The sequence below is a fragment of the Massilia sp. 05N420 genome, from assembly GCF_056397205.1.
The window spans coordinates 1-43,492 of the sequence record NZ_JBFTMX010000044.1; the positions used below are offsets into that span (position 1 = coordinate 1).

Genomic DNA, 43,492 nt, shown 5'->3' on the forward strand with positions numbered 1-43,492 from the left:
GCGCCGACGCCGTGGCCGAGCCGGCCCAGGCCGGCGCGGAGCAGGGCGAGCAGGCCGCCGAGAAGCGCACCGAGCAGCGCCAGGGGGCGCGCACCGGCAAGCACGACGGCCAGAACAGGGGCAAGAAAGGCCAGCAGCGCGGCCAGCAGGGTCAACAGGTCCAGCAAGCCCAGCAGGCCCAGCAAGGCCAGGCCGGCCAGCCGGGCCAGCAAGCCCAGAAGCCGGGCCAGCAGGCCCAGAAGCAGGGTCAGCAGCAAGGCAAGGGCAAGAACGCCCGCGGCGGCAAGGATAACCGCGGCGCCAAGCCGAACGATGCCGACGCCGTGTTCTCCTTCGTGACCTCGGACGCCTTCGATGCCCACGAGGGCGGCCAGGGCCAGGCCAAGGCGGCCAAGGTACGCCGCGACCTGACCGCCGAGGACGATGCGCCGAAGCTGCACAAGGTGCTGGCCGAGGCCGGCCTGGGTTCGCGCCGCGACATGGAAGAGCTGATCATCGCCGGCCGCGTGTCGGTGAACGGCGAGCCGGCCCACATCGGCCAGCGCATCCTGCCGACCGACGCCGTGCGCATCAACGGCAAGCTGCTGCAGCGCCGCGTGAATAACAACAAGCCGCCGCGCGTGCTGGTGTACCACAAGCCGGCCGGCGAAATCGTCAGCGCGGACGATCCGGAAGGCCGTCCGTCGGTATTCGACCGCCTGCCGACCATGAAGACCGGCAAATGGCTGGCCGTCGGCCGCCTCGACTTCAACACCGAGGGCCTGCTGCTGTTCACGAACTCCGGCGACCTGGCGAACCGCTTGATGCACCCGCGTTACAACATCGACCGCGAGTACGCCGTGCGTACCCTCGGCGTGCTGGAAGAGGGCATGCGCCAGAAGCTGCTGGCCGGCGTCGAGCTGGAAGACGGCCTGGCCTCCTTCACCAAGATCGTCGACGGCGGCGGCGAAGGCGTCAACCACTGGTACCGCGTGGTGATCGGCGAAGGCCGCAACCGCGAGGTGCGCCGCATGTTCGAGGCGGTCGGCCTGACCGTCTCGCGCCTGATCCGCACCCGCTACGGCGCGATGACCCTGCCGACCGGCCTGAAGCGCGGTCGTTGGGAAGAGCTGGAAGAAAACGACGTCCGCAACTTCATGACCGCCTTCGGCATCGAGAGGAAGGGCGAGCAGAAGGCCGGCGGCCAGGGCCAGGGCCAGGGCGGCCAGAAGCAGAAGCAGGGCGGCGGCAAGGACCGCGGTGGCCCCAATGCGGACCGGACCAACGGCAACCGCATCGATCGTGCCGATGCCAACCGCAACGTCGATCCCTTCGGCCCGCCGGTGGTGCGCGTCGGGTCCCAGCAGGGCGGCCGCGGTCAGCCCGGCATGCCGGGCGCCCAGGGGCGCGGCGGCAGCGGCTTCGGCGGCGGCCAGGGCGGCCGTAACGGCGGTCAGGGACGCAGTGGCGGCCAGGGCCGCAGCGGTGGTGGTGGCGGTGGCGGCAAGGGTCCGCGCCAGCCGGATCCGCTGCAGACCACCTTCGGCTTCGCCGGCGCCGGCCAGAACCGCCGCCCGGCGGGTCCGCGCGTCAGCGATAACGGCATGCCGCGCCGCGGCCGCCGCGGCTGATCGGCTCCGTCGCCCCCGCCTGCGCGGGGGTGACGTGTATGACCGCGGGGGCGACGTGGATGGCCATGGGTGAGGTATATGACTGCGGCGACGACGTATTTGAATGCGGCCTGTTCGCCAAAGGTGTAAACTGTTGCAGACCTGTTCATTTTGCAGCGCAGCGATTGCGAGCTGCCCTGTATCGGGTTATAATTCGCAACCAATTAAAGTTCTCCCCGGCGTTTTGTTTGGTGTAGACACTTTCATCTGGTTGGAAATATAAGAAGATGGGCAGTTGCCCATTTTTTTTTTGTTGAATCGTTTTAAGAGGTCCGGCGCCATGCCGGCGATCTGGAGAAATCAGTGCAGCTGTTTGATTTGATTGCCACCACAGTCAGTGGACTGGGCTACGAACTCGTCGATATCGAGCGTGCCGAGCGAGGCATCCTGCGCGTGTTCATCGATTTCCCGGCCGCGGTGGCGGACGAAAAGGGACCGATCTCGGTCGAAGATTGCGCCACGGTCAGCCACCAGCTGTCGCACGTGCTGACGGTCGAAAACGTCGATTACGAGCGCCTGGAAGTGTCGTCGCCCGGACTGGACCGTCCGGTGCGCACCCTGGCCGACTTCGAACGCTTTGCCGGCGAGGAATGCACGGTCAAGCTGCGCGTCGCGATGCCCGGCACCGCGAACCGCAAGACCTACACGGGCATCCTGCACGCCCCGCAAGGCGAGAAGATCGGGTTGGAATTTGAAAGCAAGGATGGCCTGGCGTTATTGGAATTTACGCTGGCCGAACTGGACAAGGCACGCCTGGTGCCGAAGGTGGATTTTAGGAGTCGCAAAGCATGAGTCGCGAAATTTTGTTACTGGTTGATGCGCTCGCGCGCGAAAAAAACGTCGATAAAGAGGTCGTCTTCGGCGCGCTCGAGTTCGCACTGGCGCAGGCCACGAAAAAACGCTACGAGGGCGATGTCGACATCCGTGTGAGTATCGACCGCGACAGCGGCGAATTCGAAACCTTCCGCCGCTGGCACGTCGTGCCCGACGAGGCCGGCCTGCAGCTGCCCGACCAGGAAATCCTGCATTTCGAAGCCAAGGAACAGATTTCGGACATCGAAGTCGACGAATACATCGAAGAGCCGATCGAGTCGGTCGAGTTCGGCCGCCGCTTCGCCCAGGACACCAAGCAGGTCGTGCTGCAGCGCGTCCGCGACGCCGAGCGCGAGCAGATCCTGCAGGACTTCCTGGAGCGTGGCGACGCCCTCGTCACCGGCACCATCAAGCGCATGGAACGCGGCGACGCCATCGTCGAGTCGGGCAAGATCGAAGCCCGCCTGCCGCGCGACCAGATGATCCCGAAGGAAAACCTGCGCATCGGCGACCGCGTCCGAGCCTACATCCTGCGCGTCGACCGCAATATGCGCGGCCCGCAGGTGATCCTGTCGCGCACCGCGCCGGAATTCATCATGAAGCTGTTCGAGCTGGAAGTTCCGGAAATCGAACAAGGCCTGCTGCAGATTAAATCGGCTGCCCGCGACCCGGGCGTGCGCGCCAAGATCGCCGTGTTCACCTCCGACAAGCGCATCGACCCGATCGGTACCTGCGTCGGCATGCGCGGTTCGCGCGTGCAGGCCGTGACCGGCGAGCTGGGCGGCGAGCGCGTGGACATCGTGCTGTGGTCGGAAGATCCGGCCCAGTTCGTGATCGGCGCGCTGGCCCCGGCCAACGTGTCGTCGATCATGGTCGACGAAGAGAAGCATGCGATGGACGTCGTGGTCGACGAAGAAAACCTGGCGATCGCGATCGGCCGTTCGGGCCAGAACGTGCGCCTGGCGTCCGATCTGACCGGCTGGAAGATCAACATCATGACGGCCGAGGAATCGGCCAACAAGGCTGCCCAGGAAACCGCCGCCGTGCGCGTGCTGTTCATGGAAAAGCTGGATGTGGATGAGGAAGTGGCGAATATCCTGGTCGAGGAAGGTTTCTCGAGCCTTGAAGAAATCGCCTACGTGCCCATCTCCGAAATGCTGGAAATCGAATCGTTCGACGAAGACACCGTCAACGAACTGCGCACCCGCGCCCGTGACGCGCTGGTGACCGAAGCGATCGCTTCCGAAGAAGGCCTCGAGGGCATGGAAGAGTCGCTGGTCAGCCTGGAAGGGATGGACCGTACCACCGCCGGCAAGCTTGGTCTTGCCGGTATCAAGACCCTCGAACAATTCGCGGGCCTGGCATACGACGAGTTCGGCGCCATCCTGGCCCTGCCGACCGACCGTGCCCGTGATTTGATCAAGAACGCATTTAATGATGTGTCTGACGATGAGATGAAACTGGTCGACGCCAAGTACGACGACCGGGCCAAGGCCCTGCAGGCGAAAGCCTGGAGCCAGGTAGAAACGGCCAAGGCATAAGGGTTGTGCAAAGACCGGGGCGGTGYCGCGGTCTTTGCGTTTCCAACCCGAGCAAAATTCTTTATCATCTCGCGACACATAGAAAAGAGGACTGAATGGCGAGTAACAACGTAGCCCAATTTGCCACCGAACTGAAGATGCCTGCAGATTTGCTGCTGACGCAGCTGCGTTCTGCTGGCGTCGAGAAAAGTTCGACGTCAGATCCCTTGTCCAAGGATGATAAGGATAAGCTGCTGAACCATCTGCGCCGTACCCATGGCGCCGCCGAATCGGGCGAAAAGAAGAAGATCACGGTGACCCGCAAGGAAACCTCCGAGATCAAGCAGGCTGACGCCAGCGGCAAATCGCGCACGATCCAGGTGGAAGTGCGCAAGAAACGCACTTTCGTACAGCGCGACGATCTGGTCACTGCCAAGGCGGCTACCGCCCCGGTGATCGACGCCGCCGAACAGGCACGCCGTGACGAGGAAGCGCGCCGCCAGTCGGAACTGCTGGCGCGCCAGGAAGCGGAACTGCGTGAGAAGCAGGAACGTCTGGCCAAGCTGGAATCCGAGAAGGCCGCACAGGCCAAGGCGGCCGAAGAGCAGGCCAAGCGCGACGCCGAAGAGCGTCTGCAGCGCGAAGCCGCGGCCGTCGCACAGGTGCAAGCCGACGCCGCTGCCGGCGCCGCCGATGCCGCCGCGGAAGCCAAGCGCGCCGCCGCCGAGGAAACCAAGAAGGCAGCCGCCGAGGAATCCAAGCGCAAGGCCGACGAAGCCGCCAAGGAAGCCGCCGAACGCGCCGCCGCCACCGAGCGCGCACGCAAGGCCGTGGCCGACGAAGTGGCCCAGATCAAGGCCATGATGGCCCAGCCGCGCCGCGTGATCAAGGCGCCGGAAGTGCCTGCGGCCAAGCCGAAGGCGGCCGAACCGGCAACCCTGCATAAACCTGCCGAAAAGAAACCGGGCGAAGCCAAGCCGGCCGACGCGACCGGTGGCSGTGCACGTCCGAAACCGGGCGACAAGAAGTCGATCAAGTCGGCCAACGTGGCCTCGACCTGGTCGGACGAGAAGAAGCGCGGCGCCCCTGGCGGCGGCATGAAGGGCCGTGGCGCCCCCTCGACCGGCGGCCGTGACGGCTGGCGTGCGGGCGGTGGACGTGGCGGCCGTCGTGGCGGCCACGACGATCGCGAATCGAACTTCCAGGCCCCGACCGAGGCGATCGTCAAGGACGTCTACGTGCCGGAAACCATCACCGTGGCCGAACTGGCGCACAAGATGGCCGTGAAGGCATCCGAGGTCATCAAGCAGCTGATGAAGCTGGGCCAGATGTGCACCATCAACCAGGTGCTGGACCAGGAAACCGCGATGATCGTGGTGGAAGAAATGGGCCACAAGGCCTTCGCCGCCGCCGAGGACGATCCGGAAGCGCTGCTGGCCGACCCGGCCGAGCATCACGAGTTCGAGGCCAAGCCGCGTGCGCCGGTCGTGACCGTGATGGGCCACGTCGACCACGGCAAGACCTCGCTGCTGGACTACATCCGCCGCGCCAAGGTTGCTGCGGGCGAAGCCGGCGGTATCACCCAGCACATCGGCGCCTACCACGTGGACACTCCGCGCGGCATGGTCACCTTCCTGGATACCCCGGGTCACGAAGCCTTTACGGCAATGCGTGCCCGCGGCGCCAAGGCGACCGACATCGTCATCCTGGTGGTAGCGGCCGACGACGGCGTGATGCCGCAGACCAAGGAAGCGATCGCCCACGCGAAAGCGGCAGGCGTGCCCCTGGTCGTGGCGATCAACAAGATCGACAAGCCGGGCGCGAATGCCGACCGTGTGACCCAGGAACTGGTTGCCGAAGGTGTGGTGCCGGAAGAATACGGTGGCGAATCGCCGTTCGTCCAGGTGTCGGCGAAGACCGGCCAGGGCATCGACGACCTGCTGGAAAACGTGCTGCTGCAAGCCGAAGTGCTGGAACTGAAGGCGCCGGTGGAATCGCTGGCGCGTGGTCTGGTGGTCGAAGCCCGCCTGGACAAGGGCCGCGGCCCGGTCGCCACCATCCTGGTGCAGTCGGGTACCCTGAAGCGCGGCGACGTCGTGCTGGCGGGTTCGTCCTTCGGCCGCGTCCGTGCGATGCTGGACGAGAACGGCAAGTCGGTGACCGAAGCCGGTCCGTCCTTCCCGGTCGAGATCCAGGGCCTGACCGAAGTGCCGAGTGCCGGCGAAGAAGTCATGGTCATGGCCGACGAGCGCAAGGCGCGTGAAATCGCACTGTTCCGTCAAGGTAAGTTCCGCGACGTGAAACTGGCCAAGCAGCAGGCAGCCAAGCTGGAGAACATTCTCGACCAGATGGGCGAAGGCGAAGTCAAGAACCTGCCGCTCATCGTCAAGACGGACGTGCAGGGTTCGCAGGAAGCGCTGGTCGGTTCGCTGCAGAAGCTGTCGACTTCGGAAGTGCGTGTCCAGATCGTCCACGCGGCGGTCGGCGGCATCACCGAGTCGGACGTCAACCTGGCGACCGCGTCGAAGGCAGTCATCATCGGCTTCAACGCCCGTGCCGATGCCCAGGCGCGCAAGCTGGCCGAGACCAACGGCGTCGACATCCGTTACTACAGCATCATTTACGATGCGATCGACGAGATCAAGACGGCACTGTCGGGCATGCTGGCACCGGAGAAGCGCGAGCACATCACCGGCCAGGTCGAAATCCGCCAGGTCATCCTGGTGTCGAAGGTCGGCGCGATCGCGGGCTGCCTGGTCACCGATGGCGTGGTCAAGCGTACCTCCTCGGTTCGCCTGCTGCGCAACAACATCGTGATCTGGACCGGCGAGATCGATTCGCTCAAGCGCTTCAAGGACGATGCGAAGGAAGTTCGCGCCGGTCTCGAGTGCGGCCTGTCGCTGAAGAACTACAACGAAATCCAGGTCGGCGACGTTCTGGAAGTGTTCGAAGTGCAGGAAGTGGCGCGTACGCTGTAATTACGGTCGTTCCAACGATTGGAGTAGCATTGGGGCTAGTAGGCCTGTGCCATGTGGCGCGGGCCACTGGCCCCAAATTATTTCCGTCGGATAACAATAAGCAGCTCAACAATATGCCTAAACACAGTAAAAGCATTCCATCGCGCGGCCTGCGCGTCGCCGACCAGATCCAGAAGGACCTGTCGGAACTCATCGCGTTCGAACTGAAGGATCCGCGCGTGGGGATGGTCACCATCAGCGAAGTCAAGCTGACCCCCGACTATGCGCACGCCAAGGTCTGGTTCACCCTGCTCAAGGACAGCCCGGAAGAGGTCAAGCAGACCCTGGAAGGCTTGAACAAGGCCTCCGGCTACCTGCGCAACCTGCTCGGCAAGCGCCTGCACATCCACACCTTGCCGCAGCTGCACTTCGTGCACGACACCTCGACCAGCCGCGGCCTGGCGATGTCGGCCCTGATCGACCAGGCCAATGCGACGCGCGCCGCCGACTACGTCGACGAGTCGGCCCCCGCCGACACTGACGAAGATTCGGATTCCGAGTGAACGCAAGACCGCCGAAAAAGCCCCGCGACCTGGTCGACGGGGTGCTACTGATCGACAAGCCGGTCGGCCTGTCCTCGAACGACGCGCTGATCAAGGTCAAGCGCATCGTCAACGCCAAGAAGGCCGGCCACACCGGCACCCTCGACCCCTTCGCCACCGGCCTGCTGCCGCTGTGCTTCGGCGAGGCGACCAAGTTCTCGCAGGACCTGCTGGAAGCGGACAAGACCTATCTCGCCACCGTCCACCTGGGCATCACCACCACCACCGGCGATACCGAGGGCGAGGTGCTGGAGACCCGCGACGTCGATGTCAGCACCGAGCAGGTCGAAGCCGCGCTGGCGCGCTTTCGCGGCCCCATCCTGCAGGTGCCGCCGATGTACTCGGCCCTGAAACGCGACGGCAAGGCGTTGTACGAATATGCGCGCGAAGGCGTCACGCTGGAGCGCGAGGCGCGTCCGGTCACCATCCATGAACTGGAACTGGTCGCCATCGCCGCGCCTTTCCTGAGCATTCGCGTGAAATGCAGCAAGGGCACCTATGTGCGCGTGCTGGGCGAGGACATCGGCGCGGCACTCGGTTGCGGCGCCCACCTGAGCGCGCTGCGCCGGGTGCAGGTCGGCGCGCTCACCACCGCCAACATGGTCACGCTGGAAGAGCTGCAGGCGCACGAGAATCCGCTGTCGCTGCTGGCGCCGGTCGACGCGCTGCTGTCGACCTTCCCGCGCATCGACCTCACGCCCGAGCTGGAAAAGCGTTTCCTGAACGGCCAGCGCCTGGCGCTTGGCAAGGAAGCGGTGACCGTGCCGCCGGAGCTGGGCAGGGTGCGCGTCTACGCCGACGGCAGGCTGCTGGGCACGGCCATCCTGCAGGAATACGCGATCCTGGCGCCGGAACGCCTGATCGCGGCGCGCCAGGCTTGAGTCACTGTCCGCCATAGCCTGCGGACAAATCCGGGAAACAACAGTGAGGAAGGAAAAGCTTGCTTGTAATTAATACATGCAAGCAGAATATTGAACATCAGCCAATATTCCCTTCCTCCGGAGCCCGCATGCAAGCCGAGATCCCCCAGACCGTCAGCAATCCCTCCGCCGAGGCAGGTGGACGTGCCTTCGGCGCCATGCTGTTCTCGGTGTTCGGCGCCATCCTGCTCGAGGTCTGGGACCGCCGCGCCGGCGCCGGGCTGCTGGTGTTCGGCGGCATCGCCCTGCTGGGCATCGGTCTGGCCCTCACTGCCTGGCTGTGCTACCGCCGCCATGCCGTTGCCGTCGCCGCGCGCGCAAAGACCCCGGAACAGAAACGGGCCGATCGCGTGTTTCATCTGGTGAATGGCGGACAGTGGATCCTCATCCTCGTGCTCGGCAATGTGCTTGCCAACATCGGGCAGGGCGTCTGGGTGGTGCCGATGGCGATCGCCGTGATCGGCCTGCATTTCGTGCCGCTGGCTTATGTGTTCCGCAATCCCCCGCACTACGTGACGGCGGCCGCGCTGGTGCTGTTCGCGCTGGCGTATCCGCAGCTCGCCGCCGGCGGGCCGGCCGATCCGGTGGCCTTTCTCGGCATCGGCCTGATCCTCTGGGCCAGCGCCATGTGGGCGCTGCGCCGCTCTTGAAATCGGGCGTAGCCTCCTCCACATCTGGCCCGTAACCGCCCGTCATCATCCTTCAATATTTGGGCCTTAAGCTCAAACCGTTGAAAATTCAGGGCTTTTCTCGCCGCTGCAATGCAGCAGACGGAATCCGCATGCTATACTAGCGGGTTCTGGAAATCGGCAATGCCAACCGGCTCCCGCCGAGCGCCTCTAGCCGAAACTCCATCCATCACGCAACATTCACTGTTGAATACGCATATGTCAGACACCAAACGCGCGATTCGTAATATCGCAATCATTGCCCACGTTGACCACGGCAAGACCACCCTCGTGGACCAGCTGCTGCGCCAATCCGGCACCTTCCGTGAAAACCAGGCGGTCGACACCCGCGTGATGGACTCGAACGATCTCGAAAAAGAACGTGGCATCACGATTCTGTCGAAGAATTGCGCAGTCGAATATGAAGGCACCCACATCAACATCGTCGACACCCCGGGCCACGCCGACTTCGGCGGCGAGGTCGAGCGCGTGCTGTCGATGGTCGACTCGGTGCTGCTGCTGGTCGACGCCCAGGAAGGCCCGATGCCGCAGACCCGCTTCGTGACCCGCAAGGCGCTGGCCCTGGGCCTGAAGCCGATCGTGGTCGTCAACAAGATCGACCGTCCGGGCGCGCGCGCCGACTGGGCGATCAACCAGACCTTCGAACTGTTCGACAAGCTGGGCGCCACCGACGAGCAGCTGGACTTCCCGATCGTCTACGCCTCGGGCCTGAACGGCTACGCCGGCATGGACGAAAGCGTGCGCGGCGGCGACATGAAGCCGCTGTTCGACGCGATCCTGAAATACGTGCCGGTGCGTGACGACAACCCGGACGGTCCGCTGCAGATGCAGATCACCTCGCTGGACTACTCGTCCTACGTCGGCAAGATCGGTATCGGCCGCGTGAACCGTGGCCGCGTCAAGACCGGCCAGGACGTCGTGATCCTGAACGGTCCCGATTCGACCCCGATCAAGGGCCGCATCAACCAGGTGCTGAACTTCAAGGGCCTGGAGCGCGTGCTGGTCGACGAAGCGGTCGCCGGCGACATCTGCCTGATCAACGGTATCGAAGAAATCGGCATCGGCTCGACCGTCTGCGCCGCCGACGTGCCGGAAGCGCTGCCGATGCTGACCGTCGACGAGCCGACCCTGACCATGAACTTCATGGTCAACAACTCGCCGCTGGCCGGCCGCGAAGGCAAGTTCGTGACCAGCCGCCAGCTGCGTGAGCGTCTCGAGCGCGAACTGAAGGCCAACGTCGCACTGCGTGTCTCGCCGACCGATGACGATACCGTGTTCGAAGTGTCGGGCCGTGGTGAACTGCACCTGACCATCCTGCTGGAAAACATGCGCAGGGAGGGCTTCGAACTTGCGGTCTCGCGTCCGCGAGTCGTGTACAAGATGGTCGATGGCGTGCGCCACGAGCCGTACGAAAACCTGACGGTCGACGTCGAAGAAGTCAACCAGGGCGGCGTCATGGAAGAACTGGGCCGCCGCCGTGGCGACCTGCAGAACATGGAATCGGACGGCAAGGGCCGCGTGCGCCTCGAGTACCGTATCCCGGCGCGTGGCCTGATCGGCTTCCAGGGCGAATTCATGACCCTGACCCGCGGCACCGGCCTGATGAGCCACGTGTTCGATGCTTACGCACCGGTCGACAACAGCAAGGGCGAACTCGCCGGCCGCCGCAACGGCGTGCTGATCTCGCAGGACGACGGCGCCGCCGTCGCCTACGCGATCTGGAAACTGCAGGACCGCGGCCGCATGTTCGTCGAGCACAACACCCCGGTGTACGAAGGCATGATCATCGGTATCCACTCGCGCGACAACGACCTGGTCGTCAACCCGATCAAGGGCAAGCAGCTGACCAACGTGCGTTCGTCGGGTACCGACGAAGCCGTGCGCCTGGTGCCGCCGATCCAGATGTCGCTGGAATACGCTGTGGAATTCATCGAGGACGACGAACTGGTCGAGATCACCCCGAAGAGCATCCGCCTGCGCAAGCGTCACCTGAAAGAGCACGAGCGCAAGAAGGCCAGCCGCGAAGCCGTGTAATCCGGCGCCAAGGCTTCACGAAAAAACCCGCTGCCTGCAGCGGGTTTTTTTTCGTCCCTCGGCTGGCTCAGGAATCCATCGATTTGGCTCCCTGAGCCAGGACAAAAAATGCATTAAATGAAACGGAAGTAATAACATGATTACCACTTAATTGACTTCCAATTAAGAAACAAGCTCCCAGGCGCTGCGGAGCCGAAGAGACACCCGTCGATCACAATAACTACTGGAGATACCATGAAACTGCTGAAACAACTCGCCGTCGTCGCCGCCCTGTCCTCGATCGCTTCGTACGCATCGGCCCTGACCCCGATCGCCGACAGCGACCTGTCCAAGGTCTCGGGCCGCGACGGTGTGTCGATCGCCGCCGACCTGCATATCAACATCGGTGAATTCAAGTACACCGATACCGGCACCGGCGGTGGTTCGGTGAGCTTCAATAACATCAACATCACTGGCGCGATTGCCGCCACCATCGACATCATCGACAACGCCAGCTTCCTGACCGAAGTCAGCGCTGCCAATCCGAAGTCCACCCTGGGCGTGTCCGGCGGCGCCGGCCTGAGCGCCTTCCAGCCGGCTGGCGACGTCGTCAAGATCGCGATTCCGCTGGTCGACACGACCAAGAACCTGTCGATGAGCGTCGATTCGATCAAGATGGGCAACTCGGACGCTTCCTACGGCAAGTTCGAAATCAACAACATGAAGCTGCAAGGCACCACCGTCTACATCTGGGCCCACTAATCCCTCCGGTCTGGTGACGGACGGCCCGCGGGCTTGGCCCCGGGCCGTTTTGACTTGCAACGCTCGTCGGGATAATCCATGAGCAGATATTTCTTTGTTGCGCTGGCGCTGGCCGCGTTCAACCTGCTGGCGGCGGGGAATGCGTCGGCCCAGATGCGCGCCTTGTCGGACAGCGAGATGTCCAGCGTGRGCGGGCAGGGCCTGTTCACCGTCAGTAACGCCAGCTACAACGGTTTCGATTTCACCCGCATCGCCCTCGATGCGGACGTCACCCTGAACGCCAACCTGGCCAATCTGCGCCTGGGCGAATACAACTATGGCCCGCGCAACGGCAGCGGCGCCGACCTCGACATCAGCGCTCTGCGCTTCGGCCGCAGCGACGCCGGCGACGCCCAGCGCCTGGTGCAGATCACCAATCCCTACTTCGAATTCGTTTACCAGAACAGCGGCAGCGCCGGCCAGCGCGAGATCATCGGCATGCGCCTGGGCTTCGACGGCATCGCCGGCGACATCGGCATGAAGATCGCGACCCTGTCCGGCGCCCTGCGCATCGATGCCGGCGCGGCCGGCATCGTCGACAGCCTGAACGACGCCGGCGGCGGCAAGCGCTGGAACGGCGAATGCACCGGCTGCATCTCGCTGTCGAAGGTCGGCGGCGTCACCGCCGGCGACGCCGCCGGGCCGAGCCGCGACTTCTGGATCTCGGTGCTGAAGACGCCGGTGAGCTTCCAGGCGGCGCCGGGCATGCCGGCCCTGACCGAGGCCCAGGCCGGGATCTGGCTGAACTGGCGCGACAAGCTGACGGCCCTGAACCTGACCGGCCTGGTACCGGCGAATAACCCGCCGGGCCACTGATGCGCGCCGCCGTTTCCCTGTTCTTCCTTGCGTTCGTGCCCGGCCTGGCCGCGGCGCTGGAACCGCTGTCGGACAGCGCGCTGTCGAAAATCGGCGGGCGCGACGGCATGAGCTTCAACCTGTCGAACTTCGCGGTGTCCGGCAACACGGTGCTGCGCTACACCACGCCGGACGGCCGCGGCAGCATCGGCATCGGCAAGCTGTCGGCCTCGCGCTCGGACAATGTGGACGCGCCTTTCGCCGACCCCTATCGCCTGGACATCCTGCCCGGCGCGCCGGGGAGGGCGGAGATCGTCAACATCGCCATGCCGCAGAACCTGCTGGGGCGCGAGGCCTGGCAGGCGGCTTTCGATTTCGACGTCGACGACGGCGGCATTGTGGTCAAGGGCGGCAGCGTGGTCCTGAAGGACCTGATCTATTACGGCGGCGGCTTCCAGTGGTCGACACCGGCGGCCGGCGACGGCCTCGCCTTCGGCATCTCGACCCGCATCGAGATCGGCAGCCTGGCGCTGCAGCCGAACGGCCGCGACGCGGGCGGCGAGGCGATGGTGCTGTCGAACGTGCGCATCGGCGCCGCCACCGATGATGGTTCGGCGCCGGTGGCGCCATGGCGCCTGGCCGACGTGAATTCCCAGGCCGGCATCTTCAACGTGCGCACCGACGATGCCGGCAATGCGCGCCTGCACATCGGCATCAACTGGCCGGACGCCGGCGCCGCCGCGCAGGCCGGCACGCTGCAGATCGGGAATATCGGCTTCCGCAGCGATACGGGGACCAACGTCGACCTGGGCAGCTCGCGCATCGGCTCGATCCAGCTGCAATACCTCGACATCAAGTTCAGGCCATGAGGATCGCCGCATCCGCCTCCACCATGTTAGCCATGCTGTTGTGCGGCGCCGCGGCCGCCGGGCCGAAGGCGCTGCCGGACAGCGAACTGGCCCAGGTCAGCGGCGCCGACGGCATCAGCTTCGCGGTCCAGCTGAACCTGAACCGCCAGCCCGATGCCGCCAGCGCCGACAGCCGCCTGACCATCGCGCAGAATGTCGACGGCCGCACCACCTACATGGTGGTCCGGAACATCGGCGGCGTGATCACGATGGTGGGCCTGAACATCAGCCCGCAGACGGCGGCCGACGGCAGCAGCTATGTGGCGCTGACCCTGCCGGGCTATGTCCGCTTCACGGATACCGGCTTCGATTCGATCAGCGTGCAGTCCGACCCGCACGGCGCGGTGAGCGGCAACCTGGGACGGGTCAGCCTGAACGGCGAGATGACGATGCAGGGCCAGCTGCGTTTATGGTCCCACTAGCGGTCTTCTGCTGGAACTCGCCGGGCGCCTTGCCGAACCAGCGCAGGCAGGCGCGGTGGAAGGCGCTGGGGTCGGAGAAGCCCAGCTTGTAGCTGAGGTTCTTGACGCTGATGCGGTCGCTGCCCAGGTATTGCTGGGCGATGGTGCGGCGCACTTCGTCGACCAGGGTGGAGAAGTCGGTGCCTTCGTCGGCCAGGCGCCGCTGCAGGGTGCGTTCGCTGATCGCGAGGCGCCGCGCGACCGCATCGCGCAGGGCGCCGCCCTGGTCGATCATGGCCGGCAGCATCTCGCGCACGCGCGCCGCGAAGCTGCTGCGTTCGGCCTGCACCAGGCGCTCGTCGAGCAGGCGGAACAGGCCCTCGGCGGCGAGCGGATTGGCGGTCGGGATCGGCGCGGTGATGTCGGTGTTGGCGAATTCGACGGCGTTGGCGGGCGCGCCGAAGCGCACCGGGCAGCCGAAGCGTTCGGCGTAGGCGGCGGCGCTGTCGCCGGGGGAGGGATAGGCGTATTCGACGCTGACCGGCTTCAGCCCGGGACGGGCGCCGACGAAGCGCAAGGTCGTCAACAGCAGGTTCCAGGTGAAGTCGTAGCGCTGCACCGGCACCGGACGCGCGCTGCCGACCAGGTTCAGGCCGACGCGCACGCGGTCGCTCTTCGGCTCGATGGTGGCGCGCACCACCGGCGAGACCAGCGGCATGTAGCGCATCAGACTGTCCGCGGCCTGTTTGAGGGTCGGCGAGGCCAGCATCAGATGGCCCAGCACCCCGAGCCAGCTCAAGGGATCGGGCGCGAAGACGCGAAAGCCGATCAGCGGATCGCCGCTGGCCGCAGCCAGGCCTTCCCAGAGCTGGCTGAACTGGTCGGACAGCGCCAGCAGGTCGGCGGCGCGGCCGCTGCCCTGCTCGAACCAGCCGAGGCCGGCGTGTTCGAACAGGCCCTCGACGTCCACGCCTTCGGCCGAGAGGCAGCTCTTGATGCGCTGCACCACGTCCGTGGCCGACAAATACTTCACGCTGGGCCTCGTGCCTTGGTCATGCCTGTCTCCTTGTTGTGTGGCCTCGGGTCTGCCGCCCGCTTGCCGTTTTTTATTATGTGTGCACGCCAAATGCTGGCGCGTCGGAAAATGATCGTTTCTTTTTCAAAAAACGCTCATTTCCTGCGGTTCACATTCGCGATTGCTGGCGCGCGCGCGCCGGCGTGATGCCGTAGGCGGCCGAGAAGCAGGACGTCATGTGGCTCTGGCTGTTGAAGCCGCATTGCGCCGCAACACGGGCAATCGAAAAACTGGTGCGGGTCAGCAGCTCGTGGACCCGCTCGAGGCGCAGGCGCAGCACGTAGCGGTGCGGGGTCATGCCCATCGCTTCCTGGAAGATGCGGCGGAAGTGCGATTCCGATACCCCGGCCCGTTCGGCCAGTCCGGCATTCGAGAGTTCGTTCGACAGATTGTCGCCGATCCATTCCAGCACGCCCTGCAGGCGGCCCAGCTGCAGGGCGTCGGGCGGCACGTGGCGCCCGGTCTTGCCCTCCAGGACCCGGCAGGTCTGCTCGATCATGATGTGAGCCAGGCGCTCGACGAAGCCGTACTCCGTGCGGTTGGGGGAGCTGGTGCGCGCCAGTTCGCCCAGCAGCTGCTGGGCGCTGGCGTTCACCAGCGGATCGGAGAAGGGCGGGGCCTTGGTGCGCGCGGTGAGCAGGCGCTGCAGGTGGCGCACCAGTTCGTGGCTGGGATCCAGCACGTGGAACATGGCCATGTCGATCGCGCCGTGGAAGGACCAGCGGCTGGCGAAGCCCGGCTGGAACACGGTCGAGGAACCGGCCAGGAAATCGAAGGAGCGGGAGGCGGAGCGGCCGGCGGTGGCGCGCGCGCCGCCCAGGTGGCAGGCCAGTACCAGCGAGTCCAGCGGCGGCACCTCGCAGCCGCCGAGCTGGAAGATGTAGCGCTCAGCCCGCAGCGGCACGCCGCCGATCTCGACGCTGATCACCGGTTCTCCCAGCGCACTGCTGATCCTGTCCCAGGAATTCATCGCCTTGTTTTCGAATGAGCGGTTTTTTACAAAATCGACAGCGTTTTATAACACCGGCATAGCTTGCCTGCATACAAAATATAGAAAAACTGCAATAAACGTGGCCAAAACGCCACGTCAACCGGCAGGCCAACAAGGAACGCAAGAAGCGTCCGGGGAGACAAAACATGATCGCAGTCCTGCTGGGCGTCCTGGCGGCGTTGCTGGGTGGCGCGGGTGTGCTGGCCAAGCACGAGGCCAAGGACCGTCCGCTCGAACGATTCGACATCCCGACCACCATGTCGGTGGCGGCCGCCGGCGTGCAGAACGTCGCCATCGAGCCGTTCTCCGAACTCAAGTACAAGAACATCGTCCACCAGGCCTACGACTACAGCTGCGGCTCGGCGGCCCTGGTCACCATCCTCAAGTACCACCTCGGCATCGACGTCAGCGAACAGCAGTCGATGGAAGGCATGATGGCCTTCGGCGAGAAGGACAAGATCATCGAGCGGCGCGGCTTTTCGCTGCTCGACATGAAGCGCTACCTGGCCTCGATCAACGTGCAGAGCGCGGGCTTCCGCGCCGAGATGGCCGACCTCCTGACCCTCGACCAGCCGGGCATCGTGCCGATCGACTACGCCGGCTTCAAGCACTTCGTGGTGCTGCGCGGCGTGCGCGGCGGCCTGGTGTTCCTGGCCGATCCGGCGATGGGCAACATCACCTTCCCGGTCGACGAATTCGCGACCCTGTGGGACCGCAACACCCTGTTCCTCGCCTATCCGCCGAAGGACAGGCCGCCGGTCATGAAGCTGGCCCTGTCCGATCACGAACTGGGCGTGGCCGACATGGACCGCGTGCGCGACCGCGGCCTGCTGCGCCCGATCGACAACCAGTTGCAGATGGAGCGCCTGCTGAACGGCTTCGGCGGCGTCTCGATCCGGAAACAATAGAAACAGACCACGACAAGGACCACCATGAAGATTCGTTCCCTGCTGGCGCTGGYCGTTTGCGGCCTGCTCGTCCAAGCGCCGGCCTTTGCCCAGCAGTCGTCGGCGCCCGCGACCTCGGATGCGGTGCGCGACGCCCTCGCCAAGAAGGACGGCGACGCCGACAACACCACCTTGCTGAAGGAGACGCTGACCGCCGTCGACAAGCAGTATTCGCTGATCCGCAAGGGCCAGGTCCAGCTGAACTACGAACTGAATTACGCCTACATCGGCCAGGAGAAGATCAACACCGACCTCAGCTCCGGGCTCGCGACCCTGTTCTCGATCGAGAACAGCAATTCGCACACGGTCACCAACACCCTGATGCTCGACTACGGCGTGCGCAACAACCTGACCGCCAACGTCATCATGCCCTTCATCAGCCGCTACGCCGACAATACCGGCTACTCGGGCGTCTCGCACACGATCGGCGACCTGGGCCTGAACGTGCGCTGGCAGCCGCTCGAGGTCAAGCGCGACGAGCCGACCTTCACCATCACCGGCGGCGTGCGCCTGGCCACCGGCGAGAGTCCCTTCAAGGTCGACAGCGAAAAGGGCCTGGCGACCGGCTCCGGCGTCAACACCTTCAGCCTCGGCGCCAATGTGACCCGCATCGTCGACCCGGTGGCGCTGTTCGGCTCCGTCAACGTCGGCTACGGCCTGAAGGCCAAGCACCTGCACCAGCAGCTGACCGGCGCCACGCTGCGCGAAGTGCAGCCGGGCGCCAGCTTCGGCTTCGGTCTCGGCTTCGCGTATGCGCTGTCGTACAAGATCACGACCTCGTTCTCGTTCCAGGAATCGATCTCGGCACGCTCCACGCTGACCTTCGAAAACGATGCCGGGACCCGCACCAAGGCCCAGACCCAGACCCAGAGCGCCGGCATCCTGTCGATCGGCCTGGGCTACCGCTTCACGCCCAAGACCACCGTCAACGTCACCGTCGGCGCCGGCTTGACCGCGGCGGCGCCGAACCTGTCGCTGACCATGAGCGTGCCGCTGCTGCTGAAATGAAGACCCGCCTGCTTGCCGCCGCCGTGGCCTCGGCCACGCTGGCCGTCGCGCTGCCGGCGGCGCGGGCCGGCGTCACCGACAACCTCGCCACCAGCCCGACCGCGATGGCGATGGGGAATGCGGTGACGGCCGACCCGCCGGGGATCGAGTCGATCCACTTCAACCCCGCCGGCCTGGCGCGCCTGACCGGCAGCCAGCACATCGACACCCTGTTCGTCGCTTCGATCCGCAATCCGAACAAGTTCGTGACCGCGCCCGACATCGACATCGGCGGCTTCAAGGACGACCCGATCAATGGCACCTCGAGCGGACCGGTGCGGCAAGCCATCGGGATTCCCTTCATCGGCATACCGAAGGCGCGGCTGCCGGCGGTGGCGGTGCCGGGGCTGGGCTTTTCGTACAACGCGCCCGGTTCGAACTGGACCTTCGGCACCCTGGTCTACCTGTCGCAGGCGATGAGCGTGGACCGCAGCAAGGACCCGAACGACCCGGCGCGCTTCGACGGCCGCCTGGTCCAGCTGGAGCGCCTGAACTACCTGTCGCCGACCGCCGCCTACAAGATTTCGGACACGCTGCGGGTCGGCCTTTCGGTGCCGATCGCCTATTCCATCTTCGCGATCAACACCGACTTCCGTGCGCCGAACAAGCTGCTCGGCACGGTCGGCCAGCTGCAACGGGCCCTGTGCCCGAACGGCAACGGCACGGTGATCGACACCCTGACCTTCGGCCTGTGCGGCGGCGGTCCGGAAGCCATGGTCGACCCGTTCAAGCGCGCGGCCAACATCGACTTCGACCTGCACGCCTCCTTCGATCCGAGCGTCAATGTCGGCATCCTGTGGGAGCCGAAGAAGTGGTTCGCGCTCGGCCTGGTCTACCAGGGCGGCAGCACCACCACCTTTCGCGGCCAGTACATGGTGCACGCCGACCCGATGCTGCGCGGCTTCGTGCGCGGCCTGAATTCGAGCCTGCTGGGGCCGATCGTCGGCGCCGTCACCGGCATGCCGTCCGATATCCCCGAGTACCAGAGCGGCAACATGACGGCGAAGATTCCCTTCCCCTGGCGGGTGCAGGCCGGCATCAAGCTGATGGCGACCGACTACGTGCAGCTGAACGCCGACGTCAGCTACGCCGACTGGAACAAGTGGAACCAGCTGACCTTCGAGTTCGACCAGAGCGTCAAGCTGCTCGAGATGGCGCGCCTGTTCGGCTATGCGAACTCGCGCCAGGCCACCTTCAAGATGGGCTTCAGGAGCGTGGTCAACTTCAGCTTCGGCACCCAGATCAACCTGACCAGGAAGCTGTCGCTGCGGGCCGGTTACGAGCCGCGCAAGAGTTCGATCCCGGGCAACCAGATGAGCCTCCTGGCGCCGCTGCCGGACACCAAATTGAAGAGCCTGGGCCTGCGCTACAAATTCGACAGCGGCGCCGAGGTGAACTTCACCGGCAGCTACATCAAGGGCAGCTACGACATCCCGGCGCGCAGCGACTGCAACCTGAACTGCGACAATTTCTTCAACCTGATCTACAACCCGTATGCGGCGACCTCGGTGTCGGGGAGCCTGATTGTGCGCTATTTTGGCGCGTCTTATACGCGCCCGTTTTAGCCGCGCGTCGTATACGCGGCCGTTCTGAACTTACATTTGGAGTGATGAGATGAACATGTCCCGATCGATGTCTGTAATAGGTGTGGCCGCGGGCCTGGCCCTGGCCCTGGCGGGGAGCGCCGGCGCCCAGAACGCGGCGGGCGTGCCGGCCGAGAAGCAGGCGCCGGTGAAGCGCGTACTGGCCAAGATGGCGCTCGATTCCGTCGGCATGCAGATGCTGCAGGCGCCGGTGGCCGAGATGGTCCGCCAGTCGCGCGTGGTGGTCACCAGCCGGGTGCCGGCCGAGAAGCAGGAAGCGGCGATGAAGGAGGTGACCGACGAGGCCAATAAATTCATCGAGCAGGAAGCGCCGCCGCTGCGCGCGAGCACCCAGGCCGTGGTGCAGGCCAGCGTGGCGCCGCTGCTGGCGCAGAAGTTCAGCACCGAGGAACTCAAGCAGCTGGCCGACATTCTCGAGTCGCCGCTGCTGGCCAAGTTCGAGAGCCTGGTGCCGGAGATGAAGCGGACCGTCGGCGAGAACGTGGCCAAGGCCAACGCCGCGCAGATCCAGCCGAAGATGACGGAGCTGCAGAACCGCGTCGGCCTGCGCCTGCGCACCGCGGTGGGGCAGTAAGCGATGGACTGGATGACGCAGAAGCGCGAGAAATCCCAGCTGGGCCAGATCCTGCTGGGCAAGAAGCTGATTTCGGAAGCCCAGCTGGATGCGGCGATCCGCGAGCAGGGCCGCAGCGGCCGCAGGCTGGGCGAGATCCTGGCCGACATGAAGCTGATCACCGAAGCCCAGGTACGCGGTGCGATCCGGCGCCAGCGCAACCTTCGGATGGCGGCGGCGCTGGCGACGGCCCTGCTGGGGCCCTTGCACGCCTATGCCGCGGTGACGGCGGCGCCAGCCGCGGCGGTGTCGACCCGCGCGGCCGGCGAGCGCTCGCTGCGCGAATTGTCGGACGAGGAGCTGGGCGAGATCATGGCCCAAGGATGGAACAAAGGCGGGGACGACGCCGCCCTGCGCGACCAGGCCCGCCAGCTGGAGCTGCGCCTGGCCGCCCTGACCGGCCAGGCCGGCGTGAATGCGGCCCGCAACCCGGTGAGCGCGCTGCCGGACGGCGGCGTGCGTGTGCTGGGCGAGCTGGCCCAGGTCTTCAATCCGCTGGCGATGCTGCTGTCGGCCGACACCACGGTGCGCGACGTGAGCTATGACGCCGCGAATTCGCACGCAGTGATCAACAAGGACGGTTCGATCACGCTGCGCATGCCCAGCACCATCGGCGAGATCAGCTTCCGCAATATCCGCGTGGGGAGTGCGCCGGGGCCGAGCTTCGGCAGCGTGGAAATTCGCGATATCGATTTGCGGGGGACGACGATCAGTGTGAAGCCGCACTGAAATCGTTGGCTTCAAAACGTCGTCCCCGCGCAGGCGGGGACCCAAGTTTGCGAGCGTTAACGCAGCGCATGCAGAACTTGGATCCCCGCCTTCGCGGGGACGACGTAATTTTAGTGCGGGCGACCTTGTTTTATCGGTTGGCTCAGCGCAGGCCGAGCAGCGCCAGCACGCGTTCGCGGCTGACGCCCACCAGCGCCGAGGTCAGCGACAGCAGCGACTCGTAGTCGGGCTTCGTGGCGGTGCTGGCGAACTGCTGGGCCGCGTCCTGGGCTTCCGGCGGCGGGGTGGTCGCCTGGGTCATTTCGACGGTGGCGGCCGACAGCGCGTTGCTGGCGGCGTCGCGCGAACGGCGTACGCGTTCGAGCGCCTGCACCACTTCGCGCAGGCTGGAACGCAGGGCGTCGCCGGTGCTGTCCGCGGGCCACTGCTGCGGGGCGAGCGCGGGCGAGACTTCATCGGTGGCCACGCGGCCGCGGCCACTGATCGCGATGCTGTCCTTGACCGCCGGCCAGTTCGATTCCGGCGTCGAAAACACCAGCCCGCCCTGGCCATCGAGACCGGCGCGCACGCCCATCGGCGACATCGCGCGGTCGATCGCGGCCGCGATCTCGTCGTCGGTCTGGTCGGGGCCGATGCTCACCGACAGTTGCGGACCGCCGTTGCCGCCGACCGAGAAGGCCAGGCTCTGCGGACCGGCGCTGCGCAGCGAGGCGAGATCCAGGCCGCGGATGCGGAAGCGCTGGGTGGCCGGGTTGCCGGTGAAATTCAGGTTGCTGTCGATGCCGCCGCCGGCGTTCTTCTGGCGCGCGGCGAGGGTCGCGGCGAGCTGGCGCACCTGTGCGCCCAGCTGGCTGTCGTTCTGCTGGCGGGCGGCGCTGCGGGCGCCGGCCAGCTTGGTGCTCAGCGCGCCCTTCACGGCTTCGAGCTGGCCCTGGACCTGGTCGAGATAGTCGAGCGCCTGCTGGGCGCGGGCGACCTGGTCCTGCAGCGCGCCGACGGCGCTGGTGGCATTGCTGCGCAGCGGAGCGGCGGCGCTGCCGGCCACCTGCTTGTCGGTAGCGCCGGTTTCGCCCGTGTTCGTGACGGCGCGTGACCGCACCACGGGCGCCGAGACGCGCGCGCGGGTGTCAAGGGGGCTGCCGGTGCCGCCGGCGGTCGTTGTACGTAATGTGGTTTCCATTGCGGATCAGAGCGCTGCGAACAGGGAGAGATTACCGATCTTGCTGTATGCCTTGTAGCTTGCCTGGAGTGCCGTCGAATAGCCGTTCAGATCGATCGCCGCCGTACCGACGTCGAGCTGGCTGAGGTCGAGCAGCGCCGTCTGGTTCGACAGGCTGACGTTCGCGTGGTTGGCGTCGATCGTCTTGAGGATGTTCTGCTGGCCGCCGAGTACCGCGACCTTGCCGGAAAAGAGATTCATGGCGGCGTCGAAGCCGTCCAGGTTGTTCGAGAGGACGGTGCGCACGGCCGGATCGCTCGGGTTCACGCCCGGCGCCGACAGGGTGGAGATGGTCTGGTCGAGCTGGTTGAGCAGCTTTTCCAGGCCGCTCACGTTCTGGTTCGCGACCTGGGTGATGCCGTTGCCGACCACCACGGTCTGGTCGTTGACGTTGCCGGCGAAGCTGTAGCGCGAGCCCAGCGGCGCGCTGGCGTCGAAAGCGATCGGCGCGACGTTGGTGGCGGTGCCGGAGAACAGGTAGCGGCCTTCCTGGTCGATCGAATTGGCGGTGTACATCAGGCTGTCGCGCAGGGCGCTCAGCGAGGTCACCATCGCGTTCAGGTCGGCCGGGGCATTGCTGCCGTCCGAGGCCCACACCAGCAGGTCGCGGCCGGAGTTCATGTCGCCGGTCATATTGCCCAGGTAGACCTCGTTCTTCGACAGGCGCTGCTGCACCGCGACGATGTTGTCGCGGTACTGGGCGATGGAAGCTTCCTCGCGTTTCAGGCGCGAGATGCGCACGCTGCCGACCGGGTCGTCCGACGGCACCTGGATGCGGTTGCCGTTGGCCATCTGCTGGGTCAGCTCGGTGATGCGGGCCTGGTTCTTCTGCAGCGATGCATTCATCATCGCCTGGTATTGGCTGGTCGCGATACGCATGGTTCTCTCCCTACTCTCAACCCATCATCGCCAGGGTGGCGTCGAACAGTGCGTTCGCGACCGACATCACCTTCATATTGGCCTGGTACATTTTCTGGTATTCGACGAGATTCACCGCTTCCTCGTCCTGGTTCACGCCGCTGGTCGACTGCCAGTCCGCCTCGGCCTGGCCGCGCATGGACTGGTAGGTGTCGAGCGCGCCCTTGTTCTGCTGGCTGTCGACCGCCAGCTTGCCGACCAGCTGGGTGTCGGCGTCGCTGAGCAGCACCGAGCCCAGGCCGGTGAGCAAGATCGACTGGCTCTTGATGGCGACCAGCTTCTGCAGGTTGCCGGTGTCGCCGGGCGTGCCGTCGCTGGAGAAGGCCAGGTCGGCAGTCTGGAAGCCGCTCGCCACCTGCAGCATGTTCGAAGTGCTGCCCGGGGTGTAGACGAACAGCGGCTTGCCGGGGTTGCCGTCCATGGTCTTGCCGAGCGCGAGCTGGTTGTTGACCTTGTCGGCCAGCTGCTGGGCCATCTCGGCCACGTTGTTCTGCAGCGGCAGCAGCACGTCTTTCTCGTAGGCGGACAGGCCGCCCAGCTGGCCGCCGGCGCGGGTCACGTCGAGGCCGAAGGTGGTGCCGGCGAAGCTCAGGCTGAAGCTCTGGTCGGCGCTGCCGGTGACGGTCAGCTTGCCGGCGACGCTGCCCAGCACCAGCGACTGGCCGCTTTTCAGCGAGACGTTGCGGGTGCCGTCCGGCTGGTCGCTGACTTCGAGCGCCATCTGGCTGGCCAGGCTGTCGATCGCCTGGTCGCGCTGGTCGATCAGCGAGGAGGCATTGCTGCCGGTGGCATTGGCGTTGGCGATGCGAGAGTTCAGCGAGGCGATCGCGGCGATCGAGGTGTTGGCCGAGTCGACGATCGCGCTGCGCTGCTGGCGCAGCGACTGCAGCTGCGAGTTGTAGACGTTGTTCAGGCTGTTGAAGCGCTGCGACAGCAGGCCGGCCGCGGTCACCACCTGCTGGCGCAGCGGGGTCGAGGTCGGATCGACGCCGGCCACCGCGTTCAGGGCCGCGAAGAATTTGTCGATGCCGCCCGACAGGCTGGCGTCGTCGTTGCCCATCACGGTTTCGAGCTGGGTCAGGTAGGGCTGGGTCTGTGAACGCTCGCCCAGGTCGGACCCGGCGCGCCACAGCTGCTGGGTCTTGTAGTTGTCCGAAAAACGCATCAGCGAGCTGACGATCACACCGTTGCCAGCCTGGGTCGAGCCGGCCGCGGGGCCGACCGCGCTCAGCAGGGCTGCCTGGCGGGTGTAGCCCTTGGTCTGCAGGTTGGCGATGTTCTGGCTGCTCGAGGACAGGGCCAGTTGCGATGCCAGCGCGCCGGACAGTGCGTTATTCAGGATGCTCATTGCGTGTCTTTCTTATTCGGGATCAGCAAGCGATCAGTAAGCGGTCAATCATCAAGGGCGACCGTTTACTTGGATTTATTAAGTCCTTGCGGCAACAATTGCCGCAGAATCGCATCCGCCACACCGAAGGCACGCTGGTTCGCCATGTGGCCGGCCAGCAGCTTGTCGGCCATGTCCAGCATGTCGCTGTTGACCGGATCCTTCATCGGGCTGTCCTCGGGCGCCAGGGTGCGCTGGCTTTCGCGCATCTGCTGCAGCATGTGCGAGATGAAGAAGCTCTCGAATTCGACGGCGGCCTTGGTGGCCTTCTTGACGTATTCCGGGGAGGGGACGTCGGCGGCCGGCGCCACCGCATCCTTGTCGGCGGCTTGCGCCTGTGCGTTCAGCGGGTCGAGTTTATCGAGCATCAGATCACCACCAGTTCGCCTTCGATGGCGCCGGCCTGGTCCAGCGCCTGCAGGATCGCCATGATGTCGTCCGGCGACGCGCCCAGGCTGTTGACCACGTCGATGATGGTCTGCAGCTTGGCGCCGGCCGGCCAGTGGAACATCTGGCCCGAGCCCTGGTCGACGGAGACCTTGGATTGCGGCGTGACCTGGGTCTGGCCCTTCGAGAACGGGCCGGGCTGGCTGACCGCCGAGCTTTCCGAGATCACGACCTTCAGCGCGCCGTGGGTGACGGCGGCCGATTTCACGCGCAGGCCGTCGGAGATCACCACGGTGCCGGTGCGCGAGTTGAACACGACCTTCGGCACTTCGAGGCCGGCTTCGACCGGCATGTTTTCCAGCTTGGCCACAAAAGCGACCCGCTCGGTCGGATTGACCGGCGCGACCACTTCGACGCTGGTGCCGTCGGCGGTGGTGGCGACTTGGCCGAAGCGGCGGTTGATGGCCTCGACGACGTTGGTGGCGGTGTCGAAGTTCGGATGGCGCAGGCGCAGCACCACCTGCTGGCGGGTCGCGAAATCGGTCGGGATCTCGCGCTCGATCTGGGCGCCGTTCGGGATCCGGCCGCCGGTCGGTGTATTCACCGTCACCGAGGAGCCGCTCTTGCCGGACGCCGACAGGCCGCCGACCACCAGGTTGCCCTGGGCCAGGGCGTAGACTTCATTGTCGGCCGCGCGCAGCTGGGTGAGCAGCAGGGTGCCGCCGCGCAGGCTCTTGGCGTCGCCCAGCGAGGACACGGTGACGTCGATCGCCTGGCCGCGGCGGTAACCCGGCGGGAACACGGCCGACACCATCACCGCGGCGACATTCTTGTTCTTCGCTTCTTCGCCGTTCGGCAGCTTGACGCCAAACTGCTTGAGCATGTTGACCACCGACTGGCTCGAATACTTCACCTGGGTCGAGTCGCCGCTGCCGTTCAGGCCGACCACCAGGCCGTAGCCGACCAGCGGGTTGTCGCGCACGCCTTCGACGCTGGCCAGGTTGCGCAGCGGCTGCACGCGGCTCTGCGGCATGGCGGTAGCCGCCGCGCTTGCCGGACGGGCGGCCGACGCAGCCGGCGCCGCCAGGGCGGGCAGGGCCAGGGCCGCGGCCAGCGCCATCGAAATGATACGGAAAACCGAACCAGTGGAAGAAATTCGAATCATGTTTTGCCTTGGGTAGCGCTCAGAACGGCATCAGCGGACCGGTGAAGAACCGGGTCAGCCAGCCGGGCGTGTTGGCTTCGGCCAGCGTGCCCTGGCCGGAGTAGGCGATGCGGGCATTCGCCACGCGCAGCGAGGACACCTGGTTGTCGTTGTCGATGTCGGCGGCGCGCAGGTAGCCGGCCACGCGCAGGAATTCCTCGCCCTGGTTCAGTTGCAGGCGCTTCTCGCCGGCCACGCGCAGCAGGCCGTTCGGCAGCACTTCCTGCACGATCACGGTGACGGCGCCGGACAGCGCGTTCTGCTGGGTGCTGGTGGAATCGCCCTGGAAGCTGCGGTCGGCGCTGGCGCCGACGCCGGTGCGGCCCAGGGGCTTGCCGAGCAGGGTGATCGGGTTCACGGTGGCGCTCGACCCCTTCGAGAAGCTGGTGCCGGCCTTCTTGCTGGCCTGGGTGGTTTCCTGCAGCAGCACGGTGACGACGTCGCCGACGCGGAAGGCGCGCGCATCGGAGGTCAGCGACACGGTGTCGGACGAGAACACGCCGCCGGAGATGCCGGCGCGGGCCGCCGACGCCTTCGGCAGGGCCAGCGCGTCGTCGACCGGCTTCGGGTTGTTCAGGGGGACGCTCGAAGCGCAGCCCGCGAGCAGCAGTGCGGCTACTGCCGCGGTGGTCAGACGGATCATGTGATGAGCGTATTAGCGGGAAGCGGAAGCCAGGTACTGCAGCATGTTGTCGGCGGCCGACAGCACCTTGGTGTTCATCTCGTAGGTGCGCTGGGCGGCGATCATGTCGACCATCTCCTCGACCACCTGCACGTTCGAGCCTTCCAGCGCGCCCTGCTTGATCTTGCCGAAGGCGCCGTCGCCGGCCCGGCCTTCGTTCGGGGTGCCGCTGGCGGCGGTTTCCTGGAACAGGTTCTCGCCCAGGGCCTGCAGGCCGGCCGGGTTGACGAAGGTGGTCAGGGTCAGCTGGCCCAGTTCGGTCGGCGCGATATTGCCCGGGACGGTCGCGCTGACCATGCCGTTCTCGCCGATGGTGATGCCGGTGGCGTTGTTCGGCACCGTGATCTGCGGCACCAGCGGCAGGCCTTGCGCGTTGACCAGCACGCCGTTCGAATCGACCGCCAGCTGGCCGGCGCGGGTATAGGCCGGCTGGCCGTCCGGACGGCGCACCTGCAGGAAGCCGTTACCGGAGATCGCCACGTCGAGCGACTGGCCGGTGGTCTGGATGCTGCCGTTGGTGAAGACCTTCTGGGTGCCGACGATATGGGTACCGTTGCCGAGCTGGACGCCGTTGGAGACGGTGTTGTCGGCGGTCTGGGCGCCCGGCTGCTTGTCGACCTGGTAGAACAGGTCTTCGAACACCACGCGGTCGCGCTTGAAGCCGACGGTGTTCACGTTGGCCAGGTTGTTGGCGATGGCTTGCAGTTTTGCGTCCTGGGCCTGCACGCCGGTCTTGCTGATCCACATTGCTGGATTCATGGACTACTCCTTGTTCATGGGGTCAGAGCCCGGTTCTCTCGGGTGGGCTCTGACCCCATCTGATTACGATTAGGCGCCGATGAGACGGTTGCCCGCTTCATTCATGCTGTCGCTGGCCTTGAACAGGCGCATCTGGATTTCGAAGCTGCGGTTCAGGCTCATGGTCGCGACCATTTCCTCGACCGCCGAGACATTGCTGCCCTCGAGGGCGCGCGGCTTGACCTTGACCGCCGGGTCGGCCGCCAGGTTGGCGCCGTCGCGGGTGACGATCAGGCCGGCCTCGTTCTTGGTCAGTTCGGTGCCTTCGGCATTCACGAGCTTGAGCTTGTCGACCACCTGCATCTGGGTCGCGCCTTCGGTCAGCACCGAGATCGTGCCATCTAGGCCGATCTCCACCGCGGTGTGCGGGGGCAGGGTGATCGGACCGCCTTCGCCTAGCAGCGGACGGCCGTGCACCGACAGCGCGCCCTCGGCGTCGATCTCGATCTCGCCCGAGCGGGTATAGGCTTCGCCGTCGCCGAACTGCACGGCGAGGTAGCCCTGGCCGCCGATCGCGACATCCAGCGGACGGCCGGTTTCGCGCACGCTGCCGGCGCGGGTCAGCACGGTGTCGGCCCGCATGGTCGACAGGTGGCGGTCGTCGTAGCCGAAGCCGGCCAGCTCCGTGTTCCCTGCCGTTTCCATGCTGGCGCGGAAACCGGAGGTATCCATGTTCGCCAGGTTGTTGGCGTGGACCTGCTGCGAGCGCAGCAGGCGTTCGGCGCCGGAGACGGCGGTGAAGATCAGCTTGTCCATTACAGGGCCTGCATCAGGGCCTGCATCATCTGGCTCTCGGTGGTCAGCACCTTCGAGTTGGCCTGGTAGTTGCGTTGGGAGGTCATCAGGCCGACCAGTTCGGAGGTGATGTCGACGTTCGAGCCTTCCAGCGCGCCGGTGTTCAGCTTGCCCGACAGGCCCACGCCAGGCACGCTGTACAGGGCGGCGCCGGAATCGGCGTTGGCGGTCCAGCTGGTGTCGCTGATCGCCTGCAGGCCGCCTTCGTTGGGGAAGGTCGCGATGGCGACAGTGCCGACCACCTGCGACTGGTCGTTGCTGTACTTGGCGACCAGCGAGCCGTCCTTCGACAGCTCGACGCCGACGAAGGCGCCCGAAGCGTAGCCGTCGCTGCGGTTGGTGGTGGTGGTGGCTTCGCCGGCGAAGCGGGTGGTGCCGGTGTAGTCGAAGGCGATGGAGCTTGCGGCTGCGCCGCCGGTCGCCGGGATGGCGACGGTGCTGGTGCCGCCGCTTGCCAGCGCGCCCTGGTTGTCGAAGGTCAGCGTCGCGCCCTTGGTCGGGGTGCCGGCCGAATCGACGGCGTAGTAGACGTCGACGGTATTGTCGCCGGTCTTGACGAAGTAGGACGAGACGGTGTGCTGGGCGCCCAGCGAGTCGTAAGCGACCGACTGCTTGACCATGTTGTAGGTGGTCGAATCGCCCGGGTTCGGGGTGCCGGCGATCGGCTTCCAGTCGGACGACAGGTTGCCGACGAAGTTGACCTTGGTGGTCGCCACCGCCGGGATCTGGCCGGTCGGCACCTGGATGTCGCCCATGGTGCCCAGCGCGCCGCCGTTGGCCGGGCCGTAGCCCTGGACCTTCTTGCCGTTGCTGTCGATCAGAAAGCCCTTGGTGTCGGTCGAGAAGATGCCGACGCGGGTATAGGTCAGGCCGCCCTGCGGGTCGCGGCTGACGAAGAAGCCGCGGCCGTCGATGGCGGCGTCGAGGGCGCGGCCGGTGGTCTGGGTGCTGCCGTTCTGGCCGATGGTCTGGGTCAGCGAACCGACCTGCACGCCGTTGGCGGCGGTGCCGGCATAGACCGAGGCGAAGTTCGTGCGGCTGCTCTTGAAGCCGTAGGTGGCGGCGTTGGCGATGTTGTTCGAAGTGGTTTCCAGCGACTGGTTGATGGCCTGGATGCCGGACAGGGCGATGTCGAAGCTCATGTCGATTCCTTGTTCTTTAAGATGCGGTTTTACCGTTGAAACCGGTGATGGACGAGGGATCGACCTCGCCGATGTTCGCCACCTGCAGCACCACGCCGCCGTTCGCGACGCGCACGCTGTTCAGGCGTGCGGCGACTTCGATCTGCAGGGAGGTGCCGTCCGAGGGCTTGGCCTGGATCGCATAGGTTCCCGGCGGCAGGCCGAGTGCATCCGGGTCGATCGTGAACGACTGCGCGCCCGAACCATGGGCGCCCAGTTCGATCGTGTGCTGCTGGCCATCGAGGCCGGTCAGCACCAGCGTGGTGGCGCTGCTGGCGCCGTTCAGCTGGATGCTGCCGTTGACCTTGCTGCCGTCCAGCTTGACGGCATTCGTCGCGACCGTGACTTCCGAGCCGACCTGGCTGCCCATCGCCAGGGTCTGCATGCTCTGCAGGATGCTGGCGTTGGCGGTGGTCATCTGCGACAGGTTCTGCAGCGCCTCGGTCTGGGACAGCTGCGACAGCTGGTTGACGTAGGCGGTCGGGTCCTGCGGCGACAGCGGATCCTGGTTCCGGATCTGCGCTACCAGCAGCTTGGTGAACATGTCGCGGTTCTCGCTGGTGCTCGCCTGGGCCGCGACCTTGGCCGAGCCCTGGGCGCCGGTGCCGTTGAACTGGCTGTTGGTGGTGGAGGTGGTGGCGACCATCAGCTTTCTCCCAGCTTCAGCAGCGACTGCTGCATCGACTTGATGCGGCCCAGTACTTCGACATTGGTCTCGAATGCGCGCGAGGCCGACATCATGTCGGCCATCTCGGCTACTTCGTTGACGTTGGTGTAATAGACCATGCCTTCGGCATCGGCCTTCGGATTGTCCGGCTCGTGCACCCGGCGCAGCGGCTCGGCGCTCTGCACCACGTCCAGCACGCGCACGCCGCCGCCGGCGGCACTGTCCATCGCGGCGGCGAACACCGGCTTGCGCGCGCGGTAGGCTTCGGCCTCCGAGCCGGCCGACACGTCGGCGTTGGCCAGGTTGCTGGCGATCGTGTTCAGGCGCACCGACTGCGCCGCCATCGCCGAACCGGCGATCTGGGAGATATCTTTGAAGCCCATGCTGGTCGTGCCCCTTATTGGCCGTTGATGGCCTTGGCCAGGCCACGCAGCTGCATGTTGATGAAGGTGAGGCTGGTATTGAAGTCGGAGGCGTTCTGCGAGAACGCGGCCTGTTCGACCCCGATCTCGACGGTGTTGCCGTCGGCGCTGGGGTGGTAGGGCACGCGGTACAGCGGCGAGTCGTCGCCGAGGCTCAGCTGGCCGTTGTCCGCATCCTGGCGTTCCTGCATCATGGCGCCGAAGTCGAGGTCGCGCGCGGTAAAGCCTGGCGTGCTCTCGTTCGCGATGTTGGCGGCCAACACCTTGGTGCGCTCGGCGCGTACCTCGAGCGCGTCGGCATGCACCCCGAGCGCGGCCTTGAAGTTAATCGTCATGTGCAGAAACCTCCGGTTTTATTTGAACTTCAGTGTGATTGGTTAGAATCAGGTTTTTCGCTGACGCTATTGTCTAATGATTGCTTTCCGTAAGGCAACCCTTGTTGCTTCGTCATTTGCATTATTTTGTGCGTTTGCACAAGCCGCCACGCAATCGATTCCGGTGCAAATCGAACAAGCCGCCCGTGCCGAGCTCGACCGGCAGATGGCCGCCGCCGGCTTGACGGAGCCCCAATTCGAGGTTGCCGTCGTTACCAGCCGCGCCGCGCCGCCGTGCGCCCAGAACGTCGTCATCGAAGCGCTCGACACCCGCTCTCCGCAGAGAATGCGCTTCCTGGCGCGCTGTAATGACACCCCCGGATGGCGGTACGAGTACATCGTCCGCGCCCGCGTGACGGCGATGGTGGCCATCGCCGCGGCGCCGGTCGCGGCCAACGAAGCCTTGACGGATGCGCAGGTCACGATCGAGCGCCGTGATATTTCCAACATCGCCGATCCAATCAGTTCGCCTGATGAAGCTATCGGACAAATGTCACGCCGCATGTTGCGTCCTGGAGACATTTTGCGCAGCGGGCAGCTCAGCGCGCCGGTCCTGGTCAAGCGCGGCGATGCAGTACTCATGATTGCGCGCCGCGAAGGCGTCGAAGTCAGCACGGCCGGCGAGGCGATGGATGCCGGCGCGCGCGGCGCCGTGGTCCGGGTGCGCAACGCCGGCAGCGGCCAGGTGGTGCGCATGCGCGTTGCCGGGCCGGGCACCGTCGAACCCATCGATAGCGGGCTCAGCCGCTGATTCCCTGCAGCTTGCCGGCCAGCCGCGACAACTTGGCCGCGTAGCCCGGATCGGTTGCATAGCCGCCCTTGGCCAGCGCCGAGGCGAAGGCGTGGGCGTTGCTGCCGGCTCCCAGGGCGCCGCGGAAGCGCGGGTTATCGATCAGCATTTGGGCGTAGTCGCGGAAGGCGCTGGCCTGGTCCGGATAGGCGCGGAAGCGCGCGCTCGTCTTGAGCGCTGCGCCGCCGACGTATTCGGTAGTCGCGGATTCGGCGACGTCGCCGGCCCAGCCCTTGCCGGCCTTGATGCCGAACAGGTTGAAGCTCGAGCTGCCGTCGGCGTTGCGCAGCGGGCGCTGGCCCCAGCCCGATTCCAGCGCGGCGTGGGCCGATACCAGTTCGGGGGCGACGCCCAGCTTGTCGGCCGCTTCCTTTGCCCACGGTGCGATGCTCTCCAAAAAAGCCTGCTGGTCGGGCGACGCCTCGCCGCCGTCGCCGACGATGGCGTTGGCGGCCTGGCCGACGCGCGCCTGCCATATGCTGCCTTCCGCGCTCAGCATCGCACGACCGCTGCCGCCAACGACGCTGTCGCCGCTGCCGTTCTGGATGAAGGACGCGACTTCTTCCTGGACCGAGCCGAAGATGTTCCCGAAGCCGCTACCGCCGCCGATGCCCGCCGTCGGGCGGGTCGCTGCGGTCGGCGGGGTCGCCGTGATCGAGGCAGTGGTGAATTCAGTCTGGCGCATAGAGCTGGTCCTCGCCGTGCAGTACGCGCTGCATCACGGTGTACTGGTCGGCCATCAGCTTGCCGTTGCGGGCGGTGGCCTCCTTGCAGTCGCGCACCTGCTGTTCCAGCTGCTGCCAGTCGGCAGTGGCGCGGCCGCGCTGCGCGGCCGGCAGGCCGTTCAGCATGTCGTCCATGGTGGCGACGGCGCCGTGCAGGGCGCGCACCAGCTGCACGCGCTGCTGGCGGCGCTGTTCCATGGCGTCGAGCTGGGGCATCAGTTCGCCGGCCAGCGCGCCGAGTTCGGCGGCGCGGTGGCGCAGCGCGGCCTGGAACTGGCGCTCCAGCAGCTCGCGGATGACGGAGCAGGATTGCATGTCGTGCCGGATACCGTCCAGCAGGCGGGCGACAGCCTGGTCGCGGGTCAGACGGCCCATCGTCAGCCCTGACTGCCGTGAAAGCGCTGGATCAGGCCCGCCAGGCGGCCGGCGTCGAAGGGCAGCTCGCCCTTCTGCAGGGCGTCGCGCAGTTCGGCGACCCTGGCGGCGTCGAAGTCGGGCAAGGCTTTCAGCGCGCTTTGCGCCGGCTGCAGCACGCTCGATTCGAGTGCTTCGCTGGCGGCGACGGGGACTGCGGCGGGAGCGGCCACGGGGCCGCCGGCCTGCGGCGCGATCGTGATGGAAGGTGTGGAGGCGCCTGTGATCTTCATGCGGGATCCTCGGGGTTTGGATTGAATCGTCATGGTTTCTTCGGCAATTGGCTGCGCAGTTCCTTGAGCGCGTCCTCGCCCGGCTTGGTGATCGACACGTCCTTGCTCAGGTCTTCGGTCTGGGCGGGCGTACCGAACATCGCGGTAATGGAGGCAGCCTGTTTGGTCGTCAGGATCAGCAGTTCGATACGGCGGTTGACGGCGGCGTCGGGTTTGGCGGCATCGACCGGTGCGCGGTCGGCCATGCCGACCACCTGCAGGACGCTTTCCTTCCGCATGCCGCCGATCAGGAGCTGGGAGCGCGCAGCCAGCGCGCGATGGGCCGACAGGCTCCAGTTGGAGTAGCTGTTCGGGTCCTTGCTAGTGTACTGCAAGGAGTCCGTATGGCCTACGACCAGCATCTGATTTTCCATGTTTTCGAACAGCGGCGCCATTGCGCGCAACAGTTTTGAAAAACGGTCAACGGGAATCGGGCTGCCACGCACGAACATGCCCTGGCGGTCGGTATCGTGCAGCATCACGCGCAGGCCTTCCGGCGTGACCACGGTGGCCAGGTTCGATGCCAGGCCGGCATCGGCGCTCATCTTCTGCAGGGCGTGGGCCAGCGCCGCCAGCTCGGACGGCGATTCATAACGGGTGTGCGCGGTGGCCTTGCCGCCGGCGTCCGGCCCCTGCGCGCCGCCGTTCGCCTTCGGCATCGGGAAGCGTTCGATCAGGCTGCCGCTCGGATTCCCGGCGATCTCGTGCCTGCCGCCGCTGCCTTCGATCAGGCCGGCCGCGGTGTTGTCGCGCACGATGCTCTTGAGGGCCGAGGCCTCGCGCGCGGCGATCAGCCACAGCACCAGGAACAGCGCCATCAACGCCATGCAGAAGTCGGCGAATGCCACCTTCCACGCGCCGCCGTGCTCGTCGTCCTGCTGCTTGCCGCCGCCACGCTTGACGATGGTCTCCTCGAGGTGCTTCTCGCCTTTTTTTGCTGCTTGCATGCTGGTCCGCCCCGTCCCTTAAGCGCGCTTCCTGGCGGCGCCGGCATCTTCGCCGTCGGCCATGGCGTTGATCCAGGTTTCCAGCTGGGCGAAGCTCGGCTTGGTGTTCAGCTGGATCAGGCGGCGGCCGGCGTCGATCGCCAGCAGCGGCGGCTTGCCGGCCACATGGGTGCACAGCACGACCTTCACGGTCTCCATGGTCGACGCTTCCGAATTCACCAGCTGCTTCATCATGTTGGAGATCGGATCCAGAACGCCATAGCAGAAGAAGATGCCGATGAAGGTGCCGACCATCGCGGCGCCGATGTGCTCCGCGATCTCGGCGGTGTCGGCGCCGCCGCCGACCGAGTTCATGGTCATCACGATGCCGAGCACCGCGGCCAGGATGCCGAAGCCCGGCATCGCCTCCGCGATCTTGTGCAGCGACTTCGAGGGCTGCATCAGCTCTTCGTGGATGGCGTCCAGTTCCTGTTCCAGCACGCCTTCCAGCTCGTGGGCGTTGATCTTACCCATCGCCATCAGGCGGAAGTTATCGACGATGAAGGCCAGCAGCTTGGGCTCTTCGAGGATCAGCGGATAGCGCTGGAACATCGGGCTTTCCTTGGGCGCCTCGACGTGGGCATCGAGCGCCTTCAGGCCGCCGGCGGCGGTCTGCAGCAGTTCGTACATCAGCAGCAGTAGCTGGCGCTGGAATTCCGAGTCGTGCTTCTGGCGGCCGATGATCTTCTTGAACTGGACCAGCAGCTCGGCCAGCACGTGCTTGGGATTGCCCACCACCAGGGCGCCGACGGCGGCGCCGACGATGATGAGCATTTCGATGGGCTGCCAGATGGCGCCGACGGTGCCGCCCATGAAGGCAAAGCCGCCGAATACGGCGCCCAGCACGATCAGGATGCCAAGGATTTGCATGTTGTTACCTTTCTTGTTTGGTCGTTCAGGCCTGGGCCAGCGCCGCTTTCATCTTGGCCAGCGCACTCTTGTTCAGCTGGCAGACACGGGCGTCGGACAGGTCGAGCACGGCCGCGATTTCCTTGTAGCTGAGCTCGAATTCGTAAATCATCTGGATCACGCGCTGCTCGCGCTCGGACAGGGCGTTCAGGGCCTGTTCGAGACTGCGGCGCACGATGAACTGTTCTTCCGGTCCCGGCGCGCTCTGGGCGCGATCGGTCGCTTCCTGCAGCACGTCGTCGAAGCTGAGCAGCTCCTCGGCGACGTCGTCCAGCAGGAACTGGCGCCATTCGTCCTGGTCGATGCCGAGGGCTTCCGCGGCTTCCCGGTCGTTCGGCTCGCGGCCCAGCTTGCGGGTGAGGGCGCGCACGGCGTCGCGCATCTTGTGGCTGTCCTGGCGGACCGCGCGCGGACGCCAGTCCTGGCGGCGCAGTTCGTCGAGAATGGCGCCGCGCACGCGCAAGGAGGCATAGCTGGCGAAGCCGGTGTCCGGCGTGCCGTAGCGGCGCAGCGCCTCCAGCAGGCCGATCAGGCCGATCTGTTCCATGTCCTCGCGTCCCATCGCGCCCGACACCTGCGAGTTGAGCTGGCGTGCGATGCGCTTGACCAGCGGCGCATAGGCCACCAGGTGGCGCTGCTCCTCCGCTGCGCTCATCGCCGCGTGCATGGCGGCGCCGGCGTACTCGGTGCTGGCGTAACTGTCGGCGTAGTCGGTCATGTAACCCACATTGTCCCCGGCTGCTATTCGATGATCAGTTTGCCGATCATGACTTCCGCAAACGGCTTTTCAGCATGCTTGCGCTCATAGTCGGCATTGAAGGCGCGATTCAGCTGCGCCGCGTATTTTTCGACCGGCATGGTCGAGGCCTCGGCCATCGTGAAGTTCGACAGCGTGCTCACGGCCAGGCTGCGCAGCAGCGGCAGGTTTTCCTTGGTTTCCTTTTCCCTGGACGGCTCGGTGGCCAGCACCAGGTCGGTCGAGAGGTAGTGGCTCTCGTCTTCGTTCGGGCCGCGGCGCAGCATCACGATGACCTTGTCGAGGGTGACGTATTTCATCGGTTTGGCAGCCTTCGGCTTTTCCTCGGCTGCCCTCTTGTCCGCGCCCGCGGCGACGGCCGGCTTGGGCATGAACCACCACACGGCGCCACCGGCGCCAGCGGCGCTCAGGATCACGGCGCCGGCAATGGCGATGATTGTTTTCATTTTGCTCATCGTTGTCTGACCTTAGTCACGTCCACCCAGGGAGAAAGCGGACGCATTGTTGCCTGCTTCGGCCAGGGCGCGGCCGGGCTGATTGTCTTCCTGCTCGCGGTCCTGCCGGCGGCCGCGGCCCTGCTGCGGATCGCCGAATGGCGCCGCGCCGTTCTTCGGCGCCGGGACGACCGTCACGGCGACCTCGGTGAACTGGCGCTGCGACAGGTCGCTGCGCAGGTTGTCGCTGACGGTCTGCAGCTGGCGCAGCACCTCGCCGTTGGAGGCCGAGATGTTCACTTCCAGCGCGCCGGCATTGTGACGGATCGCGATGTCGATGCGGCCCAGTTGCGGCGGCTCGAGCCGGATCACGGCCTGCTCGATGCCATTGCCGACCTGGACGTTCATACGCTGGCCGAGCGCTTCCTGCAGGCTCTGGCGCCATGCGGTCGGCGGGCCGGCCAGCTTGACGGTGTCGGCGGCCGCTGCGGTCGGCGCCGGCTGCGATGCGATCGCGCCGGCGAAGGCGGCGCGGTCCGGCGTACTTGCCGGCGCAGCGTTGCCGGTGCCGCCACGGTCGCTGCCCGCATCCTGGCCGCCGGCATTTGCGGCGGCGCCGTCGTTCTGCGCATGGACGGCGAAACGCACCGCCGGCACGGCGTCCGGCTGGACCTGGCGCGCGGCCGGGGGCGAAGCCGCGTCGGCTGCCTGCGGCAGGGCCAGGGCGCGGTCCGGTGTTGCGGCGCGGCGGCCATCGGCGCCGGCCGCGGCGACGGCCGCGGTAGCGCCGGTAGATCTGGCGTCGTCACCGGACTGCGCGCCCGGCGGCTGCGCGGCCTGCACCGCCTGCGCCACCTGGACCGGGGTCAGGGGCATCAGCGGCATCGCCATCGCGGCCAGCAGCGCGCCGTCCTGCGGCGGCTGCGCGGCGCYGGCGCCGTCGTCGGCGGCCTTGTCCGGCGTGGCGGCAGCGGCGTCGCCCGCCTGGGTCGTGGCGTCCGGGGCCGCGCCGTCGGCCGGGAGGCTGGCCTGGACCGTCAGTGCCGCGGCCTGCGACTGTTGGCCGAGCCAGGCCGCGAAGGGCTGGCTGGCCGCGCCAGGCTGGGTGGCATCAGGCTGCGCAGCGTTGGGCTGCGCGGCAGTCGGCTGGGCGGCGCCCGTTGCGTCGGACGCGGCCTGGGCCGGCTGGGCCGGGCCGGCATTCCTGGCAGCGGCGCCGGCGGATTGGTTGACGGTATTCAGCATCATCATGGTCAAGCCTGGCTCGAGGCAGGTTCGGTTGCGTCGTGCATGGCGTAGGCCATCCAGCCATCCTTGTTGGCGCGCATGTCGTCCATGCGGTCCTTCAGGGTCCGGGCGGCGACGGCGACGGCGTCGGCGGCGTGATCGTGGGCTTCGCGCAGGCGCTGCAGGGCCGCGCGTTCGGCGCCGCTCAGCGGACCTGCGGCGGCGAGCGCGTCGAGCTGCGGGGCCAGTGTGCGCGTCATCTGCGCCACCTGTTCCCAGGCGGCGCCGTCTGCCGCGCGGCGCAGCGACTCGGCGGTACGGAGGAGGGCGGCCGATTTATCCATTGCGCGCCTGCACGCCGGCCCAACCCTGGCGAATGGTGGTGAGGACCTTCACGACTTCGTCGACCATCTGCGGGTCCTGCTTGACCCCGGCGGCATGCAGGTGCTGGGTGCAGAAATCGTAGAGGTTCGCCAGGTTGGCGACGACCTGTCCACCGCCGTCGAAATCGAGGGAGCTGGAGAGACCGTTGATGATGTCGTTGCACTTGTTGATGCTGGCGGCGCGCTGTTCGTAGCGCTTGGCGACGATGTGGGCGCGGGCGCGGGCCAGCTCTTCGAGCAGGCCGTCGGTAAGCAGCAGCACCAGCTCGATCGGCGAGGCGCGCGAGGTCTGCGCCTCCAGGTTGACGGCGTGGTAGCTGCCGTAGGCTTCTTGATAAGACATCGGAATATCTCTTAGTTTGACTTAGCGTTGCCGAAGAGCGCGTCGAACATCGACACGTTGCTGTTCATCCTGGCCTGCAGGGTCTGCAAGTCGGTGAACTGTTTCAGGTAGCGGTCGTAAGCGGCGTTGTACTGGGCATCCAGGTCGGACTGGCGTTTGGTCAGCGAGGTTTGCAGCTTGGTGATCGAATCGTTGCGCTGGTTGATCTGGCCGGTGGTGCTGTTGCTCCACTGGTTCAGGTAGGTGTTCAGGGAGCCGGCGATGCCCGTCGGGCTGCCGATGCTGGCCGATCCGATCAGCTTGTCCAGGCTGGTCGGATCGAGCGCCAGCTGCTTGGTCAGGCGCGCCGTATCGAGGCTCAGGGTGCCGTCGCGTGCGGCGGTGATGCCGTACGAGGCCAGCGACGGGTTGCCGGTTGCGCGCAGCATGCTGACCAGCCTGCCTTGCAGGGCGCGGACACCGGCGTCGTGCGCGAATGCGCCGGGGCTGGCGCCGGACGACGGATCGCCCGGATCGACCAGGCCGTCGATGACGGACTTGAGCTTGTTGTAGGCGTCGACGAAAGCTTGCACATTCGATTGCGTGGCGCTGGCGCTGCTGCCCACGGTCAGGGTGAACGGGCTTTCGGCCGCTGTCTGGGCACGGGTCACGGTCAGCGACACCCCATCGATGTTCGTGAAGGTGTTCGAGGCCTGCGTGATCGGGGTGCCGGTGGTGGAACTGGTGGCGCCGTACAGGAGAATCGCATCCGTGGCTGCGGCGGTCACCGTGCGCTTGTCGAGCGCCAGGCTGCCGGCGAGCGTGGTGCCGGCGGCGCTCGGGTCGAGCCAGACATTGTTGGCTACGCCGGTGTTCGCCGAGGTCAGCACGAGTTGCGGCACGCCGGCAATCGTGACCACGCCAGCCGACACCCGGCCGGCGTTGGTCGGTTCGCTGTTGATCGCGGCGGCGATCTCGCGCGCGCTCAGGCTGCCGTCGCCATCGGTATCGGCGGCGGCGTTCAGCTGGACCGTGAATTGTCCGGTCTGCGTGGCCGACGGCGAAGGCGGGACCGGCGCGGGCGTCGCCGGCGGCGCCAGCGTGAGCGTCAACTTTCCTCCGATTTCGCCGTTTTGAGGGATCTGGTAGGACGCCTGTCCCGCGGTCGCCACCTGCTGGACGAACAGGTTGTAGGTACCCGCCGCGGCGGTCGACTTCGCGGTCGCGCTGCCGACCGTGGTGTTGGACAGGGTTGCGCTCTGCGCCAGCATCGACTTGCCGATGCCGGTCAGGGAGCCGAGGCTGGTCTGGAAGGCGGAGATCGCCGAGCCCAGTTTCGACAGCGCGGTCGAGGTGGCGCTGGCGGTCTTGGTCTGGCTGGTCAGCATTTCCTGCGCGCTCGCGGTCAGCTTCTGTGCCATCGCCTGCGCGGTGCTGGTCGGATCGTAGGTTGGGGCGTTAATACTGGACATGCTTGCTCCTTATTGATTTGCCAGCCACGACTGCGTGGCGATGTCGTCTTCCTGTTTGCGCTGGGCGCGGTCCTGCTCGCGCGCGAACGCGGCTTCGTGCTGGGCCAGCACCTTGCCGAGCAGCTCGCGCCTGGTCCAGGCCTGGGCCAGGTTGCGCTGCGAGACCGCCATGTTCGCGTCAATCAGGTGCAGGTCGGTGCGCTGGGTGTCGGCCAGCGCGAACACGGCCTGCTTGTAGTTGCCGCAATTGGCCGCCAGGGCCGGCGACAGCTTGGCCCCGGGCTGCGCCGACGGGCCGCTGCCGACCGCGAGGTCGGTCAGGCGCTCGACGGCGGCCTGGTAGCGCGCGCGCGTCGCTTCCTGCCTGGCCAGGTCGGCCTGCAGGCGTTCGACTTCGGTGCTGCGCAGGCGCACCAGGGTGCCGAGGCTCGTGATCGTGTCGCTTTTGTTCATCCGGTTGCTCATGCCATCATCGCCATCAGCTGGTCGACGCAGGGGCCGAAGGGAGCGTCTTCGCGCGTGCCCTGGCACAGGAAGGCTTCGATGTGCGGATGCAGCTTCACCGCGCGGTCGGTTTCCGGATCGGCACCCGGCTGGTAGGCGCCGAGCGGGATCAGGTCGCGCACCCGCGCATGCTTCGCCATCGCCGCCTTCAGCCTGCGTGCTGCCTGAGCATGGTCCGGCGTGACCACCTGGGCCATGCAGCGGCTGATCGACTGGGCGACGTCGATCGCCGGGTAGTGGCCGCGCTCGGCCAGCTCGCGGGTCAGCACGATGTGGCCGTCGAGGATGGCGCGCGCGCTGTCGACCACCGGGTCCTGCTGGTCGTCGCCTTCCGCCAGCACGGTGTAGATGGCGCTCATGCTGCCGTCCGGGTTCTCGCCGTTGCCGGCCGATTCGCACAACTGTGGCAGATTCGAGAATACCGACGGCGGATAGCCGCGCGTCGCCGGCGGTTCGCCCAGCGACAGCGCCACTTCGCGCAGCGCCATCGCGTAGCGGGTCAGGGAATCGCACAGCAGCAGCACGTTCTGGCCGCGGTCGCGGAAGTGGGCCGCGATCGCGTGGCACAGTTCGGTCGCCATCACCCGCATCAGGGGGCTTTCGTCGGCCGGCGCCACCACCAGCACAGCTCGACGCAAACCCTCCACGCCGAGCGACTTCTCGACGAATTCGCGCACCTCGCGGTTACGTTCGCCGATCAAACCGACCACGATCACGTCGGCCACGGTCTGGCGCGTGATCAGGCCGAGCAGCACCGACTTGCCGACGCCGGAGCCGGCCATCAGGCCGACGCGCTGGCCCTTGCCGAGCGTGAGCATCGAATTGATCGCGCGTACGCCGACGTCCAGCGGCTCGTCTACCGGCGCCTTGCGCAAGGGATTGACCCTGGGCGGCGTGGTGGACAGGGTCTGGTCGCCGCCGAGGCGGCCCAGGCCGTCGATCGGCTCGCCCAGGCCGTTCACCATGCGGCCCATCCACGAAGGACCGATCTGGATGCTGGACGGGCCGCTGACGGGCAGCACGCGGGCGCCGGTCACCAGGCCGTCGGCCTTCTTGAACGGCATCAGGTAAGTCACCTTGTCGCGAAAGCCGACCGCCTGCGCGTCCAGCCAGTCGCCGTCGACCAGTTCGACGCGGCAGCGCTGGCCGGTGTGCAGCTTCACGCCGACGCTCTCGAGCAGCAGGCCCTGCACCGCGACCAGGCGCCCGGTGGGCGTGGCCACCGGCACCGCGCCGATGTCGAGCGAACGCAGGGTCTGGGCCAGTGCGCTCACGCTTCCTCCGCCTCTTCGGCAGCCAGGCCTTCACGCACCTGCTCCATGCAGGCCGCGAGACGGCCCTGGCAGCCGGCGTCGACTTCGTGGTCGCCGGCCTTGACGCGGCATTCGCCCGGTTCCAGGCTCGGGTCGGCCAGCAGGTTCCATTTCCTGGCCCGCTTCGGATCCAGCTCCTGGATGCGCTTGAGCTCTTCGGGGTTGAGCAGCACCTCGACCTCGTCGCGGGTCGGCGGCATCGCCGCCAGCGCCTCGTCCACCAGCGCCAGCATCTGCACCGGCTGCAGCGCCAGTTCGGCGCGGATCACCTGGCGGGCGATCTTGCCGACCAGGTCCACCACTTCCTTGCGCTGGGCATTCTTGAATTCGGTCTTCAGCTTCTTCAGGGCGCGCAGCATGGCGTCGACCGGCTTGGACATCGCTTCCAGCTCGGCGAGCGCCTGCTGGCGGCCTTCCTCGATGCCGCGCGCCAGGCCTTCGACGTGGCCGGCATCGAAGCCGTCGCTGCGGCCCTGCTCGACGCCGACGTCGTAGCCGTCCTGCTGGCCCTGGCGAAAGCCGTCGGCCATCGCGCCCTGCCAGTCCTGTTCCGCGGTGGCCGAGATTGATGTGGGCGAGGTGCTGGCGCTGGCGGCCAGGAATTGGGCCAGGGGCGGGAAGTGATAAGGCCGGAACTGCTTCATTCGGCGGTCGCCTCGGCGAACAGCTGGACTTCGATTTCACCGTTGTCGGCCAGGTCCTTCACGGCAGCCATGATCTCGCGGCGGGTCTGCTCGATGCGCGACATCGGCACCGGTCCGGAGCGGCGCATCAGGTCTTCGAAGCTTTGTGCCTGGCGCTTCGGCATCGCGCCCAGGATCGCATCGCGCAGGGCCGGCTCGGCGCCCTTGAGGGCGACGGCCCACTGTTCCAGCGGGATTTCGTCCAGCAGGCGCGTGATGGTCTGTTCGGTCTGTTTCGACAGGATGAAGAAGTCGTACATCGACATCTCGATCTGCGACACGACTTCCGGATCGTGGGCGCGCAACAGCTCGACCATGGTGGCGCGGTTGTTCGGCAGGCGGTTCAGGATCTCGGCCGCCTGGCGCACGCCTTCCACGGTGGCGCTCTGGGTATCGAGCGCGGACAGGCAGCGCTGCACAAGCTCTTCCAGTTCGGCCAGCAGCTCGCGGTCGATCTCTTCCAGGCGCGCCAGGTTCAGCAGCACCAGTTCGCGGCCTTCTTCCGGCAGCGCGTCGATGATCTGGCCGGCCAGCGCGGGCGGCAGGAAGGCCAGGAAGACGGCCTGCATCTGCACGTGCTCGGCGGCGATGTAGTCGGCCAGCCACTTCGGCGAGGCGTACTGCAGGCGCGCCATCATCGGACGGATGGCGTCGCCGTAGATCGTATTGAGAACGCTGTTGGCGATCTCGCTGCCCAGCGCCAGGTCGAGCGAGCGCTTCAGGTAGTTGCGCGAGGCGCCGTGCAGGCCGCTCTGCTGGCGGTAGTCGTCGAAGAACTTCTGGATCGAGTTCTTCACGGCGTCGACCTTGATGCCGCTCATCCGGCTCATCACCTGGGTCAGCTCGATCAATTCCTCGCGCTCGAGGCAGCGCAGCACGGCGGCCGCCGGTTCCTCGCCGATCGACAGCAGCACGATCGCGGCCTGTTCGACCGGGGTCAGCGCCACTTCCTGCACGTCGTTATTGTTCAGATCCGCCATTTTTCTTCTGCACCCATTGTTTGACCACTTCAGCCACCCGCTCCGGCTCCTTGCCTGCCAGGACCCGCAGATGGTCGACCATCACGTCCACGGCCGAACCGGCCGGTGGCAAATCATAGTTTTCCAGCAGCGGCTGGACCGGCATCGCGTTGCCCAGCGAAGGCGTGCCCGCCGCCGGCAGCGCTGCCGCCGCGCTGCCCGCCAGTGCCGGCG

The 43,492-nt window shown here is 66.3% G+C and carries 47 protein-coding genes and 1 pseudogene; 18 read left to right on the forward strand and 30 right to left on the reverse strand.

Features of this window, described 5'->3' with window-relative positions; genetic code table 11:
- The 12 genes from rluB to AC1DIX_RS22740 all read left to right on the forward strand — a co-directional run.
- On the forward strand, positions 1-1,610 hold a 1,610-nt coding region (gene rluB, locus AC1DIX_RS22685), incomplete at its 5' end, for a 23S rRNA pseudouridine(2605) synthase RluB (protein ID WP_477327610.1).
- 342 nt (positions 1,611-1,952) lie between these two features.
- Positions 1,953-2,441 carry a ribosome maturation factor RimP gene (gene rimP / locus AC1DIX_RS22690; protein ID WP_442122716.1) on the forward strand — a complete coding sequence of 163 codons (489 nt, stop codon included), beginning with the start codon at positions 1,953-1,955 and terminating at the stop codon, positions 2,439-2,441.
- On the forward strand, positions 2,438-4,003 hold the full coding sequence (nusA, locus tag AC1DIX_RS22695) for a transcription termination factor NusA (RefSeq protein WP_442122717.1): 1,566 nt from the start codon (positions 2,438-2,440) through the stop codon (positions 4,001-4,003). The genes rimP and nusA overlap by 4 nt, the downstream gene beginning before the upstream one ends.
- 95 nt (positions 4,004-4,098) lie before the next feature.
- Positions 4,099-6,960: a translation initiation factor IF-2 gene (infB, locus tag AC1DIX_RS22700; RefSeq protein ID WP_477327612.1), complete on the forward strand. Its 2,862-nt coding sequence runs from the start codon at positions 4,099-4,101 to the stop codon at positions 6,958-6,960.
- A 113-nt stretch (positions 6,961-7,073) separates the two neighbouring features.
- Complete coding sequence (gene rbfA / locus AC1DIX_RS22705) at positions 7,074-7,502, forward strand: 30S ribosome-binding factor RbfA (protein WP_442122719.1); 429 nt, start codon at positions 7,074-7,076, stop codon at positions 7,500-7,502.
- Positions 7,499-8,422: a tRNA pseudouridine(55) synthase TruB gene (gene truB, locus AC1DIX_RS22710; protein ID WP_442122720.1), complete on the forward strand. Its 924-nt coding sequence runs from the start codon at positions 7,499-7,501 to the stop codon at positions 8,420-8,422. The genes rbfA and truB overlap by 4 nt, the downstream gene beginning before the upstream one ends.
- Positions 8,423-8,550: 128 nt before the next feature.
- A complete protein-coding gene (locus AC1DIX_RS22715) occupies positions 8,551-9,111 on the forward strand; it encodes a hypothetical protein (RefSeq protein WP_477327614.1) in 561 nt (186 codons plus the stop codon).
- 237 nt (positions 9,112-9,348) lie between these two features.
- Positions 9,349-11,184: a translational GTPase TypA gene (gene typA / locus AC1DIX_RS22720; protein WP_442122722.1), complete on the forward strand. Its 1,836-nt coding sequence runs from the start codon at positions 9,349-9,351 to the stop codon at positions 11,182-11,184.
- A gap of 234 nt (positions 11,185-11,418) precedes the next feature.
- Positions 11,419-11,925 carry a DUF6160 family protein gene (locus tag AC1DIX_RS22725; RefSeq protein WP_442122723.1) on the forward strand — a complete coding sequence of 169 codons (507 nt, stop codon included), beginning with the start codon at positions 11,419-11,421 and terminating at the stop codon, positions 11,923-11,925.
- A gap of 78 nt (positions 11,926-12,003) precedes the next feature.
- Positions 12,004-12,780, forward strand: coding sequence for a hypothetical protein (locus tag AC1DIX_RS22730; RefSeq protein ID WP_477327616.1), 777 nt, complete (start codon positions 12,004-12,006; stop codon positions 12,778-12,780).
- Positions 12,780-13,628 (forward strand): hypothetical protein, encoded by an 849-nt coding sequence (locus tag AC1DIX_RS22735; protein WP_477327618.1) that lies wholly within the window; start codon positions 12,780-12,782, stop codon positions 13,626-13,628. Before AC1DIX_RS22730 ends, AC1DIX_RS22735 begins: the two co-directional genes overlap by 1 nt.
- Positions 13,625-14,089 carry a hypothetical protein gene (locus tag AC1DIX_RS22740; RefSeq protein ID WP_477327620.1) on the forward strand — a complete coding sequence of 155 codons (465 nt, stop codon included), beginning with the start codon at positions 13,625-13,627 and terminating at the stop codon, positions 14,087-14,089. Before AC1DIX_RS22735 ends, AC1DIX_RS22740 begins: the two co-directional genes overlap by 4 nt.
- On the opposite strand, the gene AC1DIX_RS22745 is transcribed toward AC1DIX_RS22740, so the two are convergent.
- Together AC1DIX_RS22745 and AC1DIX_RS22750 are read right to left on the reverse strand one after the other, a co-directional pair.
- Positions 14,034-15,101 carry an AraC family transcriptional regulator gene (locus AC1DIX_RS22745; RefSeq protein ID WP_442122727.1) on the reverse strand — a complete coding sequence of 356 codons (1,068 nt, stop codon included), beginning with the start codon at positions 15,099-15,101 and terminating at the stop codon, positions 14,034-14,036. The two genes, AC1DIX_RS22740 and AC1DIX_RS22745, sit on opposite strands and share 56 nt — an antisense overlap.
- 151 nt (positions 15,102-15,252) lie before the next feature.
- On the reverse strand, positions 15,253-16,113 hold the full coding sequence (locus AC1DIX_RS22750) for a helix-turn-helix domain-containing protein (protein WP_442122728.1): 861 nt from the start codon (positions 16,111-16,113) through the stop codon (positions 15,253-15,255).
- Between the two features lie 167 nt (positions 16,114-16,280).
- Between AC1DIX_RS22750 and AC1DIX_RS22755 the strand changes: the two genes are divergently transcribed.
- Genes AC1DIX_RS22755 through AC1DIX_RS22775 form a run of 5 tightly spaced genes read left to right on the forward strand, consistent with a single transcriptional unit; the run spans position 16,281 to position 21,074 of the window.
- Complete coding sequence (locus AC1DIX_RS22755) at positions 16,281-17,042, forward strand: C39 family peptidase (RefSeq protein ID WP_442122729.1); 762 nt, start codon at positions 16,281-16,283, stop codon at positions 17,040-17,042.
- 24 nt (positions 17,043-17,066) lie between these two features.
- The gene (locus tag AC1DIX_RS22760; RefSeq protein ID WP_477327622.1) at positions 17,067-18,089 is read left to right on the forward strand and encodes a transporter; all 1,023 of its coding nucleotides are present in this window, start codon (positions 17,067-17,069) and stop codon (positions 18,087-18,089) included.
- Positions 18,086-19,693: an OmpP1/FadL family transporter gene (locus AC1DIX_RS22765; RefSeq protein ID WP_477327624.1), complete on the forward strand. Its 1,608-nt coding sequence runs from the start codon at positions 18,086-18,088 to the stop codon at positions 19,691-19,693. Before AC1DIX_RS22760 ends, AC1DIX_RS22765 begins: the two co-directional genes overlap by 4 nt.
- A 49-nt stretch (positions 19,694-19,742) precedes the next feature.
- Positions 19,743-20,306 (forward strand): DUF2059 domain-containing protein, encoded by a 564-nt coding sequence (locus tag AC1DIX_RS22770; protein ID WP_477327626.1) that lies wholly within the window; start codon positions 19,743-19,745, stop codon positions 20,304-20,306.
- 3 nt (positions 20,307-20,309) lie between these two features.
- Positions 20,310-21,074 carry a hypothetical protein gene (locus AC1DIX_RS22775; RefSeq protein ID WP_477327628.1) on the forward strand — a complete coding sequence of 255 codons (765 nt, stop codon included), beginning with the start codon at positions 20,310-20,312 and terminating at the stop codon, positions 21,072-21,074.
- A 142-nt stretch (positions 21,075-21,216) separates the two neighbouring features.
- On the opposite strand, the gene AC1DIX_RS22780 is transcribed toward AC1DIX_RS22775, so the two are convergent.
- From AC1DIX_RS22780 to flgB, 12 genes are all read right to left on the reverse strand, one after another.
- On the reverse strand, positions 21,217-22,254 hold the full coding sequence (locus AC1DIX_RS22780) for a hypothetical protein (protein ID WP_477327630.1): 1,038 nt from the start codon (positions 22,252-22,254) through the stop codon (positions 21,217-21,219).
- Positions 22,255-22,260: 6 nt separating this feature from the next.
- Positions 22,261-23,172, reverse strand: coding sequence for a flagellar hook-associated protein FlgL (gene flgL / locus AC1DIX_RS22785; RefSeq protein WP_477249813.1), 912 nt, complete (start codon positions 23,170-23,172; stop codon positions 22,261-22,263).
- 16 nt (positions 23,173-23,188) lie between these two features.
- Entirely contained in the window at positions 23,189-24,559 is a 1,371-nt protein-coding gene (flgK, locus tag AC1DIX_RS22790) for a flagellar hook-associated protein FlgK (protein ID WP_477327632.1), read from the reverse strand.
- Between the two features lie 65 nt (positions 24,560-24,624).
- A complete protein-coding gene (locus AC1DIX_RS22795; protein ID WP_477327634.1) occupies positions 24,625-24,966 on the reverse strand; it encodes a rod-binding protein in 342 nt (113 codons plus the stop codon).
- Positions 24,966-26,150, reverse strand: coding sequence for a flagellar basal body P-ring protein FlgI (locus AC1DIX_RS22800; protein WP_477327636.1), 1,185 nt, complete (start codon positions 26,148-26,150; stop codon positions 24,966-24,968). Before AC1DIX_RS22800 ends, AC1DIX_RS22795 begins: the two co-directional genes overlap by 1 nt.
- A gap of 19 nt (positions 26,151-26,169) precedes the next feature.
- The gene (gene flgH, locus AC1DIX_RS22805; RefSeq protein ID WP_442122739.1) at positions 26,170-26,832 is read right to left on the reverse strand and encodes a flagellar basal body L-ring protein FlgH; all 663 of its coding nucleotides are present in this window, start codon (positions 26,830-26,832) and stop codon (positions 26,170-26,172) included.
- 12 nt (positions 26,833-26,844) lie between these two features.
- Positions 26,845-27,630, reverse strand: coding sequence for a flagellar basal-body rod protein FlgG (gene flgG, locus AC1DIX_RS22810; protein WP_477327638.1), 786 nt, complete (start codon positions 27,628-27,630; stop codon positions 26,845-26,847).
- A gap of 69 nt (positions 27,631-27,699) precedes the next feature.
- Positions 27,700-28,425, reverse strand: a complete 726-nt coding sequence (locus AC1DIX_RS22815) for a flagellar basal body rod protein FlgF (protein WP_477327640.1) — start codon at positions 28,423-28,425, stop codon at positions 27,700-27,702.
- Positions 28,425-29,606 (reverse strand): flagellar hook protein FlgE, encoded by a 1,182-nt coding sequence (locus tag AC1DIX_RS22820; protein ID WP_477327642.1) that lies wholly within the window; start codon positions 29,604-29,606, stop codon positions 28,425-28,427. Before AC1DIX_RS22820 ends, AC1DIX_RS22815 begins: the two co-directional genes overlap by 1 nt.
- A gap of 16 nt (positions 29,607-29,622) precedes the next feature.
- On the reverse strand, positions 29,623-30,291 hold the full coding sequence (locus tag AC1DIX_RS22825) for a flagellar hook capping FlgD N-terminal domain-containing protein (RefSeq protein ID WP_477327644.1): 669 nt from the start codon (positions 30,289-30,291) through the stop codon (positions 29,623-29,625).
- Positions 30,291-30,695, reverse strand: a complete 405-nt coding sequence (gene flgC, locus AC1DIX_RS22830) for a flagellar basal body rod protein FlgC (protein ID WP_442122744.1) — start codon at positions 30,693-30,695, stop codon at positions 30,291-30,293. The genes AC1DIX_RS22825 and flgC overlap by 1 nt, the downstream gene beginning before the upstream one ends.
- 14 nt (positions 30,696-30,709) lie before the next feature.
- Positions 30,710-31,069 carry a flagellar basal body rod protein FlgB gene (gene flgB, locus AC1DIX_RS22835; RefSeq protein ID WP_442122745.1) on the reverse strand — a complete coding sequence of 120 codons (360 nt, stop codon included), beginning with the start codon at positions 31,067-31,069 and terminating at the stop codon, positions 30,710-30,712.
- A gap of 76 nt (positions 31,070-31,145) precedes the next feature.
- Here flgB and flgA point away from each other — a divergent pair, with 76 nt between their 5' ends.
- Positions 31,146-31,859: a flagellar basal body P-ring formation chaperone FlgA gene (gene flgA, locus AC1DIX_RS22840; protein WP_477249806.1), complete on the forward strand. Its 714-nt coding sequence runs from the start codon at positions 31,146-31,148 to the stop codon at positions 31,857-31,859.
- Here the strand turns inward: flgA and AC1DIX_RS22845 are convergent.
- From AC1DIX_RS22845 to AC1DIX_RS22920, 16 genes and pseudogenes are all read right to left on the reverse strand, one after another.
- A complete protein-coding gene (locus AC1DIX_RS22845; RefSeq protein WP_477327646.1) occupies positions 31,849-32,583 on the reverse strand; it encodes a glycoside hydrolase family 73 protein in 735 nt (244 codons plus the stop codon). The genes flgA and AC1DIX_RS22845 overlap by 11 nt on opposite strands.
- A complete protein-coding gene (gene flgN / locus AC1DIX_RS22850; RefSeq protein ID WP_477327648.1) occupies positions 32,570-32,998 on the reverse strand; it encodes a flagellar export chaperone FlgN in 429 nt (142 codons plus the stop codon). The genes AC1DIX_RS22845 and flgN overlap by 14 nt, the downstream gene beginning before the upstream one ends.
- Before the next feature lie 2 nt (positions 32,999-33,000).
- The gene (flgM, locus tag AC1DIX_RS22855; RefSeq protein ID WP_477327650.1) at positions 33,001-33,270 is read right to left on the reverse strand and encodes a flagellar biosynthesis anti-sigma factor FlgM; all 270 of its coding nucleotides are present in this window, start codon (positions 33,268-33,270) and stop codon (positions 33,001-33,003) included.
- A gap of 29 nt (positions 33,271-33,299) precedes the next feature.
- Positions 33,300-34,256: a flagellar motor protein MotB gene (locus tag AC1DIX_RS22860; protein ID WP_477327652.1), complete on the reverse strand. Its 957-nt coding sequence runs from the start codon at positions 34,254-34,256 to the stop codon at positions 33,300-33,302.
- Between the two features lie 18 nt (positions 34,257-34,274).
- Positions 34,275-35,165, reverse strand: a complete 891-nt coding sequence (gene motA / locus AC1DIX_RS22865) for a flagellar motor stator protein MotA (RefSeq protein ID WP_442122751.1) — start codon at positions 35,163-35,165, stop codon at positions 34,275-34,277.
- Positions 35,166-35,190: 25 nt separating this feature from the next.
- Positions 35,191-35,922 (reverse strand): FliA/WhiG family RNA polymerase sigma factor, encoded by a 732-nt coding sequence (locus tag AC1DIX_RS22870; RefSeq protein WP_477327654.1) that lies wholly within the window; start codon positions 35,920-35,922, stop codon positions 35,191-35,193.
- A 23-nt stretch (positions 35,923-35,945) separates the two neighbouring features.
- Positions 35,946-36,407, reverse strand: a complete 462-nt coding sequence (locus AC1DIX_RS22875) for a flagellar basal body-associated FliL family protein (protein ID WP_442122753.1) — start codon at positions 36,405-36,407, stop codon at positions 35,946-35,948.
- Positions 36,408-36,428: 21 nt separating this feature from the next.
- Positions 36,429-37,646, reverse strand: coding sequence for a flagellar hook-length control protein FliK (locus tag AC1DIX_RS22880; protein WP_477327656.1), 1,218 nt, complete (start codon positions 37,644-37,646; stop codon positions 36,429-36,431).
- Between the two features lie 2 nt (positions 37,647-37,648).
- On the reverse strand, positions 37,649-37,966 hold the full coding sequence (locus tag AC1DIX_RS22885) for a hypothetical protein (protein ID WP_477327658.1): 318 nt from the start codon (positions 37,964-37,966) through the stop codon (positions 37,649-37,651).
- On the reverse strand, positions 37,959-38,348 hold the full coding sequence (gene fliS, locus AC1DIX_RS22890) for a flagellar export chaperone FliS (protein ID WP_442122486.1): 390 nt from the start codon (positions 38,346-38,348) through the stop codon (positions 37,959-37,961). Before fliS ends, AC1DIX_RS22885 begins: the two co-directional genes overlap by 8 nt.
- Positions 38,349-38,359: 11 nt before the next feature.
- Entirely contained in the window at positions 38,360-39,799 is a 1,440-nt protein-coding gene (gene fliD, locus AC1DIX_RS22895) for a flagellar filament capping protein FliD (RefSeq protein WP_477327661.1), read from the reverse strand.
- A gap of 9 nt (positions 39,800-39,808) precedes the next feature.
- Entirely contained in the window at positions 39,809-40,252 is a 444-nt protein-coding gene (locus AC1DIX_RS22900; RefSeq protein WP_442122488.1) for a flagellar export protein FliJ, read from the reverse strand.
- An 8-nt stretch (positions 40,253-40,260) separates the two neighbouring features.
- Entirely contained in the window at positions 40,261-41,577 is a 1,317-nt protein-coding gene (fliI, locus tag AC1DIX_RS22905) for a flagellar protein export ATPase FliI (protein ID WP_477327663.1), read from the reverse strand.
- Complete coding sequence (fliH, locus tag AC1DIX_RS22910) at positions 41,574-42,260, reverse strand: flagellar assembly protein FliH (RefSeq protein ID WP_477327665.1); 687 nt, start codon at positions 42,258-42,260, stop codon at positions 41,574-41,576. Before fliH ends, fliI begins: the two co-directional genes overlap by 4 nt.
- Entirely contained in the window at positions 42,257-43,279 is a 1,023-nt protein-coding gene (locus AC1DIX_RS22915) for a FliG C-terminal domain-containing protein (RefSeq protein ID WP_477327667.1), read from the reverse strand. The genes fliH and AC1DIX_RS22915 overlap by 4 nt, the downstream gene beginning before the upstream one ends.
- Positions 43,260-43,492, reverse strand: a pseudogene (locus AC1DIX_RS22920) (flagellar basal-body MS-ring/collar protein FliF); the annotation flags it as partial. The pseudogene AC1DIX_RS22920 and the gene AC1DIX_RS22915, both read right to left, overlap by 20 nt.

Bases quoted from the DNA above. Each gene is read 5' to 3' on its own strand.
- typA (WP_442122722.1), top strand. From the start codon at position 9,349: ATGTCAGACACCAAACGCGCGATTCGTAATATCGCAATCATTGCCCAC.
- AC1DIX_RS22755 (WP_442122729.1), top strand. From the start codon at position 16,281: ATGATCGCAGTCCTGCTGGGCGTCCTGGCGGCGTTGCTGGGTGGCGCG.
- AC1DIX_RS22870 (WP_477327654.1), bottom strand. From the start codon at position 35,922: ATGACCGACTACGCCGACAGTTACGCCAGCACCGAGTACGCCGGCGCC.
- flgC (WP_442122744.1), bottom strand. From the start codon at position 30,695: ATGGGCTTCAAAGATATCTCCCAGATCGCCGGTTCGGCGATGGCGGCG.
- AC1DIX_RS22800 (WP_477327636.1), bottom strand. From the start codon at position 26,150: ATGATTCGAATTTCTTCCACTGGTTCGGTTTTCCGTATCATTTCGATG.
- AC1DIX_RS22825 (WP_477327644.1), bottom strand. From the start codon at position 30,291: ATGGTCGCCACCACCTCCACCACCAACAGCCAGTTCAACGGCACCGGC.
- nusA (WP_442122717.1), top strand. From the start codon at position 2,438: ATGAGTCGCGAAATTTTGTTACTGGTTGATGCGCTCGCGCGCGAAAAA.
- fliH (WP_477327665.1), bottom strand. From the start codon at position 42,260: ATGAAGCAGTTCCGGCCTTATCACTTCCCGCCCCTGGCCCAATTCCTG.
- flgA (WP_477249806.1), top strand. From the start codon at position 31,146: ATGATTGCTTTCCGTAAGGCAACCCTTGTTGCTTCGTCATTTGCATTA.
- flgG (WP_477327638.1), bottom strand. From the start codon at position 27,630: ATGAATCCAGCAATGTGGATCAGCAAGACCGGCGTGCAGGCCCAGGAC.
- flgL (WP_477249813.1), bottom strand. From the start codon at position 23,172: ATGCGTATCGCGACCAGCCAATACCAGGCGATGATGAATGCATCGCTG.
- AC1DIX_RS22875 (WP_442122753.1), bottom strand. From the start codon at position 36,407: ATGAAAACAATCATCGCCATTGCCGGCGCCGTGATCCTGAGCGCCGCT.
- AC1DIX_RS22915 (WP_477327667.1), bottom strand. From the start codon at position 43,279: ATGGCGGATCTGAACAATAACGACGTGCAGGAAGTGGCGCTGACCCCG.
- flgB (WP_442122745.1), bottom strand. From the start codon at position 31,069: ATGACGATTAACTTCAAGGCCGCGCTCGGGGTGCATGCCGACGCGCTC.
- AC1DIX_RS22845 (WP_477327646.1), bottom strand. From the start codon at position 32,583: ATGCGCCAGACTGAATTCACCACTGCCTCGATCACGGCGACCCCGCCG.
- AC1DIX_RS22765 (WP_477327624.1), top strand. From the start codon at position 18,086: ATGAAGACCCGCCTGCTTGCCGCCGCCGTGGCCTCGGCCACGCTGGCC.
- AC1DIX_RS22885 (WP_477327658.1), bottom strand. From the start codon at position 37,966: ATGGATAAATCGGCCGCCCTCCTCCGTACCGCCGAGTCGCTGCGCCGC.
- AC1DIX_RS22795 (WP_477327634.1), bottom strand. From the start codon at position 24,966: ATGCTCGATAAACTCGACCCGCTGAACGCACAGGCGCAAGCCGCCGAC.
- AC1DIX_RS22780 (WP_477327630.1), bottom strand. From the start codon at position 22,254: ATGGAAACCACATTACGTACAACGACCGCCGGCGGCACCGGCAGCCCC.
- flgK (WP_477327632.1), bottom strand. From the start codon at position 24,559: ATGAGCATCCTGAATAACGCACTGTCCGGCGCGCTGGCATCGCAACTG.
- AC1DIX_RS22740 (WP_477327620.1), top strand. From the start codon at position 13,625: ATGAGGATCGCCGCATCCGCCTCCACCATGTTAGCCATGCTGTTGTGC.
- flgH (WP_442122739.1), bottom strand. From the start codon at position 26,832: ATGATCCGTCTGACCACCGCGGCAGTAGCCGCACTGCTGCTCGCGGGC.
- AC1DIX_RS22775 (WP_477327628.1), top strand. From the start codon at position 20,310: ATGGACTGGATGACGCAGAAGCGCGAGAAATCCCAGCTGGGCCAGATC.
- AC1DIX_RS22715 (WP_477327614.1), top strand. From the start codon at position 8,551: ATGCAAGCCGAGATCCCCCAGACCGTCAGCAATCCCTCCGCCGAGGCA.
- AC1DIX_RS22750 (WP_442122728.1), bottom strand. From the start codon at position 16,113: ATGAATTCCTGGGACAGGATCAGCAGTGCGCTGGGAGAACCGGTGATC.
- AC1DIX_RS22900 (WP_442122488.1), bottom strand. From the start codon at position 40,252: ATGAACAAAAGCGACACGATCACGAGCCTCGGCACCCTGGTGCGCCTG.
- fliS (WP_442122486.1), bottom strand. From the start codon at position 38,348: ATGTCTTATCAAGAAGCCTACGGCAGCTACCACGCCGTCAACCTGGAG.
- rbfA (WP_442122719.1), top strand. From the start codon at position 7,074: ATGCCTAAACACAGTAAAAGCATTCCATCGCGCGGCCTGCGCGTCGCC.
- flgN (WP_477327648.1), bottom strand. From the start codon at position 32,998: ATGGGCCGTCTGACCCGCGACCAGGCTGTCGCCCGCCTGCTGGACGGT.
- AC1DIX_RS22770 (WP_477327626.1), top strand. From the start codon at position 19,743: ATGAACATGTCCCGATCGATGTCTGTAATAGGTGTGGCCGCGGGCCTG.
- AC1DIX_RS22725 (WP_442122723.1), top strand. From the start codon at position 11,419: ATGAAACTGCTGAAACAACTCGCCGTCGTCGCCGCCCTGTCCTCGATC.
- motA (WP_442122751.1), bottom strand. From the start codon at position 35,165: ATGCAAATCCTTGGCATCCTGATCGTGCTGGGCGCCGTATTCGGCGGC.
- flgM (WP_477327650.1), bottom strand. From the start codon at position 33,270: ATGAAGATCACAGGCGCCTCCACACCTTCCATCACGATCGCGCCGCAG.
- AC1DIX_RS22820 (WP_477327642.1), bottom strand. From the start codon at position 29,606: ATGAGCTTCGACATCGCCCTGTCCGGCATCCAGGCCATCAACCAGTCG.
- AC1DIX_RS22860 (WP_477327652.1), bottom strand. From the start codon at position 34,256: ATGCAAGCAGCAAAAAAAGGCGAGAAGCACCTCGAGGAGACCATCGTC.
- fliD (WP_477327661.1), bottom strand. From the start codon at position 39,799: ATGTCCAGTATTAACGCCCCAACCTACGATCCGACCAGCACCGCGCAG.
- AC1DIX_RS22815 (WP_477327640.1), bottom strand. From the start codon at position 28,425: ATGGACAAGCTGATCTTCACCGCCGTCTCCGGCGCCGAACGCCTGCTG.
- AC1DIX_RS22735 (WP_477327618.1), top strand. From the start codon at position 12,780: ATGCGCGCCGCCGTTTCCCTGTTCTTCCTTGCGTTCGTGCCCGGCCTG.